This window comes from Streptomyces sp. NPDC127098 (assembly GCF_042722465.1).
GTDB lineage: Bacteria > Actinomycetota > Actinomycetes > Streptomycetales > Streptomycetaceae > Streptomyces > Streptomyces millisiae.
This window is the reverse complement of the sequence record NZ_JBHXFJ010000069.1, coordinates 1-40,919: the sequence shown is the minus strand read 5'-3', so window position 1 is coordinate 40,919 and position 40,919 is coordinate 1. Positions and strand designations below refer to the sequence as shown.

The window sequence follows — 40,919 nt, the reverse complement described above, 5'->3', positions numbered from 1 at the left end:
GCTGGAAGCCGCCGGGGCGGGCCCGGAACTTCGGGGACGGTGCGCGGTTACGCGCGGGCCGTCAGAAGTCCATGCCACCGCCCATGCCGGCGTCGCCGGCGCCGGCGCCGGCCGCCGCCTTCTCCGGCTTGTCGGCGATGACGGCCTCGGTGGTGAGGAACAGCGCCGCGATGGACGCCGCGTTCTGCAGCGCGGAGCGGGTGACCTTGGCCGGGTCGATGATGCCCTCGGCCAGCAGGTCGACGTACTCGCCGGTCGCCGCGTTCAGGCCGTGGCCCGGGGTCAGGCCGCGGACCTTCTCGACCACGACGCCGCCCTCGAGGCCGGCGTTGACCGCGATCTGCTTCAGCGGGGCCTCCAGGGCCAGCTTGACGGCGGCCGCACCGGTCGCCTCGTCGCCCTCGAGCTCCAGCTTCTCGAACACCGAGGCGGCCTGCAGCAGGGCCACGCCACCACCGGCGACGATACCCTCCTCGACGGCGGCCTTGGCGTTGCGCACCGCGTCCTCGATGCGGTGCTTGCGCTCCTTGAGCTCCACCTCGGTGGCCGCGCCGGCCTTGATGACAGCGACGCCGCCGGCCAGCTTGGCGAGGCGCTCCTGGAGCTTCTCGCGGTCGTAGTCCGAGTCCGAGTTCTCGATCTCGGCGCGGATCTGGTTGACGCGGCCCTGGACCTGCTCGCTGTCACCGGCACCGTCGACGATGGTGGTCTCGTCCTTGGTGATGACCACCTTGCGGGCGCGGCCCAGCAGGTCGAGGGTGGCGTTCTCCAGCTTGAGGCCGACCTCCTCGGAGATGACCTGGCCGCCGGTGAGGATGGCGATGTCGTTCAGCATGGCCTTGCGACGGTCGCCGAAGCCCGGGGCCTTGACGGCGACGGACTTGAAGGTGCCACGGATCTTGTTGACGACCAGCGTGGACAGCGCCTCGCCCTCGACGTCCTCGGCGATGATCAGCAGCGGCTTGCCGGACTGCATGACCTTCTCCAGCAGCGGCAGCAGGTCCTTCACGCTGCCGACCTTGGAGTTGACGATGAGGATGTAGGGGTCCTCGAGCTCCGCCTCCATGCGCTCCATGTCGGTGGCGAAGTAGGCCGAGATGTAGCCCTTGTCGAAGCGCATGCCCTCGGTGAGCTCCAGCTCGAGCCCGAAGGTCTGCGACTCCTCGACGGTGATGACGCCTTCCTTGCCGACCTTGTCCATGGCCTCGGCGATCAGCTCGCCGATCTGGGTGTCGCCGGCGGAGATGGAGGCGGTGGAGGCGATCTGCTCCTTGGTCTCGACCTCCTTGGCCTGGTTGAGCAGGGCCTCGGAGACCTTCTCGACCGCGGCCTCGATGCCGCGCTTCAGCGCCATCGGGTTGGCGCCGGCGGCCACGTTGCGCAGGCCCTCGCGGACCAGCGCCTGGGCCAGCACGGTGGCGGTGGTGGTGCCGTCGCCCGCGACGTCGTCGGTCTTCTTCGCGACCTCCTTGACGAGCTCCGCGCCGATCTTCTCGTAGGAGTCCTCGAGCTCGATCTCCTTGGCGATGGAGACACCGTCGTTGGTGATGGTGGGGGCGCCCCACTTCTTCTCAAGGACGACGTTGCGGCCCTTGGGGCCGAGCGTGACCTTGACGGCGTCAGCGAGCTGGTTCATCCCGCGCTCGAGGCCGCGCCGGGCCTCCTCGTTGAACGCGATGATCTTGGCCATTGAAGGGGTCCTCCCAGGTACCGGGGTGGATTACTCCGGACCGCGCTGGCGCCCGCGACGGACGGTCCACCGACGGGCGGTTCCTTGCCCCACCTGCCGAGCGGACCTCACCGAACCGGTCCTTGCTGTCACTCTCACCCGGAGAGTGCTAACGCCATGATTAGCACTCTCCCCCCGAGAGTGCAAGCGCCCCGGAGGGGCTCCATGAGGGGTGGTGGTCGGTTGGGGGCCCTTCCCGGCGTTAGCCGGGGGAGGGTGGGCGCAAGCGCCCCGGAGGGGCGCGAACGCTCCGAGGGCCCGCGCCCGTGGTGCGGGCGCGGGCCCTCGGAGGTGAGGCCGCGGTGTACGGTCGGCGATTCAGGCGGTCACCCGGACCATGTCGGCCTGTGGCCCCTTCTGACCCTGAGAGATCTCGAACTCGACCCGCTGTCCCTCTTCCAGGGTGCGGTAGCCGTCCATCTGAATCGCGCTGTAGTGGACGAACACGTCCGCACCACCGTCTACCGCGATGAAGCCGTAGCCCTTCTCCGCGTTGAACCACTTGACGGTGCCCTGAGCCATTCCTAACTCCCCATTTTGCTGGCCCTTTCACGAGACCGCACTTCGCGGGCCCGGGTCAGACCTCTCAGACCCAACCCCCGGGCGGTGTGGGGGTGTGCGCCGGAACGCGTCGACCGCCGCTGAATGTATCTGGACGGACGCCCAGTGCAACAGGCCATTCGAGAGAGAATTCTTGGCACGACAGAACGGGCAAATGCCGTATTTTAGCTGAAAGTTGAATCAATCACCATGGCTTTATCGCCCCAACCCGACAATTCGTACGTCGATTTTCGGCACAATATTTGCGCCAGCTGTCGCGAATTCATATGCGGCTGGCATCGGCCGGGGGCGACCCGGGGCTCACTCTATCGCCACCGGGACGGCCGACCGCCCCGAGCCGGACGGGCTCGGGGCGGTCGTGGAGCGCGTGTGGAGCTGGGGATTCGCGGCGGTAAAGGCCACTTACCGGACAAACGGAGGATCAGCCTCCGGCGACGGCCGGAATGATCGACACGCCCGCGCCGTCCGGCGTCGGGGTCAGCAGCCCTTCCGTGAAGCGAACGTCGTCGTCGTTCACATAAACGTTGACGAACCGACGCAACCGGCCTTCGTCGTCCAACACCCGGGCGGCTATCCCCTGGTGGTTGCGGTCGAGGTCGGCCAGCACCTCGGCCAGCGTCTGCCCCTCGGCCGTCACCTCGGACCGGCCGCCGGTGTACGTGCGCAGGATGGTGGGGATTCGGACGGTCACGCTCATTCCAGGCCAGCCTCTCGGAAGGAGTCCAGGGTGGGACGGATGGTCGCGGTCGGGCCGGTGTCGGCGGCGACCGCGTCCAGGGTCTTGAGACCGTCGCCGGTGTTCATGACGACGGTGGTCAGCGAGGGGTCGAGGGTGCCCTCGGCCAGCAGCTTCCGCGCCACGCCGAGCGTCACGCCGCCCGCGGTCTCGGTGAAGATCCCCTCGGTCCTGGCCAGCAGCTTGATCGCCGAGACGATCTCCTCGTCCGTGACGTCGGCGACCGCGCCGCCCGTGCGGCGCGCGATGTCCAGCACGTAGGGGCCGTCCGCCGGGTTGCCGATGGCCAGCGACTTGGCGATGGTGTTCGGCTTGACCGGCCTGACCACGTCGTGGCCGGCGCGGAAGGCCTGGGAGACCGGCGAGCAGCCCTCGGCCTGGGCGCCGAAGATCCGGTACGGCTTCTCCTCGACCAGGCCGGTGGCGATCAGCTCCTTGAGCCCCTTGTCGATCTTGGTGAGCTGGGAGCCCGAGGCGATCGGGATGACCAGCTGGTCCGGCAGCTGCCAGCCGAGCTGCTCGCAGATCTCGAAGGCCAGCGTCTTGGAACCCTCCGCGTAGTAGGGGCGGAGGTTGACGTTCACGAAGCCCCAGCCCTCGCCGAGCGGGTCGCCGATGAGCTCGCTGCAGAAGCGGTTGACGTCGTCGTAGCTGCCCTCGATGGCCACCACCTGGCCGCCGTAGACGGCCGCCATGACCACCTTGCCCTGCTCCAGGTCGTGCGGGATGAAGACGCAGGAGCGCAGGCCCGCGCGGGCCGCGGCGGCGCCGACCGCGCCGGCCAGGTTGCCGGTGGAGGAGCACGAGAGGGTGGTGAAACCGAAGGCGCGCGCCGCCTCAAGCGCCTGTGCGACCACTCGGTCCTTGAAGGAGTGGGTCGGGTTTCCCGAGTCGTCCTTGACGTAGAGCGGGCCGGTCACGCCGAGCTCGGCGGCCAGCCGGTCGGCCTTCACCAGCGGGGTGAAGCCGGGGTTCAGGTTGGGCTTGCTGGCGACGTCCGCCGGCACGGGGAGCAGCGGCGCGTAGCGCCAGATGCTCTTGGGGCCGGCCTCGATGCGCCGGCGAAGGCCCTCGGGGTCGCCGCTCGGCAGGTCGTACGCGATCTCGAGCGGCCCGAAACAGGAGGCACAGGCGAAAATCGGGCTGAGCGGGAAGCGCTCGCCGCACTCCCGACAGGAGAGCGCTGCGGCGGGGCCGAGATCGACGGCTGCGGTGGGTGACGAGTCGGCTGTGGTCAGCACGGACATGGCTATGGAGGCCCTTCTCCTCATCTTCCCCGGGGCGACTCTCGCCTCAGGCCGGAATTGGCACCTTCCCCACCGGGAGCCTCGCCCGGGCGCGGTCGTCACCGACCGTCACTCCGCGTCACGAGAACCGGCGGAAGGGTTGCCGGGGCTTCAACGGGCCGTTCCCTCTGCCCCTCTGGATGAGCTCTATGCGATTGTCGGCGCGTCCCCCGATATGCGGAGGACACCTGCGCTGTTCGAGACTGTAACCGACGCCCCCCAGAATGGCCCGGGCCGTCCGATACGCGAGACACGAGGAGACACGGGAGACAGTGGGCGATCCGGGAGACAGCCGTGCACTGACGCGGGCCTGAGGCCGTCCGCGGCGACCGGGAGAAGTCGGGCCGGAAGCGGACCCACCGAGAAACATGGTCTCGGCGGATTCGGGTACGCCGGTATAGGGCAGATACGGCCAAACGATGCAATGGTGGCCAAACAAGATCTAATACGGCCGAACGCGAACAGGAGCGACATTCGTGCTGGAAGAGGCAGAGGAGTGGCTGAGCCGCCGGTCCTGGACCGCCGCTGACCGCCCGCTGCCGCGGCTGTTGAACGCGAAGCGGGCAGCAGGGGCGGCAGGGAGCATCAGCGTGGTACTCCCCGCGCTGAACGAGGAGGCGACCGTCGGTGCCATCGTGGAAGCGCTCCGGCGCGACCTGATGGAGCGCGTGCCGCTCATCGATGAACTGCTGGTGGTGGACTCCGGGTCCACCGACCGCACCTCGGAGGCCGCGGCAGCGGCGGGCGCGAAGGTAGTGCACCGCGATGAGATCCTGCCGCGGATGCCGACCGCCCCGGGCAAGGGCGAGGTGCTGTGGCGCTCGCTGATGGCGGCGAGCGGCGAGATCATCTGTTTCGTCGACGCCGACCTGCGGGAGTTCGACTCCACCTTCGTCTCGGGCATAGTCGGCCCCCTGCTCACCGACCCCGACGTGCAGCTGGTCAAGGCCATGTACGACCGGCCGCTCGGCGACAAGCCGGCCGGCGCCCACCAGGGCGGCCGGGTCACCGAGCTGGTCGCCCGACCGCTGCTCAACCTGCACTGGCCCCAGCTGGCCGGCGTGGTCCAGCCGCTGGGCGGCGAGTACGCGGCGCGCCGCTCGCTCCTCGAGCGGCTGCCGTTCCCCGTCGGCTACGGCGTGGAGCTCGGCCTGCTGATCGACACGCTGAACACGGCGGGCCTGGACGCGCTGGCCCAGGTCGACGTGGGGGTGCGCAAGCACCGCCACCAGGACGGGCAGGCGCTCGGCCGGATGGCGGCGGCGATCATGCGGACCGCCCAGTGCCGGCTGCCGGGGTCCGTGCTGCCGATGCGGCTCGACATGACCCAGTTCGACCGCGGCGAGGAGGGCGGCTTCCTGCCCCGCACCCACCTGATCAACGCGGAGGAGCGGCCGCCGATGTCCACCATCCCCGAGTACGCGGCGCGCCAGGCGGCGTAGCCCCGGAGCCGGGTCGTCGGTTATGCGGTGTCCCCCGCCCCGGCCGGGGCGGGGGACACCACGCCGTGCGGGGCGGGCGGGCGTGACGTGTCGCATGTTTCGCCCGCCCCGCGCCTGGCTAGCCTCGGAAGTGCACTCCTCGCCCTTACACCTCGACCTCCCCAGGGAGTTTCGATGACCACCGAAGTTCTGGTCGCGTCCAACCGCGGCCCGGTCAGCTACTCGGTGGGGGCCGACGGCTCCCTCACCGCGCGGCGCGGTGGCGGCGGGGTCGTGTCGGGTCTGATGGCGCTCGGCTCCCGCGCCGGCACCTGGGTCTGCGCGGCGCTCGGCGACGGCGACCGGGCCGCCGTCGACCGCTTCGGCGCCACGCTGCCGGCCGCCGACACGGACGGCCAGTCGGTCCGGATGCTGCGGATCCCGCCCGCCACCTACGACGCCGCCTACAACGGGGTGGCCAACTCGGTGCTGTGGTTCGTCCACCACCTGCTCTACCAGACGCCGCTCGAGCCCGTCTTCGACGAGGCGTTCGAGGAGCGCTGGGCCGGCTACGAGGCCTACAACACGGCCTTCGCGGAGGCGCTCGCCGAGGAGGCGGGCGAGGGCGCCGCCGTGCTGGTACAGGACTACCACCTGTCGCTGGTGCCGCGCATGTTGCGCGAGCGCCGCCCCGACCTGCGGATCGGCTTCTTCGCGCACACCCCGTGGGCGCCGCCCGAGCTGTTCCGGGTGCTGCCCGACCCGATCGCCCGCCAGGTGCTGCTCGGCGTCCTGGGTGCCGACCGGGCCGCGTTCCACACCCGACGCTGGGCGGACGCGTTCGCCGCCTGCTGTGCCGACCAACTGGGCGTCGGGCTCTCCGGCGACGTGGTGGCGCACGAGGGCGGCACCACCAGGCTCGGGGTGCACGCGCTCGGCGCCGACGCGGACTTCCTGCGGGAGCGGGCGTTCCGCCCCGACGTGGACGAGCGGCTCGCCGCGCTGCGCGCCGAGATCGGCGACCGGCGCACCATCGTGCGGGTCGACCGCACCGAGCTGTCGAAGAACATCGTGCGCGGGCTGCTGGCCTACCGGCGGCTGCTGACCGACCGGCCCGAGTGGCACGGGCGGGTCACCCACGTCGCGTTCGCCTACCCGTCCCGGCAGGACCTGGCGGTCTACCGCGAGTACACGGCCGAGGTGTCGCGGGTCGCCGAGGCGATCAACGTGGAGTTCGGCACGGCCGACTGGTCCCCGGTGCTGCTGCATGTCAAGGACGACTTCGCGCGCTCGCTCGCCGCCTACCGGCTGGCCGACGTGGCGCTGGTCAACCCCGTCAGGGACGGGATGAACCTGGTGGCCAAGGAGGTCCCGGTGATCTCCGAGGAGGGCGTGGCCCTGGTGCTGTCCCGCGAGGCCGGCGCCGCGGCCGAACTCGGCGAGGACGCGCTGCTGGTCAACCCGTACGACATCGCGGGCACCGCGCAGGCCCTGCACCGGGCGCTGACCATGCCGCCCGACGAGCGGGCCAGGCGCAGCGAGCGCCTGGCCGCGGCGGCCACGGCGCTGCCCCCCACCGACTGGTTCCTCGACCAGCTGTCCGCGCTTCAGGCCTGACGGCCCGGGGACCGGCCGCCGCCGGGCTCGGCCGGCGGCACCGGACGAGGCGGCTTCGGCAGCGGCTCGGGCGGCGGCGTCGGCTCGTCGGGTCCTGGCGGCATGGGCGGTTCGGGCCCCGGCCGCGGCAGCGGCCCCGGTTCCGGCGGCGGCTTGGGCGGCGGCGGGACGGGTTCACGGTCGTGGTGCGTCACCCACCCCGGGTGCCCCCACCGGGCGGAACTAACCGCAGACCGCGCGGTCGATCATGGCGACCGTGGCCTCCGCCTGCTCCAGGAAACGCTCCTGGTCACCGAGCCGGGTGGTGAAGACGGCGGCGGCGGCCGACACCTCGCCGTCGGGCGTGACGGCGGCCTCGGACGAGGTGCCGAACGAGGTGCCGCCGTGGAACCAGACCCCGGCGTCGCAGCCCTCGGCCGGCCGCCAGGCTATGCCGAGCCCGTATCCCGCCCCGGGCGAGCCGAAGTCGGCCGGCACGGTGGTGCGCATCTGCGTCAACTGCTCGGCCGGCAGCAGCGTGCCGTCCATCAGGGCCCGCAGGAAGGTGTTCATGTCGCTCGTGGTGGAGACGATGCCGCCGTCGGCGCCGCCGCCCACGGAGAGCGTGGTGTCGGTGAGCTCCTCCTGGCCGGGGAACTGCAGATAGCCGGTGGCGGTGGGCTGCGGCACGTAGGAGGAGGTCCGCATGGTCATGGTGTGGCGCAGGTCGAGCGGCTCGATGATCCGCTCGTGCGCCTCCTGCTCCCAGGGGTGCCCGGTGGCCCGCTCGATGATCATGCCGGCCAGCACGTAGTTGGTGTTGGAGTACGCCCACCGCGTCTCGGCGCCGGGATCCCGCGCGTCCGGCAGCCAACCGGGGGCGCGCGTCATCGCCAACGCGACCTGTTCCTCCGGCGTCTGCGCCGTGAATCGTTGCGCGAGATAGTTCTCGGGCGTCAACTGGGCCGGGTCGGCGAAGAGGATGTCCGTGTAGTTGGCCAACCCGCTGGTGTGCTGCAGCAGGTTACGGAGCGTTATCCGGCTTCCGTCGTTGCCGTTGCCCGTGACGACGCCGGGCAACCACTCCTCCACGGTGTCGTCGAGGCTCAACGTGCCCTCGGCGACCAGCTGGAGGGCGACCACGGCCACAAAGGTCTTGGTGTCGCTGCCGATCCGGTAGTACGCGTCGAACGGCACGCTGCCGCCCTCCTCCAGGTCGGCGACGCCCGACCTGGCCTCCCGGTCCCGGCCGGCCGCGTCCCGCGCCTGGACCACCAGACCGCTGGCACCCGTGTCGCGCACCGCGTCGGCGTCCCGCTGCAACTGGCCGCGGCCCGCGCCGCCCACGTACTCCCCCGGCACGGCCTGCGCCCAGGCCCCCGGGCCCAGCACGCTGGCCGCGCCGATCGCCCCGATCCCCGCCACGGCCAGGGCCGCCCTGGCCCACGCCCCGTGTCCGAACCGCCTGTTGCTCCCGCTGACCCCGCTGTTCCTCTTCATGGCTCAAACGCTACGGAGCGTCAGCTCCGGGCACGATCCAGCCAGCACGTGTCCTCGGGGTAGTGCTAGCCCCCCATCGCGTCGGCCAGTTCGCCGAGGAACGCGGCGAGGCCGGCCGGGCCCGGCACGGTCAGGTCGGTCGCCTCGGCCAGCCGCGGCACCTCGGCGCTGCCGCTGCACACCCGCAGCCCGGGCACGTCCGCCGCCCGCAGCGTGGCGACCGCCTCGAAGGCCGCCAGGTCACCCAGGTCGTCGCCCGCGTACAGCACGGCGCCGGCGTTCTTCTCCCGGACCAGCGCGGTCAGCGCCGCGCCCTTGTCCATCCCCGGCGGCCGCAGTTCGAGCACCTGCCGACCCGGCTCGACGACGAGGCCACGGGAGGCCGCGACCCGGTCCATCGGCTCGCGCAGGGCGGCGAACGCGCCGTCCGGGTCCGGGGCGCGACGGGTGTGCAGGGCAAGGGCGTTGCCCTTGTCCTCCAGGTGCGCGCCGGTACGCCGGGCCCAGGCGTTGACCTCGAGACGGGCCGCCGCGATCCCGGGGTGCGGCGGCGGCACGCTGAGCTCGCCGGTCGCCGCCTCCCAGCGTTCGGCGCCGTAGGCGCCGAGCACCACGAGCCCGGCCAGCTCCGGGTGCGCCTCGAAGCCGCCGAGCCGCACGGCGACCTCGGCCGGTCGCCCGGTGACGATCGCCACCGCCGCCACCCGGCCGGCCAGCCGTGCCAGCGCCGGCACGGCGTCCGGGTGCGCCCTGGCCAGCGCCGGGTCCTCGACAATCGGCGCCAGCGTCCCGTCGAAGTCGAACGCCAACAACGCCCGCGCCGGCGCCCCTACGATCGCCCTCAGGCCGGCCCGGCCCTCATCCGTCCGCGGTTCGGGAAGGTTGCCCATGCGGCGACCATACCGGCCGGACGCGGCCGTCCTGCTCGCCCCCACGAACCGGACGTGGCCGTCCTGCTGGCCCTCCCGCGCCGCCGGACACGGCGACGCCGCCGGGCCGCCGGACACGGCGACGCCGCCGGGCCGCCGCGCCGTCGGGGCGAAGCCCGGCGCGCGCAGCGCGCACCGCGCCAGCGGAAGCGGGGCGGGTGGGCGGGGGCGATAACCCGGTCAGCGCGTGGCCCGCTGGCGGGCGCGGCGGGCGCGGAGGCGGTTGATGGTGACGGGGTCGTGGGCCAGCGCGGCGGGGTCGTCGAGGAGGGCGTTCAGCCGTTGGTAGTAGCGGGTCGGGGAGATGCCGAGCCGCTCCCTGATGGCCCGCTCCTTCGCGCCGGCGCGCGGCCAGGAGGCGCGCTCGACGGCGAGGATCGCCCGGTCGCGGGCGGACAGTCCTTCGGCGGCCTCGGCGGCCTCGTCCCGTCCTTCCCCCTCTGTCCTCACCCGGGCATTTTATGCCGGGCCTCGGACACTCGGCCCCTGGGTAGTGCGTTACCCGAGGGAACGCCGCCGCGTGTGAGGAGTCCCGATGTCCGTCACCGAACCGACCGTCACCGAGCGGGAGACAGCGACCCAGCCGGACTGCTGGCGGCGCGCCGAGCGCGACGCGCGCACCGCGTACGCCGGTGGTCTCGCCGACGCGCTGCCGCGCCCCGGCGAGCGCGTGGCCGTGACCGGCTGCGGCACCTCGTGGTTCGTCGCCCAGTCGTACGCCGCGCTGCGCGAGGCCGCCGGGCAGGGCGAGACGGACGCGTTCGCCGCCTCCGCGTTCCCCGTCGCCCGCGGCTACGACCGGGTGGTGGCCGTCACCAGGTCCGGCACCACCACCGAGGTCCTCGACCTGCTGGCGGAGTTGCGGGTGCGGCGGCCGGGCGCGCCGGTGCTCGTGCTCACCGCAGACCCGGCCTCGCCGGTGTTGCGCGCCGCCCGGCACGTCGTCGTGCTGGACTACGCGGACGAGCGGTCCGTGGTGCAGACCCGGTTCGCGACCACCGCGCTGGCGTTCCTGCGCGCCGCGCTGGCGGCGGCCGGGCCGCTGCCGCTCGGCGTGCGGTCGCTGGCCGAGGCCGCCGCCGACGCGGAGTCGGCGCTCGCCAGGCCGCTAGACGCCGCCGTGGTGGCGGCCGAGCAGTGGACGTTCCTCGGGCAGGGCTGGGGTCACGGCCTGGCGCTGGAGGCCGCGTTGAAGCTGCGCGAGGCGGCCGGCGCCTGGACGGAGGCGTATCCGGCGATGGAGTACCGGCACGGCCCGATCGCGGTCGCCGCGCCGGGCCGGGTGGTGTGGTCGCTCGGGGAGCTGCCGCCCGGTCTGGTGGACGAAGTGCGCCGCACCGGGGCGCTGTTGGTGCCGGGGGACGGGCTCGACCCGATGGCCGGTCTGGTCCGCGCCCAGCGGCTCGCGGTGGCCGTGGCGGCGGCCCGTGGCCTGGATCCCGACCGGCCGCGTCACCTCACCCGTTCCGTCGTTCTCCCGCAGCGAAGCGCGTAGTGGACTAGACCTCTCGGGGCGTCTGGGGCGAGACTTGCGCCTGTGAGCCTCCCCCAAGACGGCCGGCGAGCCGGCCAAGTCGCCGCAGAAGCCCACGACTCCTACGTGCTCGCGCTCGACGTGGGCGGCACCACCATGAAGGCCGCGCTGACCGGCCCCGACAACGTCCCCCGGTTCGAGACGCGTCGGCTGACCGGCTCGGGCGCGGGGCCCGACGACGCCGTGGCGGCGATCCTGGACTTCGCCGGCGAGTTGCGGGCGATCGGCGAGGAGCGGTTCGGCGGTCCGCCGGCCGCCGCCGGCGTCGCGCTGCCCGGCATCGTGGACGAGGCGGCCGGCGTCGCCGTCTACTCGGCCAATCTCGGCTGGCGCGACGTCCCCTTCCGCCGGCTGCTGAGTGAGCGTCTGGGCGGCGGGATCCCCGTCGCCGTCGGGCACGACCTGCGGGTCGCCGCCCTGGCCGAGGGGCGGCTCGGCGCGGGCGTCGGCGTCGACCGGTTCCTGCTGGTCGCGCTCGGCACCGGCATCGCCGCGGCGCTCTCGATCGACGGCCGGACGGAGCCCGGCGCGCACGGCAGGGCCGGGGAGCTCGGCCACGTCGTGGTGCGCCCCGGCGGCCCGCCCTGCAGCTGTGGGCAGCGCGGCTGCCTCGAGGTCGTCGCGTCGGCGGCCGCCGTGGGCCGCGCCTGGGCCGCGGCGGCCGGCGCCCCCGGGCTCGACGCGGCCGACGCCGCGCGCGCCGTGGCGGCCGGCGATCCGCGGGCCGCCGTCGTCTGGGAGCGGGCGGTCGACGCCCTCGCCGACGGGCTGCTGGCCGCCGTCAGCCTCCTCGACCCGCGCACCCTGATCGTCGGTGGCGGCCTGGCCGAGGCCGGCGAGACGCTGCTCACCCCGCTGCGCGCGGCCCTCGCGGCCCGCGCCGTCGTCCTCCACCGGCTGCCCGAGATCGTGCCGGCCGGCCTCGGCGACGCCGCCGGCTGCCTGGGCGCCGGGCTGCTCGCCTGGGACCGCGCGCTGGCGGTGGTGCCGTCGTGAGCGCGCCCACGTACGCCACGCGGACGGTGCTCGCCGGGGCGACCGTGGTGCGGCCGAGCGGCGTGGTCGAGGCCGGCCGGGTCACCGTCGAGGGCGGCAGGATCGCGGCCGGCCTGCGGGACGAGGCCGAGTCGGCCGAGGTGTTCGACCTGACCGGGCACTGGGTACTGCCCGGCTTCGTCGACCTGCACGCGCACGGCGGCGGCGGCGCCTCGTTCTCCGCCGGCAGCGCCGAGGAGGCGATGCGCGTGGTCGAGACCCACCGGGCGCACGGCACCACCACGATGGTCGCCTCGACGGTCACCGGCGAGCTCGGCGACCTCGCCGACCAGGCCGCGGCGCTGGCCGACCTGGTCGAGCAGGGCGAACTCGCCGGCGTGCACTTCGAGGGGCCCTTCATCGCCCGCAACCGCTGCGGCGCCCACCAGCCCGCGCTGCTGCGCGACCCGGACCCGTCCGACGTGCGGAAGCTGCTCGACGCCGCCCGCGGCACGGCCCGCATGGTGACGCTCGCGCCGGAGCTCCCCGGCGGGCTCGACTCGGTGCGGCTGCTGCGGGACGCCGGGGTGATCGCCGCCGTCGGCCACACCGACGCCGACTACGAGACGACCAGGTGGGCCGTCGACGCGGGCGCCACGGTCGCCACCCACCTGTTCAACGCCATGCCGCCGCTCGCCCACCGCGCGCCGGGGCCGGTGGCCGCGCTGCTCGAGGACGAGCGGATCACCGTCGAGCTCATCGACGACGGCGTCCACCTGCACCCGGCGGTCCTGCGGCTCGCCCTCACCTCGGCCGGCCCTGACCGGGTGGCGCTGATCACCGACGCGATGGGCGCGGCCGGCATGGGGGACGGCACCTACCCGCTGGGCCCGTTGACCGTGGAGGTCGTCGACGGCGTCGCCAGGCTGCGGGACGTCGGGGCGATCGCCGGCTCCGCGCTCACCCTCGACGTCGCGTTCCGGCGTGCGGTGACAGTGAACGGCGTCTCGGTGTCCGACGCCGTGCGGGCGCTTTCCGTCAACCCGGCCAGGCTGCTCGGCCTCGACCACCGGATCGGCTCGATCGAGGAGGGCAAGGACGCGGACCTGGTGGTGTTCGACGCGGACTACGCCCTGGTCGGCGTGATGCGGCGGGGCGAGTGGGTGGTGCGGCCGTGCCCGTGACGCCGTGCGCCGAGCTGCTGTCGGGCGCCTTCGCGACGGGGCGGGCGCTGCCGGCGTTCAACGTGATCACCCTGGAGCACGCGCAGGCGGTGGTGGCCGCGGCCGAGTCGGCCGGCTCGCCGGTGGTGTTACAGGTCTCGCAGAACGCGGTGGCCCACCACGGCGGCCGGCTCGCGCCGCTGGCCGCCGCGCTCACCGAGCTGGCCGCGGCCTCGCCCGCCCGCCTCGCGCTGCACCTGGACCACGTGACGGACCCGGAGTTACTGCGGGCCGCGCCGGCCGCCGGCTTCGGTTCCGTGATGTTCGACGCCTCGCGGCTGCCGTACGACGAGAACGTGAAGGCGACCGCCGAGGCGGTGCGGTTCGGGCACGCGCACGGGCTGCTCGTGGAGTCGGAGCTCGGCCGGATCGGCGGCAAGCCCGGGGAGCCCTTCGACGCGCACGCGCCGGGCGTGCGCACGGACCCGACCGAGGCGGCGGCCTATGTGGCGGCGACCGGCGTGGACGCGCTCGCGGTGGCGGTGGGCAGCACACACGCGATGACCCGCCGCACGGCGGAACTCGACCACGGCCTGATCGCCCGGCTCGCCGCCGCCTCCAGCGTGCCGCTGGTGCTGCACGGCTCCTCCGGGGTGTCCGACCCGGAGCTGCGGCGGGCGGTGGCGGCCGGCATGACCAAGATCAACATCGGCACGGCCCTCAACGTGGCGCTGACCCGCGCGGTCCGCGCCGAGCTGGCCCTGGCCCCGACGGCCGTCGACCCACGCCCCTACCTGGCCGCCGGCCGGACGGCCATGCGGGAGGCGGCCGAGCGACTGATCGACGCGCTCGGCCGGCCGGGTCCTACAGCTGCTCCTCCGAGATCAGGAACTGGTCGATGAGCACGTCGCAGGACGAGGTGCAGCTCAGCTGGATGGTGTTCTGCCCCTCCTGGAGGTCGACCAGGTTGAACGTCGACACCCAGCTGTCCGCCCACTCGTCGCTGCCCGTCGCCCAGTCCTTCAGGTCGACGCCGTCCTCCCGCGCCGTGCCGTTGACGGAGAAGGACATCGTCTGGCCGTCGCTGACCGTCGAGTAGCCCGTGTAGAAGTAGTACTGGCCGGCGTCGCCCTGGAGGTCGAAGGTCCAGGTGATGGTGGAGTTGGGCGTCACGGTGATGTAGCTGCCGTCGTCGGAGCGCGCGTTGGCCACCCCGGTCTGCAGGCCCGCGCCGCCGCCGAACTGGAGCGACGCCAGCTCGGCCACCGGCAGCTCGCCGGCGGCGTCCTCGTCCGTGGGCTCGTCGGTGGGCTCGTCGTCTGTGCCGCCCTCGCCGCCGTCGTTGGTCGAGTCGTCCGGCGGGGCGGTGGTCTCGGTGCCGTCGGCCTGGTTGTCGTCCTCGCCGTCACCGCTGAACATGATGGCCGCGCCGACGCCCAGCACCACGGCGAGCACCACCGCGATGGCACCGATCAGCAGCCCGTTGCGCCGCGGCTCGGGGGCCTGACGGCGACCGTGCCCGCCGTGGCCCACCGGCGGCACGCCGCCCGGCCGGGTCTCGGGGGCCGCGTAGCGCGTGTCCGGCTGTGGGTAGCCGTATCCGCCACGCTGCCCCTGGCCCTGACCCTGCTGACCGCCGTAGGTGCGCTGCCCGACCGGTCTGACCTGGTTGTACGAGGGCTGGCGGGGCCCGGACGGCGCCTGCGGCTGCCCGTCCTCGGGTCGATAGAGATAGGCGAACGGGTCGTCGCCCTCGCCGGGCGTTCCGCCGCCGGTGTTCCCCGCACTCATCGACTGCCGCTCCTTAGGTACCGCTGGTGTTCGGGCGCGAGCCTACCGCGTTCGGGTGACAGCACAGACCCGGAGAAACTAGCCCGCACGGCGTCGGCCCTGGGAGCGGGAGCGTTTCTCGACATACATGCGCTGGTCGGCCGATTCCAGGATCTCCTCGGTGGTCATCCCGCAGGCCGCCCAGCCGATGCCGAAGCTGGCGCCGACCCGCACCTGACGGTTCTCCCAGCGGATGGGCGGGATGATGCCGTTGCGCAGCCGGACGGCGAGGTCGGAGGCGTCGGCGGGACCGAGGCCCTCGGCGAGGACCACGAACTCGTCGCCGCCGAGCCGGGCCACGGTGTCGTTGTCCCGGACCCCGGCCTCGAGCCGGCGGGCCACCTCGACCAGCACCGCGTCGCCGCAGACGTGGCCGAACCGGTCGTTGATGGACTTGAAGCCGTCCAGGTCGCAGAAGAGCACCGCGAGCCCCTTGCCGTCGCCGCCCGGCGCCTCGGGCACCAGCACGTGCTCGTGGTGGTCGTAGGGCCGTCCCGGCGGGGTGCCGAGGCCGCCGAACACGTCGGTGGGCTCAGCCGCGCCCCGGTCGCAGATCCGGCCGCCGAGCCTGGCCCGCAGCTCGGCGCTGTTGGGCAGCCCGGTGAGCGAGTCGTGGCTGGCGCGGTGGGCCAGGGCCAGCTCATGCCGCTTGCGCTCCTCGATGTCCTCGACGTGGGTGAGCTGCACCTGCGGCCCGGCCGTGACGTCCGCCACCACCGAGTTCCGCAGCGAGACCCAGACGTAGGAGCCGTCGCGACGCTGGAGGCGCAGCTCGGCGCGGCCGCCCTCGGCGGCGGTGCGCAGCAGCACGCCGGTGTCCTCGGGGTGGACGAGGTCGGCGAAGCTGTAGCGCTGCAGCATCGCGGCGGGCCGGCCGAGCAGCCGGCACAGCGCGTCGTTGACCCGGATCAGCCGTCCCTGGCCGTCGCCGCCGACCTCGGCTATCGCCATGCCGCTCGGCGCGTACTCGAACGCCTGCCGGAAGCTCTCCTCGCTGGCGCGCAGCGCCTGCTGGTCGCGTTCGAGCCGGACGAGGGCGCGCTGCATGTTGCCGCGCAGCCGGGCGTTGCTGATGGCGATGGCGGCCTGGGAGGCGTAGAGCTGGAGCGCCTCGCAGCCCCAGGGGCCCGGGCGTTTGCCGTCGCGCGGGCGGTCGACCTCCAGGACGGCGAGCAGCTCGCCGTCGGAGGCGTACATGGGCGCGAACAGCCGGTCCATGGGGTGCCACTCGTCGGGGTAGCGGGGCGCGGGCCCGGTGGTGTGCCACTGCGGGACGTCGTCGTGGTCGAGGACCCAGCCCTCGGTGTAGGGGATGAACCGGAGCTCGCCCCAGCGCTCCCCCATGTTGAGGCGGCGCTCCCAGGACGCGCGGGAGCCGGTGCGGCCGGCCATGGCGGCCTCCGCGGAGTCGTTGCCGGCGACGGCGGCGACGAGCAGGTTGCCGTCCTCTCTGACGAGATTGACGGTCGCGAGTTCGAAGCCGAGGGCCGCGACGGCGCCGTCGGCGATGGTCTGGAGGGTGTCTGCCATGCTTCGGGCGGTGTTCAGCTGAGCGACTACCTGGTGCAACTCCCGCAGAGAGGCGAGGCGCACATAGGGCTCCGTCTCCGTTTCCATCACTCCCCCGGATGCGCGAAATGCACGTGCAGATACACAGGCCACTGAATCACAGGGAGCTGTCTGCTAGGTACACAGGGTCAGCAATTAGTCGCCTACTGTGACTCATGTCACACTGCGAAAGTGCTCGGTCGCGGGACGTAGGACGTCATGGGGAGCCGGGTGGTTCCCGGGCCCGATGCGCGTCCTCGTCCAGGGCCGTTAGCGTTTCTGCGTGTCCCCGTCATCATCCTCCGGCGCCCCACAGGTCCAGGGCCCCTCCGGCCCGTCAGTCCCGCATCCTGAAGGGGTGAGCGAGGAGGAGTTCCGCGGCGCGATGGCCCGGCTGGCGGCCGGCGTCGTGCTGCTGACGGCGCACGACGAGGAGGACGGCCCGCGCGGCGCGCCGGCCGGCATGACCGCGACGGCGTTCATGTCCGTCTCCCTCGACCCGCCGCTGGTGCTGGCCAGCGTGCGCACCGGCTCGCGGATGGACGAGGTGCTCGAGCGGCAGCCGCTGTGGGCCGCCTCGCTGCTGGCCGAGGAGCAGCGCGCCACGGCCGGCAGGTTCGCGATGAAGGGCCGGCTCAGCGACCGGCTGCTCTTCCAGGAGGTCCCGCACGTGCTGGGCGAGCGGACGGGGGCGCCCCTGCTGAAGGCGGCCCTGGCCACCGTCGAGTGCCGCACCGAACAGCGGGTCACGGCCGGCGACCACACGCTGCTGGTGGCCCGCGTGCTCACCGCCGACCTGCCGGCCGTGGAGGGCGGCCCCCTGCTCTACTACCGGGCCCGCTACCGGGGCCTCCGTTAGGGCCGCCAGCCTCCGTCAGTCCCAGCCCTTGTCGCGGCCCCGACCGCGCTTCACGTCGGACCGGTACCGCTTGTCCCGCAGCCGGCGCTCGACGACGCCGCGCGGCACCCGCCGCGCCCGGCGCTCGGGAGGCGGCGGCGCGGACGCCTCCGCCAGCAGGCCGGCGAGCCGCAGCGCCGCGGCCTCACGGTTGCGCCACTGCGAACGGTGCTCGCTGGCCCGCACCACCAGGACGCCGTCCGCCGTGAGCCGGCCGGCCAGGCGCGCCAGCGCCCGCTCCTTCCAGACGGCGGGCAGGGCCTCGGTGGCGGCCAGGTCGAAGCGCAGCTCCACCTGGCTGTCCGTGGTGTTGACGTGCTGACCGCCGGGACCCGAGGCACGCGAGAAGCGCCAGCGCAGCTCCGACTCGGGCAGGCTGACGGCACCACGTATGCGATACGGCCCCGGCATGCCTCCATGGTCCCGCGCCGGGGCGCTTCGCACATACGGGTTTTTTGCTCCCACTGTGGAACCGGGCGCCCCCCGACACCGTTGGGGTCAGTAAGAGTAACGTCATCGCAAAACGCGATCCGGACGCACCTTCTGTCCGAACCGAATGGAAACTGGGGATCTCAACATGGGTGTGAGCCTGTCCAAGGGCGGCAACGTCTCGCTGAGCAAGGAGGCTCCTGGCCTGACCGCCGTGACGGTCGGCCTGGGGTGGGACGTCCGCACCACCACCGGCGCCGACTTCGACCTGGACGCGAGCGCCCTGGCGATCAACGCGAGCGGCAAGATCGTTTCGGACCAGCACTTCATCTTCTACAACAACCTCACCACGCCCGACGGCACCATCCAGCACACCGGTGACAACCTGACCGGCCAGGGCGAGGGTGACGACGAGCAGATCAACGTGGCGCTCGCCGGGCTGCCGCCGGAGGTCGACAAGATCGTCTTCCCGGTCTCCATCCACGACGCGGACAACCGCGGTCAGAACTTCGGCCAGGTGCGGAACGCGTTCATCCGCGTGCTCAACCAGGCCGGCGGCGCGGAGATCGCCCGCTACGACCTGACCGAGGACGCCTCGACCGAGACCGCCATGATCTTCGGCGAGCTCTACCGCAACGGCGCCGAGTGGAAGTTCCGCGCCGTCGGCCAGGGCTACGCCTCCGGCCTCGCCGGCATCGCCCAGGACTTCGGCGTCAACGTCTGATCGAACCGAGGGTCACGCGACGGCGCCCCGGCCGGAAGGGCCGGGGCGCCGTCGGCGCGTTCAGAAGAGCGCGGTGTCGAGCTCGAAACCGAGCGGCTCGGGCAGGAAGAGCTTCTCGCTGAACGCCACCGACACCCGCCGGGAGTACGTGTTCCTGGCCGGCTCGCTGTGCAGCGTCGCCGTCTCCGCCTCGCGGTCCACCAGCAGGTAGTGCGGGATCCGGGCCCTGGCGTAGGCGTCCAGCTTCACGCCGCGGTCCTTGGCTCCGGTCGACTTCGAGGTGATCTCCGCGACCAGGACCACCGGGCCCGGATCGTGGTACTCGTCGAACGTGCGGAAGCTTTCCTTCGGCGCCACGACCAGGTCCGGAATGACCCGGCCGCCCGGGTCCTTGCCCCAGAGTCGCAGCCCGACGCCCGTGAACTGGCGAAGCGCACGGTCCTTTCGGTGGACGGCGATCTCCTCCAGGATCTCGGCCAGAATCGACTCGTGGTCACCATTGGCTGGGGGCGTCACGTAGATTTCCTCGTCGATCAGTTCCACGCGCCAGCCCAGCGGAGCCGCCGCGGTGAACGCCTCAAAGGCCGTTTCCGCCGATGCGGCCATGGCCTCATCGGCTGCCGTGTACGTCTCGTGCTCGGGCATCGTCATCACCACGGCGACCTCCTTCGTTACGCAGCGACACTGTCAGGGTAGGCCACGCCACAGCGAGCCACTTCGGGTCCTACCACCCGAAGGTGTGATCAACCGTGTCGACCGGGCCGTGCTACGCCTCCACCCGCACCCCCAGCTCGGCGGCCAGCCGCGGGGCCAGGTCCAGGAGTTGGGACGGGGTGATGACCGCGCCGCGGAGGCGGTCGACGCCGCGGGTGAGGTCGAGGAGGGTGGTGCCGCGCAGGTCGACGTCGCGGAGTTCGGCGGCCGAGAGGTCCGCGCCGCGCACCTCGCAGCCCTCGAAGGAGACCCGCTCAAGTCTGGCGCCGCCGAAGTCGGGTTCCACCAGGACGCAGCCCTCGAAGGCGACGTCCACCAACCCGGCCTGGCGCAGGTTCAGGTAGTCGATCTTGCCGCCGCTGATCCGCACCCTGGTCAGCGTGGCGCCGCTGAGCTGGACGCCGCCCAGCCGGGCGTCCGTGATCTCCAGGTCGCGCAGCTGCGCGTCCGCCAGCATCGTGCCCACCCCGTGCGGCGTGTCGAGCACGCCGTCCAGCAGCCGCGCGTGCCGCAGGTTCGCCTCGTTCAGCACGCAGCGCCGCAGCGCGCACTCCAGGAACGTCGCCGACTGGGCCTCGGCGCCGGTCAGGTCGAGGTCGGCGAACTCCAGCGCGTCGTAGTCGCCCTCGGGCTGGAGGTCGCCGGGCTCCACGAAGGGGCGCAGCTCGGGCAACTGGAAGTTCGGCGGCGCCGGTGGCCGGACGGCCTTCTGGGGTTTGGGCATGCCGGTCATCCTGCCGTGGAGCACTGACAGCGGTCGGGGCGGCGGTCGGGGCGGCGGCCCGGGCGGCGGTTGACCTCAAGGGCCCTTGAGGTCGCACGCTTGGGACGTCATCCGCCACCACACCACCACGGGGGAGCCCATGCACGCCGTCCGCCTGCACGCCTTCGGTCCGGCCGAGAACCTGGTGTACGAGGAGGTGCCGGACCTCGCGCCCGGCCCCGGCCAGGTCAGGATCGCCGTCGCCGCGTCCGGCGTCCACCTCGTCGACACCGTGCTGCGGCAGGGCCCGGTGCCCGACGCGCCGCACTTCCCGGTGCCCGAGCTGCCCACCGTCCCGGGGCGCGAGGTCGCCGGCACGGTGGACGCGGTCGGCGAGGGGGTGGACGCCGCCTGGCTCGGCCGGCGGGTCGCGGCGCACCTCGGGATGGTTCCCGGCGGCTACGCCACCCAGGCCGTCACCGGCGAGGAGAAGCTGCACGCGCTCCCCGACGAGCTGCCGTTCGACCGGGCCGTGGCGCTGCTCGGCACCGGCCGGATGACCATGGGCGTGCTGCGCTTCACCGAGATCGCGGCCGGCGACACCGTGCTGGTGCTCGCGGCCGCCGGTGGCATCGGCTCGCTGCTCGTCCAGTACGCCCGGCACCGGGGCGCCACCGTCGTCGGAGCGGCGGGCGGCCCCGCCAAGGTGGCCGTCGTGAAGGACCTCGGTGCCGACCTGGCCGTCGACTACGACGCGCCTGGCTGGGCGGACGAGATCCGCGCCGCCCTCGGCGACCGCCCCGTCAAGCACCTCTTCGAGGGCGTCGGCGGCGACCGCGGCCACGCCGCGCTCGCCCTGCTCGCCCCCGGCGGCACCCACGTCTGCTACGGCTACGCGGCCACGGGCACGGACGCCGCGGGCCATGTGGCGCCGAGCCCGGAGGAGCAGGCCGCGCTCGGCATCACCTCGGTGACGGCGCTGGGCCCCACCCTCTTCGCGCGGATCGGCGGCCAGGAGAACGTGCGCCTGCTGGAGGAGGAGTCGTTCGCGCAGGCGGCCTCCGGTGTCCTCGTCCCGCTGGTCCAGCGCTTCCCGCTGGCCGAGGCCGCGCGCGCCCACCGGGCGCTCGAGACCAGGGCGACGACCGGCAAGGTGGTCCTCGTCTCCCCGTGAGGCCGTCGCCGGGACGCGGGGACGCCGGGAGGCTAGGCCAGCACCACCGCCGCGCCGCCGAGCGCGCCGACGAAGTAGGCCAGCCACACGAGCGCGAGCAGCGGCGCGCCCTGCCGCTCCCTGGTGCCTCCGGTGGCCCGGACGAAGAGCGCGGCCAGCGTGCCGGTGACGACCGTCGTGGTCACGCCCGGCACGCCGGCCCGCACCGCGTAGACGCTCTGCGCGCCCATCGCGGACGCCAGGACCCCGGCGCACAGCGCGGACGGCGCCCAGGCGAGGCCGGCGGCCAGCACGAGCAGCCCGGCCTCGAAGCCGAGCAGCGCCCAGTGCGGCAGGAGGCGGGAGGCCCAGGCCGTGGCGACGCCGCCCACGCAGAAGCCGAGCAGGGAGGCCGCCGGGCCGAGGACGCCCTCGGCGGCGTGGCCGGGCAGCATGGAGTCCGCGATGCCGACGGCGAGCAGCACGCCGTTGCCGGTCTGGTTGGCGACGAAGACCTCGTCGAGCTCGATGAAGGCGGCGGCGTCGACCCCGCCGGCGACGGCGGTGAGCAGGACCATGAGCCGAGCGGGCACTCCCATGGGCCCATTTCATCGCCGGACGCGGCTTCGCACCCGGCGGACGGGGCGTCCGGCGGATCAGCCGAGGGCGGCGGCGAGGTCGGAGAGCGCGGTGAGGTCGAAGAGGTTGCGGGCCAGGACCCAGAGCGCGGCGACGCCGAGCACGGCGGCCATCCCGGCCGGTCCGAAGCGGGGCCGGTAGCGCCGGCCGCGCATCCCCTCGACCAGCCAGCGGCCGAGCAGCCAGCCGGCCAGCGGGACGCCGAGCAGCAGCAGCGCCGCGTTGTCGTGGAGGGCGCCGGTGAGGTCGCCGTGGAACAGGTCGTAGGCCATCCGGGTGCCCCCACAGGCCGGGCAGAGCAGCCCGGTGGCCCAGTTGACCGGGCAGCGGGGCAGTGGCAGGCCGCCGCCCCGGTGGGGGTCGGCGGCCCGCACGTAGCCGGCGCCGACGAGCCCGCCCGCCAGCACGGCGAGCGGGGCGGCGGCCTCCCGGCGGATGATCGCCCGCATGGTCAGGGCTTGAGGATCCGGCCCTCGGCGTCGGTCCAGTCACTCTTGACCAGCAGCATGATGCCGTCGATCAGCGCCCAGACGCCGAGGCCGCCGCAGGTGAGGAGCATGGCCACGGCCTGGCCGTAGTGGCCGGTGTACCAGCGGCCCGCGCCGACGCCGCCCAACAGGAGCTGGAGCACGCCCGCGACGATCTTGGACTTGCCGGAGTACGGGCGGCCCATCGGGTCGCGGCCGTAGGGCGCCTGGGCGTCCGGCGGGTAGGCGCCGTACGGGGCGTTGGGCGGCGGCGGGTAGCCGGCGGGCTGCTGCTGGTAGGGACCGGGCTGGCCGGGCGGCGGGAACCCGTACCCCGGCTGGCCCGGCTGGCCCGGCTGGCCCGGCTGGCCCGGCTGGCCCGGCTGGCCCGGCTGGCCGGGACCCGGCTGGCCCTGCGGCCCGCTCCCGGGAGGCCCCCACGAATACGGCTGCTGGTCGGACATATATCCCCCAAGGAGAAAAGACGATCGTATGGTCGCCCTATCATCCACGACGCCCCACGCCGGGCGTCAGCCCCCTGTCACGCTCTCCGCGCCCCGCTGGTCGACCTTCTCCACCGACAGCAGCACCAGCCGCTCCGGGTGCTGCGAAGGCGCCCGCACACCGATCGAGCCGAGCACCCGCCCCGGCAGCGTCACCCCGCCGTCCGTCCACCACGCCAGGGTGTCCATGGCGGGGCCGCGCACCTCGTCGCCCGGCGCCAGCGGCGTGACCCGGTACTCGGCCGCCGGGTCGAGCCCGGGCAGCGCGACCCGCCCGGGCGGCGACTGCACGCTCGTCGCCACCTGCGCCAGGGCGTACACCGCCCGCGACCGGTCCTCGGCCACCACGCCGTGCACCCACAGCGCCGGGTCCGGGTGGTCGCCGCGCACCACAGTGCCGCCGTGCAGCAGCGGCCGCAGCTCCTTGTAGAGCGCGATCCACTCGGCCAGCGCCGCCCGGTCGGCGTCACTGGCCTGGGTGAGGTCCCACTCCATGCCGAAGTGCCCGAACAGCGCGGTGCCGGCCCGGAAGCCCAGGGTGTGCGTCCGCCCCGTGGTGTGCGCCGCGTGCGCGCCCACGTGGCAGCCGAGCAGTTCGGGCGGCAGCAGCAGCCCGGTCCAGCGCTGGATCTGCTGCCGCTCCAGGGCGTCGATGCAGTCGCTGGTCCACACCCGGTCGGTGCGCTCCAGGATCTCCAGGTCGATCCTGCCGCCACCGGAGGAGCAGGACTCGATCTCCAACCCCGGGTGGCGCGACCGCAGTTCGTCGAGGAGCCGGTAGACGGCGAGCGTCTGGGCCCGCACCCCGGCCCGCCCGGTGGGGCTGTGCCCGGCCTCCACCAGGTCCCGGTTGTGGTCCCACTTCAGGTAGGTCAGCGCGTACTCGGAGACGATCGCGTCGAGCCGCTCCAGGATGTACGCGTACGCCGCCGGGTGCCCGAGGTCGAGCACCTGCTGGTGGCGCGACTCGGGCGGCATCCGGTCGCCGGTGGCCAGGATCCACTCCGGGTGCTCGCGGGCCAGGTCCGAGTTGGGGTTCACCATCTCCGGCTCCACCCAGAGCCCGAACTCCATGCCGAGCCCGCGGACGTGCTCGATCAGCGGGTGCAGCCCGTCCGGCCAGACCGTCTCGTCCACGTACCAGTCGCCGAGCCCCGCGTGGTCGTCACGCCGGCCCCGGAACCAGCCGTCGTCGAGCACGAACCGCTCGGTGCCGACCTCGGCGGCGAGGTCGGCGAGCCGCTTCAGCTTGCCCAGCTCGTGGTCGAAGTAGACGGCCTCCCACACGTTGAGCGTGACGGGGCGCGGCGAGCGCGGGTGCCCCGCGCGGCCGCGCAGGTAGCCGTGGAACCGCCCGGCGAGCTCGTCAAGGCCGCGCCCGTGGCTGCCGTACACCCAGGGCGAGGTGTACGACTCGCCGGCGCCGAGCACCACCTCGCCGGCCAGCAGCAGTTCGCCGCCGCCAAGCAGCCCGACGCCGTTGATGGTGCGCTCGGCCAGCGAACGGTGGTTGCCGCTCCAGGCCACGTGCAGCCCCCACACCTCGCCGGAGCGGAAGCCGAAGCCGGGCTCGCCCGCGACGTGCACGGTGACGGCGTCCGTGCCGGTGCGGCCCCTGCGGTTCTCGCGCAGGTGGGTGCCGATGGTGAACGCGTGCCGCTGCGGGCTGCGCTCCCGCAGGTGACGGCCCGTCATGTCGAGGAGCTCGGTGGCGCGCTCGGGAACCGGCAGGGTCAGCAGCACGCCGGAGAGCGAGAACGGCGCGGCGTCTCCCTCCGCCTGGTTGGTGACGGTGGCGCGCTGCCGCACCAGTCCTGAGTCGGTGAGCTCGATCTCCAGGCGCAGTTCGAGGCCGGCCACCACGTCCTCGGCGGTGACCTCCACGGACTGCCCGTCCTGTTCGAGCGAGGTGACGGCGAAGGCCGTGGAGAAGTCGGCGCCGGCCCGGTGGCCGGTGAGTCCCGGGGTCCCCTGCCAGCCGGCCGAGTGCTCGGGCAGCACGGCCAGCGGCACCACGACGTCGACGTTGTTGGTGGCTATCTGCGGCCGACCGGCCCGCACCACGGCCGCGAGCGTGCTGGGCGAGAGCTCCCCGAGGTCCTCGCCCCAGTGCACCACCCGGGGCAGCCCCGTGCCGGTGCAGTCGAGCGCCAGGCTCGTCCCCGCGGATCGGAAGTGGAGGAAGGTCCCGTCACGCATCAGTGCTGTCCCCTGTTCGATCCTGTTGAGACGTGCGCGTTTCGCGTGACCTTTCTACGGTCGCGCCCCGCGCCCGGTCAACACCGTCCGCGCGTGAAAAAGACCCTCCCGCGCACGAGGGAAGGTCTCACCGATCCGCCGCAACTCTACTCCCGGCGCCGGCCGGATCGTCCGCCGCCCGGGGCGCCACGAGCAGCGCCGCCACCAGGCAGCCGGCGGCCGCGCCGAGGGCCACGGTCAGCCCCGCCTGCTCGCTCGGCGCGACGAGCACGAGGAAGCCGAAGCCCGCGGTGCCCAGCGAACCGCCGAGCTGGCGGGCGAAGGTGAGCGCCCCCATGGTCGCGCCGATCGACTCCGGCCTGGCCCGCCCCTGGGCGAGCAGCGTGTACGCCTGGAGCGAGAGCCCGAGAGCGGCGCCGACTAGTGCCATCGCCGAGCCGGCGAGGCCAACCGCCAGCGGGCGGGGCCCGCCGTCGAGCGCCGGCAGGGCGGCGAGCCCCAGCAGGCCGACGGTTCCCGTGACGAGCGCGAGCCGCCCCCAACGGGTCAGTTGGGGGCGACGCCTGGCGAGCACCGAGAACGCGGCCGTGGCCACCAGCTGCCCGCCGGTCAACGCCAGCAGGAGCAGGCCGGTCTCGCCGACGCCCAGGCCGGTCCCCGCCGCCACGGCCAGCGGCACGAAGGTGAACGAGCCGAAGAGCGCCGTGCCCGCGAGACCGGTCGCGGCGATGCTCCGCGCCACGCCGCGGTCGCGGAAGAGCGCGGGCGGTATCAACGGCGCGGCGGCGCGCCGCTCGACCAGCACGAACGCCGCCGCGCACCCGGCCACCAGCACGAGCACGCCACCGGCCGCCGGGCCGCCGCGCGCCAGCGACTCGACCGCCCCGAGAGCGACCACGCCGCAGCCGACCACGGCCACCAGCACCGCGCCGGTCACGTCGAACGACCGGACCGGGTCGCTCTCCGGCACCGGCGCCCTGCCCGGCAGGCCGGCCGAGGCGAGCAGCGCGGCCACCGCGCACAGCGGCAGGTTCAGCAGGAAGATCCAGCGCCAGCCGGGGCCGGCCGCCAGCAGCCCGCCCAACGGCGGCCCGGCGAGCGCGGAGAGCGCGAAGACGCCGGTCAGGTACGACTGGCGGCGCACCAACTCCTCGCGGTCGAACATCCGGGCGAGGGCGCTCACCGCGGTGACCACGAGACCGCCGCCGCCGAGCCCCTGGACGACCCGGGCGGCGATCAGCGCGGGCACGGTCGGCGCCAGCGCGCAGGCCAGCGAGCCGGCGGCGAAGATCGCCAGCGCGCCCCGGAAGACGGCGCGTTGGCCGAGCAGGTCGCCGAGCCGCCCGAGCACGGGCGTGGCGACGGTGACGGCGAGCAGGTAGCCGGCGGTGACGCCGGCGACCGCCCCACCGGCTTCCAGGTCGGTGACGACGCGCGGCAGCGCGGCGACGACGACGGTGGTGTCGAGCTGGGCCATGAGCATGCCGAGCAGCAGGGCCGCGAAGGCAGGCCGGGTAGACGTGTGCATTTCGCACACGTTAGACTGCTTGCGAATCGCACACAACTCCCGATCCGGAGCGACCGATGACCGCCACCGAACCCGCCGCCGACCCAGGGGACCCGTCCCGCGCCGACCTCGCCGGCGCCGGCCCCGCCCTCTTCCGGCTCGTCCGCTTCTGGTCCCGCCGCTGGGCGACGGCCTCCGCCGGGCCGGGGACCGGGGACATGCCGCTGGTCCAGGACATCCTGGTGTTGGAGGCGGTCGACGCCGCCGCCCGCCGCGGCGAGGTGTCCGTCACCGACGTCGCCCACCAGCTCGGCCTCGACCGCTCGGGCGCCAGCCGCCTGGTCGGCGCGGCCGTCGACCACGGCCACCTCACCCGCACCCCCTCGGCGCACGACGCCCGCCGCGCCACCCTGGCCTTCACCCCCGCCGGCGCCGACGTCCTCACCGCCGCCCACGCCTTCCAGGAGGAGGTCTTCGCCCGCCTCACCGCCTCCTGGGAACCGGCCGAGGCCGCCGCCCTCGCCCGCGCCCTCCGCCGCCTCGCCGACGAGACCGACGCGACCGGCACGACGGAAGCCCTCTGACACCCCGCCGCCCCGACGCCGGGAAGGGCCGACTCACCGGACCGCGGACGATCGCTGCACGACCGGCGCTTTCCGGCCACACCGGGCGTATCGTCTGGGCACCCCTCCCCGGGCCCCGGGCCCTCCCCATGCCCGTGGCCCGGGAGCGCGCGGGCTCGTGGGGTGCCCCGCGCGCCGGCCCCGGTCCTGCTGTCCGCTCCGGCCCGGGGCCGGCCCGTCCGCCGGATTCCCGCGCGGGGAGCGCACCCGGCCGGTAACGTTCGGTGCGGGAGCGGTGCGCGCACGTGCGGAGGATCCGATGGATGAAGCGGTGGACGAGTGCCCGGGACCGCACCGGCAGTGCCAGGCGTGCACCGGCTCGCGGATCGAGGTCAGGGAGACGCTGTACGTCTCCGGCGACGGCCGCGGCCAGGGGGTGGCCGCGCCGCACCGCTGCTGGCACTGCGAGGGCCGCGGCTTCCACTGCGCCGCCGGTGAGCGCTGCCACCCGGGACACGAGTAGCCGGGTCACTGAGAGCCGCCTGTCGGACTCGAACCGACGACCTGCTGTTTACAAGACAGCTGCTCTGGCCAACTGAGCTAAGGCGGCACGGCCCTTGCGGGCCCGACCAGCCTACACGGGGCCCGGATCCGGCACCGCGAGCCCGAGGGCTCGGCGGTCACCCAGGGCGACGAGTACGAGCACCTGTGTTGACATCGGTTTCTCTGGTTCCCGGGTACTGACAGAACGCGTTGTTTCGAGTTAGGTTTCCGGCAGTCGTCCATTTACATATGGGCGTAACACCTTCCTACTCGGATCGTCCGGCACGTTCCTGCCGGTAGAAGGAGACAAGAGGACATGGCAACCGTCACGTACGACAAGGCCACCCGTATCTACCCGGGCGGCGACAAGCCCGCTGTCGACCAGCTGGACATCCAGATCGCGGACGGTGAGTTCCTCGTCCTCGTCGGCCCCTCCGGTTGTGGCAAGTCCACCTCGCTGCGCATGCTCGCCGGGCTCGAGGACGTCAACGGAGGGTCGATCCACATCGGTGACCGCGACGTCACCCACCTCCCCCCGAAGGACCGGGACATCGCCATGGTGTTCCAGAACTACGCCCTCTACCCGCACATGACCGTCGCGCAGAACATGGGCTTCGCGCTCAAGATCGCCGGCGTCAACAAGACGGACATCCGCAAGAAGGTCGAGGAGGCCGCCAAGATCCTCGACCTCACCGAGTACCTGGACCGCAAGCCGAAGGCACTCTCCGGTGGTCAGCGGCAGCGTGTCGCGATGGGTCGCGCCATCGTCCGTGAGCCCCAGGTCTTCCTGATGGACGAGCCGCTGTCCAACCTGGACGCCAAGCTCCGTGTCCAGACCCGCACCCAGATCGCCGGCCTGCAGCGCCGGCTCGGGGTCACCACGGTCTACGTGACCCACGACCAGGTCGAGGCCATGACCATGGGCGACCGGGTGGCGGTGCTGAAGGACGGTCTGCTCCAGCAGATCGACTCCCCGCGCAACATGTACGACAAGCCCGCCAACCTCTTCGTCGCCGGCTTCATCGGCTCCCCGGCCATGAACCTGGTCGAGGTCCCGATCACCGACGGCGGCGTCCGGTTCGGCAACAGCGTGGTGCCGGTCGAGCGCGCCGCGCTGAGCGAGGCGCAGAACAAGGGCGACACCCACGTGGTGGTCGGCTGCCGCCCCGAGCACTTCGCCGTCATCAACGGTGAGGGCTCGGCCGAGGGCGCGGCCCTCGCGAAGGCGGACGAGAAGGCCGAGGCGGGCCTCGCGGTCACGGTGAACGTGGTCGAGGAGACCGGCGCCGACGCCTACGTCTACGGCTCGGCCGACATCGGTGGCGAGACCAAGGACCTGGTCATCCGCGTCGACAGCCGCGACGTGCCGCACAAGGGCGAGAAGATCAACGTCGTTCCCAAGCCGGGCGAGACCCACGTCTTCGCCGCCGGCTCCGGCGAGCGGCTCAGCGACTGACGGTCGCCCCGAGGTCCCGTGAGGGCCGTGTTTCCCCACACGTTGCGTAAACACGGCCCTTTGCGCGTCAACGCAGGTCGACGCGGGATTCGAAATCCACTGAACCCCGTCACCCGTGAGAGTGGCGAAATGTCACCAAAACACTACTCCTCGCTACGATCTACACGCCCTCACGCGTTTGAACCAGCTCACGCTTCATCAGCTTCGTTTCGCGAGGAAGACCACCAGTGAATCAGGCACTCCGTCACATCGGCAGAACGCTCGCCATCGCCCTCCCGGTCATCCTGGTGCTGTCCGGGACACTCGCCGTCTCCCGCGTGGCCTGGGTCGCGCCCTCGGACGACCAGGTGCTGACGGCCGCCGCGGAGCACCAGCCGCAGGCACCCGAGGCGGCGCTCACCGACCGGCTGCTGCTGACGCTCCGCCAGGAGGACCCGAGCGCCGCGCTCACCGCCCTCCAGGAGGCCGTCACGCGCGACCCGTCCCTCGCCCCGCACTGCGCGGAGATCGCCAGGACGCTCGGCGAGGCCGCGGTCGACAAGTACGGATCGACGCGGCGCGCGCAGCAGCACTCCCGCCCCGTCTGCGACACCTCCTTCGCGGCGGGCGTCGCGGCGGCCGGCTGAGCGGGCCGGCCGAGCGGAAACGCGGGCGGGCGACGCGCAACCCGCCATCGCCCGCCCGCGTTTCCACCTGACCGCATAGGCTGCCCGCATGAACCACGTCCACGTACCAGCCGGCACCCCGCTGCCCACCCAGGCGATGATCCTGGCCGGCGGCAAGGGCTCGCGGCTCCGCCCGTACACCGACGACCGCCCCAAGACCATGGTGGAGATCCCGGGCACCGGCACCCCGATCATCGGCCACCAGCTCGCCTGGCTGGCCGAGGAGGGCGTCACGGACGTGGTCATCTCCAGCGGGCACCTGGCCGAGGTGCTCCAGGAGTGGCTGGACACCACCGACCTGCCGGTCAAGGTCACCACCGTGGTGGAGCCGGAGCCGCTCGGCCGCGGCGGCGGCCTCAAGTACGCCGCCCCGGCGCTCCCCCGTCCTGACGAGCCGTGGTTCGCCACCAACAGCGACATCTGGACCCGCTTCTCGCTGCGCGAGATGGCCGCCTTCCACGCCGAGCGCGGCGCCACCGCGACGCTGGCGCTGGCCCGCCCCCGGATGCCGTGGGGCGCCGTGGAGACCAACGAGTTCGGGCAGGTCCTCGACTTCATCGAGTCCCCGCCCTCCCCCTACCTGATCAACGCCGGCGTCTACGTCTTCGGCCCCGAGTTCACCACCCTGCTGCCGGACCGCGGCGACCACGAGCGACTGACCTTCCCCCGCCTCGCCCGCGAACGCCGCCTCGCCGGCTTCACCCTCCCCCAGGGCGCGTACTGGCGGGCCATCGACACCGCGAAGGACCTCACGGAGGCGGCGCGCGAGCTGGCGGTCCCTTAGCCCTGGGATCGGTCAGGCGACGCCGTCGGTGGGACGTTCCCGCACGGCGTCGACGACGGCCCGTTCCAGCACCGTGTAGCTCGAGGTCATCGTGCCGGGCTCGATCCCGCGGGCGTCCGTGAGCTGGATCGTGCGCTGGCCGAGATACTCGTAGCTCTCCTCGTCGAAGACCCAGTCCGTCCGGTAGCCGTAGAGCTCGCTGGTGAAGGAGAGGGCGACGCCCTCCCGCCCCACGCCGTCCTCCGCCTCGGCGATCACCTCCACGCCGGGGATGCCCGCCGCCACCTCATAGAGCCCGGCGGCCAGGTCCGGGGGCAGCAGCGACTCCTTGATCACGCTGCCGATCACCTGGAAGACCGTCTCGTCGGGATCGGGGTACTCGTCCAGGTCGGGGATGCCGTAGACGACGTCACGCAAGGCGTCGGCGTCGGTCGGCAGGGTCTCCAGGAAGTCGTACAGGAGAACCTCACTCATCGAAGCGAGGGGGTCCCCGACGTTCCACTCCTCGTCCCCCGAGTAACCGGTGACGAAGGAACCCACTCCGAAGATGCCGGGCTCCGCCCCTTCCGGGCGGTAGAGGGGGGTGTGGCCACCAAAGTAGTGCGGGTCGTTGATCCAGCCGTCCGTGCCGTCCGGGGTGACCCAGAGTTCCCTCTCGTAGGGCCCCTCGTCCTCGACGACCGCGTTCTCGGGGTCCTCGGGCCAGAAGTTGGGCATCAGTTCGGTCTGGACCGCGCTGCGGACATAGATGTACTGGTCGTCGGCCGGCCCGGGGGACGGCACGGCGGCCGCGGCCTGGACGATCCGGGCGACGGTGGGCGACAGCCCTTCGACACGGTCGGATCCGGACTCCACAGGCGCGCCGGGCGGCGCGTCACCCCCGAGTTGGGTGGCTGTGACCACCCCCGCCGCCACGGCCACGGCCAGGGGGATCGCGATCCAGGTCGGCGGGCGGTGGCGGCGCCGCCCGGCCGGCGCGGATGCCGAGCGTTCGATCTCCCGCATCAGATGCTCCTCGAGCACCCGGCGGCGGTCGGACGGCAGGACCGGCTCGCCGGCCGGCGGAAGCAGCGCTGCCAGTTCCTGACGGTCCAGGGGCGGTCGGCTCATCGGCTCATCTCCTCATTCGACCTGATCGCTGAAACCAGGCGGTCGCCCTCTTGTTGTCCGCCGCCCGTCGAGGGTTCTCCGGCGAGCTCCCGGTCGACGAGACCGCGCAGCCGCCTCCTGGCGCGGAAGAGACGGGAGCGCACGGTGCCCACGCGAACGCCCAACGCCTCGGCCGTCTCGACCTGGCTGAGGCCAGACCAGACGACCAGCATGAACGTCTCCCGGTCCGTCTTGGACAGCCGGTCCAGGGCGGCCCGCGCCGCGGCCAGGCGCCGGGCGTCCGCCAGGCGGCCGACCACCTCGTCCGCGAAGTCGGGGACGGTGTCCGCGACCGGCAGCCGCGCCATGGCGCGCTCGTGCCTGCGCTTGGCGCGCGTCGCGTTGCGCAGGACGTTCACCGCGATCCCCATCAGCCAGGGGCGTGGCGTCTCCCCCTCGTCGCGCAGTCTGGCGCGCAGCCGCCAGGCTTCGAGGAACGTCAGCGAGACGACGTCCTCGGCGAGGCTCGGATCGCCCGTCGCGCGGGCCGCGTATCCGTAGACGAGGCCCGCGTGCGCCCTGAACAGCTCGCGGAACGCCTCGGGATCGCCGGCCCGCACGCGGGCGTGCATCGTATGGTCCACTCCGGGTGTTGTCCGGTCACGGTCACGGGTTCCCGTGAGGCCGGTCACACCCTACGACCTAACCGAGTACTCCTCCGACGTCACCTAACCGAGCAGCCCGCCGATGGGGCCGAGGCTGCTCTGCTCACCCCCGCTCTCCGCGGGCGGATCCTGCTGCGCGGGCTCGCCGCCCCCCGAGTCGCCGGCGTCGGGCGCGGGAGCGGCCGGCGCGGAGTCCTCCGGGGAGTAGTTCTGCTGCGGCGGGGCGGACTGCTGCGGCACCGGCACGGTCTGCTCGGTCGGCGGGGCCTGCTCCTCCGCGCCGGGGCCGGTGCTCTCGGCGCCCTCGGACGCCCCGGCGCTCGGGCCGCTGGACGCCTCGTCGCCCGGTTCGTCCTCCGCCGGCGACTCGTCGCCCTCGGCGGCGCCGGAACCCTCCGTCGGACCGGCCGAGGACTCCGCCTCCTCGCCGGCCTCCGCCTCGTCCTCCGGCAGCCGCTGGCCCGGCAGGTGGTTGCGCGGCGGCTCGCCCGGCTCCGGGACGGTGGCGAACTGCGCGGAGCGCACCGCGCTGCCCAGCATCGAGCCGATCAGCAGCGCGAGGCCCACCAGCAGCGTGGCCAGCATCGCGCCCCGGCGCAACACCCGGCGCCGCAGCTCGGCCAGCGGGGCGCGCGGCCCCAGGGTGCGCCACGCCTCGGTGGCCAGCCGGAAGTCGAGCGAGTGGACCGGGGCGCCGGCGATGATCAGCGGCGTCCAGGCGGCGAACAGGATGGCGTCCGGGGTGTCGTAGGCCGGCCCGTTCTGCCAGCTGACGGTGAGCAGCAGGGCGAGCGAGAGCAGCGCCCCGAGGGCCGCCGCGAAGCGCTGCCAGAGGCCGAAGACGGTGAGCACGCCCACGATGATCTGCACGAAGGCGACGGTGAGCCCGGCCCCCACCGGGTGGGCAAGCGCCCAGCTGTGCAGCGGCGCGGCCAGCGCCCACGGCTCGAGCGAGTCGAGCCAGGCGTAGAGCGAGCCACGTAGGCCGCCGTCGAAGTAGACGGGGTCGGTGAGCTTGCCCATGCCGGCGTAGATGGCGACGAAGCCGAGCAGCACCCGCAGCGGGAGCAGCACCAGGCCGAGGCTCAGCCGGCTGGCGCGGTGGCCCGGCTGGTACGCCTGCCGGCCGTCCGTCGGGCGTCGCCGGTCGGCGGGCGGCAGGTCCTCGACGACCGGCAGCACCTCGGTGGGCGGCGGCACGGTGCGCCCCGGCCGCTCCGGCGGCCTGGGGCCGCGCGGCGCCACGACGGGGGTGACGCGCGGGAGCACCTGGGTGGCGATGTCGCCGTGACCGGCCTCGCGCACCGCCTGCAGCAGGCCGCTGGCACCCGGGTCCCCGGGAGCGCTGCGGCCCGACCAGACGAGGGGCCGGCGGCGGCCACCCGCCGCGACCGGCACCCGGGGCAGCGAGGCCGTGTCGCCAAGCCTGATGCGCACCGGGGGCGGGGTGGCGAGCCGCACCCGGAAACTGGCGTGGTTCACGATGACCTGTGCGGGGTCGCACGGCACCTTGACCATGCTCAGCACCGGCTCGTCCATCGAGAGGCCGCGGGGTGTTCTGGTGTCCACACTCATCTAACTGAGTGACACGGCTTAAGACACTGCCTTGACCCAGAAAGTCTGTCCGCGACCCGTCAACTCCGGGTGGACCGGGGCGTCATGCCCGGCGGCGGGCCGCCTCGTAGAGCACGATGCCGGCCGCCACGCCCGCGTTCAACGACTCGGCGCCGCCCGGCATCGGGATCCGCGCCCGGACGTCGCAGGTCTCGCCGACCAGCCGCGACAGCCCCTTGCCCTCGCTGCCCACAACGACGACCAGCGGCCCGTCGAGCGCGGCCACGTCCGCCAGCTCGGCCTCGCCGTCGGCCGCCAGGCCGACCACCGTGAGACCGGCCTTCTGGTACGCCTGGAGCGCGCGCGTCAGATTGGTGGCGCGCGCGACCGGCGTGCGCGCCGCGGTGCCGGCCGAGGTCTTCCAGGCGCCCGCCGTCATCCCGGCGGCCCTGCGCTCGGGCACCACCACGCCGTGCCCGCCGAAGGCGGCGACCGAGCGCACCACGGCACCCAGGTTGCGCGGGTCGGTGACGCCGTCGAGCGCGACGATCAGCGGCGGCCGGCCCTCGTCGTGCGCGGCCCCGAGCAGGTCGTCGGGGTGCGCGTACTCGTACGGCGGGACCTGGAGCACGACGCCCTGGTGGTGGAGCGCGCCGGTGAGCCGGTCGAGCTCGGCCTTGGACGCCTCCAGCAGGTTGACCGAACCACGCTCCATGGCCAGCTTGATCGCCTCGGTGACGCGGTCGTCGCTCTCCAGGAACTGCTGCACGTACAGCGTCTTGGCGGGCACGCCGGCGCGCAGCGCCTCGACCACCGGGTTGCGGCCGACGACCATCTCGGCCGCCCCCTTGGCGCCGCGCCGGGCGGCCGGGCGGGCGGCGTCCCGCCGGGCCCGCGCGTCGGCGGCGCGCTTCTTGACGTGGCCGGTGCGCATCTCGGCGGGCGGCGTCGGCCCCTTGCCCTTGAGGGCCTTGCGACGCTGGCCGCCGCTGCCGACCTGCATGCCCTTCTTGTTGCTGGTGCGGCGGTTGGGGCGCTGGCTGTTGCCTGGCATCTTCTGCTTCTTCTGACTCTCGTGTGGCTGGGGGCGTCACGCGGTCGACCGGATGGTCAACCGAGCTCCCAGCGCGGTCCGTTGGGGGTGTCCTCGATGACCAGGCCGGCGGCGCCGAGCTCGTCCCTGATGGCGTCGGCCGTGCCGTAGTCCTTGCGTTGGCGTGCCGCCTCGCGCTGGGCGAGGACGAGCCCGACGAGGCGGTCGACGACGCCGGCCAGCTCCTTGCCGCGGCCCTGCGCGCCGCCGCTCCACCGGGGGTCGAGCGGGTCGAGGCCCAGCACACCGAGCATCGCCCGCACCTGGCCGACGAGCGCGATCACCGACTCCTTGTCGCCCTCGGCCAGCGCCGCGTTGCCCTGCCGGACGGTGGTGTGCACGGCCGCCAGGGCCTGCGGCACGCCGAGGTCCTCGTCCATCGCGGCGGCGAAGTCCTCCGGCACGACGGCCGCGGGCGAGACCTCCCCGGTGCGCTCGACGGCCCGGTGCAGGAAGCCCTCGATCCGGCCGAACGCGGCCTCCGCCTCGGCCAGCGCCTCCTCGCTGTACTCGATCGTGGAACGGTAGTGCGGGCTGCCCAGGTAGTAGCGCAGCACGACGGGGCGCCAGCGCCTGGTCATCTCGGAGACCAGCACCGAGTTCCCCAGCGACTTGCTCATCTTCTCGCCGGCCAGCGTGACCCACGCGTTGTGCGCCCAGTAGCGGGCGAACTCGCCGCCGAAGGCGCGGGACTGGGCGATCTCGTTCTCGTGGTGCGGGAAGACGAGGTCGATCCCGCCACCGTGGATGTCGAACTCGCGGCCGAGGTACTTGTACGCCATCGCCGAGCACTCCAGGTGCCAGCCGGGACGACCGCGACCCCAGGGCGTCTCCCAGCTGGGCTCGCCCGGCTTGGCCGCCTTCCACATGGCGAAGTCGCGCGGGTCCCGCTTGCCGGTCTCGCCCTCGCCCGACGGCTGGAGCAGGTGGTCGAGATCCTGGTTGGAGAGCTGGAGGTAGCCGGGAAAGCTGCGCACGTCGAAGTAGACGTTGCCGTCGGCCGGATAGGCGTGGCCGCGGTCGATCAGCGTGCGCATCATCTCGATCATCTCGGGCACGTGGCCCGTGGCGCGCGGCTCGTAGGTCGGCGGCAGGCAGCCGAGCGCGTCGTAGGCGTCGTTGAACGCCCGCTCGTTCTCGTAACCGATGGCCCACCAGGGCCGGTTGAGCTCGGCGCTCTTGGAGATGATCTTGTCGTCGATGTCCGTGACGTTGCGGACGAAGGTCACGTCGAAACCGCGGTACTCGAACCAGCGGCGCATGATGTCGAAGCTGACCCCGGACCTGACGTGGCCGATGTGCGGGGGCGCCTGCACGGTGGCACCACACAGGTAGATCGAGACGCAGCCCTGCTGGAGCGGGGTGAAGTCACGGATCAGCCGGGTGCTGGTGTCATACAGGCGTAGGGTCACGCGTCAAGAGTAGTGGGCGGAGGGGCTCCCCCGCGCCTGTGGGGAGCGGGCGCGGGGAAGCGTTCCCGGCGGGTTCCCCGCGGCCTCAGTCGAGCCCCTGGCCGACGATCTTGCGGGCTGTGATCCGGACGACGACGCGGGGGTCGTCCTGGGCGGAGGCCGGGTTGAACTCGGCGTACGGCTTGCCCGTGTACTTCAGCGACAGTTCGTCGATCAACTCGTTGCCACCCTCCTCCGTCAGGGTCGCGGTGCCGCGGATCTCGGCGTAGCTGTAGGGCTGGTCGGCGGGCTGCACCAGCACGGTGACGCGCGGCTCGCGCCGGATGTTCAGCTCCTTGCGCCGCCCACGGGTGGTCGAGATCAACAGGTCGTCGCCGTCCCGCTTGACCCAGACCGGGGAGAGCTGCGGACTGCCGTCGGGCTGGATGGTCGCGATGGTGACGAAGACCTTTTCGTCCAGCAACGCCTTGAGGGGGGCGGAGAGCGTGACTGACACGAGTACGTCCTTTCGCTTGCGCTCGCTCGGACTCGACCGCGGGCGGAGCGGCGCCGCGGTCCCGATCGTCGAATCTCGCACAGCGGCCGGCCGCAAACCACACCCCACGCACGAAGGCGGCCTGACGGCCGAGCCTGCGACGACCGGAACCGGCGCGCGCCACGGCGCTCCGCGCGGGTTTCCCCCGCCCACCCGCCCTTCCCCGCGCTGCGCGCGGCGGCTGCGCCGCCGGGCCACGCGGCCCGTGCCGCGCGAGGCCACCCTCCCCCAGCTAACGCTGGGAGGTGCCCCCAGGGGCGGGTGGGTGGGCGCGGCACGGCCGCCAGGCCCACCGAGCGCGCGGAGCGCGCCGGTGGCCGGTCCGACGGCCAACGCGCGGCACGCAGCCCGCGGCGATACCTCCGGCTGCCGGCAGGCCAACGGCAAGCGCCCAGCGAATCGTCAGGCCGACACGACGGCCGTGGCGATCGCCGCCAGGCCCTCCGCCCGGCCGGTGAGGCCGAGGCCGTCGGTGGTGGTGCCGGAGACGGAGACGGGTGCGCCGACCGCCTCGGAGAGGACACGTTGGGCCTCGGCCCGCCGCTTGCCGATCTTCGGGCGGACGCCGACGACCTGGATCGCGACGTTGCCGATCGTGAACCCCTCGGCCCGGACGATGCGGGCCGCCTCGGTGAGCAGGGTGACGCCCGAGGCGCCGGCCCACTCGGGGCGGTCCGTGCCGAAGTGCGCGCCGAGGTCGCCGAGGCCCGCGGCCGAGAACAGCGCGTCACACGCCGCGTGCGCCGCGACGTCGCCGTCCGAGTGGCCGGCGAGGCCGAAGCCGGCGTCCGGCCAGTGCAGGCCGGCGCACCACAGTTCGCGGCCCGCCTCGAAGGCGTGGACGTCGGTGCCCACGCCGACGCGGGGCAGTCGGTCAGTAGCCATCGTTCTTCCTCCGCCGTGCGAGCACGGCCTCGGCCAGCACCAGGTCGAGGGGGCGGGTGACCTTGAACGCCTCCTCGTGGCCCGGCACCAGCACCACGGGGACGCCCATCCGCTCCACCATGCCCGCGCAGTCGGTGGCGTCCCCCTCGACGTGCTTCTGGTGGGCGGCGACCAGCGTGGCGCGGTCGAAGCCCTGCGGGGTCTGCACGGCGCGCAGCAGCGCGCGGTCCGGGGTGGCCACCACCGGTTCCGGGCCGCCGGGCGGTTCGCTGGGGGCGGCGATCTGTTTGACCGTGTCGGTGACCGGGAGCGCCGGCACCACCGCCGGCGCGCCGGCGCGCACGGCGGCCGCGACGGCGTCCACCGTGTCGACGGGCACCAAGGGGCGGGCGGCGTCGTGGACGAGGACGATCTCGATGTCGGCGGGCAGGGCGTCGAGGCCGCGCCGTACCGATTCCTGGCGGGTCTCGCCGCCCGGGACCACCAGCTGGTCGACGCCGGGCGGCGGCGGGTGCTCGTCGAGCAGGGAGCGGACGGCCTCGGCCTCGCCCGGCGGGGCGACGACCACGACCAGGGCGACGGCCCTGGCCCGGGCCATGGCGCGAACCGCGTGCACCAGCATCGGCGTGCCGCCGAGCTGGCGCAGCGCCTTGGGAGCGCCGGGGCCCAGGCGGAGGCCGCGTCCGGCGGCCGGGATGACGGCCGCTGCGGGGGCGAGCCCGGCGCGGCGGAGTGTGATGTCGGTCATGGGTGACGAGTGCAGGTTTGTTTCCAGGGCGGGGTTGGGTATGGCCTGAGCGTGCCGGGGCCACACGATCGGACCCTTCCGTGACATGCCGGTCGGCCCAGCTTCACGGGCCCGGCACGCTCCCAGGCCGCGAGGTCTCCGGAGAATCCGGATCTCCCGCGAAGGCTTCCGCGGCGGTGAGTTCGCTTGTCCGAACATGCCACAGCGCCCGCGTGGCACGGGGAATGCCTTTCGGGCGCTGCGGTGGTAGGCCGGCGACGCGAGCGGTTCGCACTCGATGCGGCCTTCTGTCGCATGTCTGTCTGTCGTGTCACCGGTGTTCGCCTATGCGGCTCGGCGCTCAGCGCCAACCGTGTCGGCGGGCCGGCGGATCAGGAGGCGAGGACCTCGTCCAGCAGGGACTCGGCCTTGTCCTCGTTCGTGGCCTCGGCGAGGGCGAGCTCGCTGACCAGGATCTGTCGCGCCTTCGCGAGCATCCGCTTCTCGCCGGCCGAGAGGCCCCGCTCACGCTCGCGGCGCCACAGGTCACGCACGACCTCGGCCACCTTGATGACGTCACCGGAGGCCAGCTTTTCGAGATTGGCCTTGTAACGGCGGGACCAGTTGGTCGGCTCCTCGGCATAAGGCGCGCGCAGCACCTCGAAGACCCGGTCCAGACCGTCCTGCCCGACCACATCGCGCACACCGACGAGCTCGGCGTTTTCCGCCGGCACACGCACCTCAAGGTCACCCTGAGCAACCTTCAGCACCAAGTAGATCTTGTCCACGCCTTTAATCGGGCGAGTTTCGATGGCCTCGATCGTCGCGGCCCCGTGATGGGGATAGACCACGGTGTCGCCAACCTTGAACGTCATGTGACAGGTACCCCTTCCGTGGCTCTCCATGCTAACACGGGAAGACGCCCCATTGAATGACGTTTTCGCAGGTCAGGCCATATCTCGGGGGTTGACAAGCGCGGCTTCGGCATGCTTCGGACGGCGCGGAACGGGAGGTATGCGCAGGTGGGAGCGGGGTTTGCGGGCCGGAGAAGTCGACCCAAGAACGCCCGGAAGAACACAAAGAACTTCCGCGGAAGCCGGAAAGCTGTCCGTTTTGTCCCGGTTGACAGAATGGCCTCGGGCATCAGTCCCGAGATCGAAGAATTGATCAACCAGTCGGCTGTTGATCACTCCGTGATCACCCTCTGATCGCCCGCCGACCCCTTGGCGGGCCAATCTCCGCGCTTTCCCCCGCGTTCCGTTCCGTGGGCCGGTTGTGGTGGGCGGAAGAGCGGTCGGTACGCTGAGGCCGATAGATCATCCTGACCGTTCGAGGAGATGCGGCCGCCGTGAGCAGCAGTCTTCGACGCGGCGTGACCGCCGCCGTCTTCACGTTCTCGATCGCCGCGCTGACCGCCGCCTGCGGTGCCGGCCAGCACGCCGGAACGAGCCAGATCAAGCCGGACAACGCCTACGCCCAGGTCGACGACATCAAGGTGCAGAACGTCAACGTCGTCATGGCCGACGACGGCTCGGGCCCGGCGGGCGTCACCGCCCGGCTGTTCAACTCCGGTTCCGAGGACCAGACGCTGGAGTCCATCAACCTGCCGGGCTCCGACGTGCGCGCCGAGCTCGTCCCGGCGGACGGCGAGAGCAGCGTGGTCGTCCCCCGCCACGGCAGCGTGGTGCTGGGCGGCGAGGGCAACCCGGAGGCGGTCATCGCCGACCCGGCGGCGGCCCAGGTCGCGCTCGGCAACGCCCAGCACCTGGTCTTCGTGCTGAGCGACACCGGCGACATCGGCCTCTACGCCCGCGTGGTGTCGCCGACGACCGCCGGCTTCGAGTACTACCGCGACTGGGCCCCCACCCCGACGGCTCCGGCCGCGCCGGACGCCACCGGAGGCGCGGACGGCGCCGGTGACGAGGAGGCGGGCACCGCCACCGAGGGCGCGGGACCGGACGCCGGCGAGGGCGTGGAGGGCGCCGAGGGGACCGCCGAAGGCACCGTGGAAGGCGCGACCGAGGGCACCGCCGAGGGCACCACGGGCGAGACCGGCACCGGCGGCGCGACCGAGGGCGACGGCACCGCCGAGGGCGCGACGGACGGCGGCACGACCGAGGGCACCGGCGGCGAGGTCGTCGAGGACGACGAGTTCGAGGACGACGTCGACCTCTGACGCGAGAGGCGGGCGGTGGGGCTTCCCC

General features: G+C 73.3%; 40 protein-coding genes, 1 tRNA gene, 1 pseudogene and 1 riboswitch. Of the genes and pseudogenes, 15 read left to right on the top strand and 27 right to left on the bottom strand.

Annotated elements, in window-relative coordinates:
* Positions 1-61: 61 nt before the first annotated feature.
* From groL to thrC, 4 genes are all read right to left on the bottom strand, one after another.
* Positions 62-1,690, bottom strand: coding sequence for a chaperonin GroEL (groL, locus tag ACFWI8_RS30690; protein WP_132930282.1), 1,629 nt, complete (start codon positions 1,688-1,690; stop codon positions 62-64).
* Between the two features lie 357 nt (positions 1,691-2,047).
* Positions 2,048-2,251 carry a cold-shock protein gene (locus ACFWI8_RS30685; RefSeq protein ID WP_004986573.1) on the bottom strand — a complete coding sequence of 68 codons (204 nt, stop codon included), beginning with the start codon at positions 2,249-2,251 and terminating at the stop codon, positions 2,048-2,050.
* 460 nt (positions 2,252-2,711) lie between these two features.
* Positions 2,712-2,987 (bottom strand): MoaD/ThiS family protein, encoded by a 276-nt coding sequence (locus ACFWI8_RS30680; protein WP_387098247.1) that lies wholly within the window; start codon positions 2,985-2,987, stop codon positions 2,712-2,714.
* Positions 2,984-4,273 carry a threonine synthase gene (gene thrC, locus ACFWI8_RS30675; protein ID WP_387098245.1) on the bottom strand — a complete coding sequence of 430 codons (1,290 nt, stop codon included), beginning with the start codon at positions 4,271-4,273 and terminating at the stop codon, positions 2,984-2,986. The genes ACFWI8_RS30680 and thrC overlap by 4 nt, the downstream gene beginning before the upstream one ends.
* A gap of 17 nt (positions 4,274-4,290) precedes the next feature.
* Positions 4,291-4,459: riboswitch (SAM riboswitch) on the bottom strand.
* A gap of 329 nt (positions 4,460-4,788) precedes the next feature.
* Between thrC and ACFWI8_RS30670 the strand changes: the two genes are divergently transcribed.
* Together ACFWI8_RS30670 and ACFWI8_RS30665 are read left to right on the top strand one after the other, a co-directional pair.
* The gene (locus tag ACFWI8_RS30670) at positions 4,789-5,754 is read left to right on the top strand and encodes a glucosyl-3-phosphoglycerate synthase (protein ID WP_311604806.1); all 966 of its coding nucleotides are present in this window, start codon (positions 4,789-4,791) and stop codon (positions 5,752-5,754) included.
* Between the two features lie 174 nt (positions 5,755-5,928).
* Complete coding sequence (locus ACFWI8_RS30665; RefSeq protein WP_387098243.1) at positions 5,929-7,350, top strand: trehalose-6-phosphate synthase; 1,422 nt, start codon at positions 5,929-5,931, stop codon at positions 7,348-7,350.
* 222 nt (positions 7,351-7,572) lie between these two features.
* Here ACFWI8_RS30665 and ACFWI8_RS30660 read toward each other — a convergent pair whose 3' ends face one another.
* The 3 genes from ACFWI8_RS30660 to ACFWI8_RS30650 all read right to left on the bottom strand — a co-directional run bounded on the left by ACFWI8_RS30660 (position 7,573) and on the right by ACFWI8_RS30650 (position 10,208).
* Positions 7,573-8,829 (bottom strand): serine hydrolase domain-containing protein, encoded by a 1,257-nt coding sequence (locus ACFWI8_RS30660; protein ID WP_387098241.1) that lies wholly within the window; start codon positions 8,827-8,829, stop codon positions 7,573-7,575.
* Positions 8,830-8,894: 65 nt separating this feature from the next.
* Positions 8,895-9,719 (bottom strand): trehalose-phosphatase, encoded by an 825-nt coding sequence (gene otsB, locus ACFWI8_RS30655; RefSeq protein WP_387098239.1) that lies wholly within the window; start codon positions 9,717-9,719, stop codon positions 8,895-8,897.
* Between the two features lie 219 nt (positions 9,720-9,938).
* A complete protein-coding gene (locus ACFWI8_RS30650) occupies positions 9,939-10,208 on the bottom strand; it encodes a DUF3263 domain-containing protein (protein ID WP_387098238.1) in 270 nt (89 codons plus the stop codon).
* An 85-nt stretch (positions 10,209-10,293) separates the two neighbouring features.
* Here ACFWI8_RS30650 and ACFWI8_RS30645 point away from each other — a divergent pair, with 85 nt between their 5' ends.
* From ACFWI8_RS30645 to ACFWI8_RS30630, 4 genes are all read left to right on the top strand, one after another.
* A complete protein-coding gene (locus ACFWI8_RS30645; RefSeq protein WP_387098236.1) occupies positions 10,294-11,253 on the top strand; it encodes an SIS domain-containing protein in 960 nt (319 codons plus the stop codon).
* Between the two features lie 135 nt (positions 11,254-11,388).
* A complete protein-coding gene (locus ACFWI8_RS30640) occupies positions 11,389-12,288 on the top strand; it encodes an ROK family protein (RefSeq protein ID WP_387098251.1) in 900 nt (299 codons plus the stop codon).
* On the top strand, positions 12,285-13,451 hold the full coding sequence (gene nagA, locus ACFWI8_RS30635) for an N-acetylglucosamine-6-phosphate deacetylase (RefSeq protein ID WP_387098234.1): 1,167 nt from the start codon (positions 12,285-12,287) through the stop codon (positions 13,449-13,451). Before ACFWI8_RS30640 ends, nagA begins: the two co-directional genes overlap by 4 nt.
* On the top strand, positions 13,442-14,332 hold the full coding sequence (locus ACFWI8_RS30630) for a class II fructose-bisphosphate aldolase (protein ID WP_387098232.1): 891 nt from the start codon (positions 13,442-13,444) through the stop codon (positions 14,330-14,332). The genes nagA and ACFWI8_RS30630 overlap by 10 nt, the downstream gene beginning before the upstream one ends.
* Here the strand turns inward: ACFWI8_RS30630 and ACFWI8_RS30625 are convergent.
* On the bottom strand, positions 14,295-15,221 hold the full coding sequence (locus ACFWI8_RS30625; protein ID WP_387098230.1) for a carbohydrate-binding protein: 927 nt from the start codon (positions 15,219-15,221) through the stop codon (positions 14,295-14,297). The genes ACFWI8_RS30630 and ACFWI8_RS30625 overlap by 38 nt on opposite strands.
* Positions 15,222-15,299: 78 nt before the next feature.
* Positions 15,300-16,877: a diguanylate cyclase CdgB gene (gene cdgB, locus ACFWI8_RS30620; RefSeq protein ID WP_387098228.1), complete on the bottom strand. Its 1,578-nt coding sequence runs from the start codon at positions 16,875-16,877 to the stop codon at positions 15,300-15,302.
* 289 nt (positions 16,878-17,166) lie between these two features.
* Here cdgB and ACFWI8_RS30615 point away from each other — a divergent pair, with 289 nt between their 5' ends.
* A complete protein-coding gene (locus ACFWI8_RS30615) occupies positions 17,167-17,667 on the top strand; it encodes a flavin reductase family protein (RefSeq protein ID WP_387098226.1) in 501 nt (166 codons plus the stop codon).
* Between the two features lie 15 nt (positions 17,668-17,682).
* Here ACFWI8_RS30615 and arfB read toward each other — a convergent pair whose 3' ends face one another.
* Positions 17,683-18,117: an alternative ribosome rescue aminoacyl-tRNA hydrolase ArfB gene (gene arfB, locus ACFWI8_RS30610; RefSeq protein ID WP_387098224.1), complete on the bottom strand. Its 435-nt coding sequence runs from the start codon at positions 18,115-18,117 to the stop codon at positions 17,683-17,685.
* 166 nt (positions 18,118-18,283) lie between these two features.
* On the opposite strand from arfB, the gene ACFWI8_RS30605 reads away from it, so the two are divergent.
* On the top strand, positions 18,284-18,859 hold the full coding sequence (locus ACFWI8_RS30605; protein WP_311603797.1) for a TerD family protein: 576 nt from the start codon (positions 18,284-18,286) through the stop codon (positions 18,857-18,859).
* A 60-nt stretch (positions 18,860-18,919) separates the two neighbouring features.
* On the opposite strand, the gene ACFWI8_RS30600 is transcribed toward ACFWI8_RS30605, so the two are convergent.
* Together ACFWI8_RS30600 and ACFWI8_RS30595 are read right to left on the bottom strand one after the other, a co-directional pair.
* Entirely contained in the window at positions 18,920-19,504 is a 585-nt protein-coding gene (locus ACFWI8_RS30600; protein WP_387098222.1) for a Uma2 family endonuclease, read from the bottom strand.
* Positions 19,505-19,625: 121 nt separating this feature from the next.
* Positions 19,626-20,297 (bottom strand): pentapeptide repeat-containing protein, encoded by a 672-nt coding sequence (locus ACFWI8_RS30595; protein WP_387098220.1) that lies wholly within the window; start codon positions 20,295-20,297, stop codon positions 19,626-19,628.
* 139 nt (positions 20,298-20,436) lie between these two features.
* Between ACFWI8_RS30595 and ACFWI8_RS30590 the strand changes: the two genes are divergently transcribed.
* Positions 20,437-21,450 (top strand): zinc-binding dehydrogenase, encoded by a 1,014-nt coding sequence (locus ACFWI8_RS30590; RefSeq protein WP_387098249.1) that lies wholly within the window; start codon positions 20,437-20,439, stop codon positions 21,448-21,450.
* Positions 21,451-21,482: 32 nt separating this feature from the next.
* Here the strand turns inward: ACFWI8_RS30590 and ACFWI8_RS30585 are convergent, their stop codons facing one another.
* From ACFWI8_RS30585 to ACFWI8_RS30565, 5 genes are all read right to left on the bottom strand, one after another.
* Positions 21,483-22,028 carry a DUF1275 family protein gene (locus tag ACFWI8_RS30585; RefSeq protein ID WP_387098218.1) on the bottom strand — a complete coding sequence of 182 codons (546 nt, stop codon included), beginning with the start codon at positions 22,026-22,028 and terminating at the stop codon, positions 21,483-21,485.
* Positions 22,029-22,085: 57 nt separating this feature from the next.
* The gene (locus ACFWI8_RS30580) at positions 22,086-22,517 is read right to left on the bottom strand and encodes a DUF2752 domain-containing protein (RefSeq protein ID WP_387098216.1); all 432 of its coding nucleotides are present in this window, start codon (positions 22,515-22,517) and stop codon (positions 22,086-22,088) included.
* Between the two features lie 2 nt (positions 22,518-22,519).
* Positions 22,520-22,999: a TM2 domain-containing protein gene (locus tag ACFWI8_RS30575; RefSeq protein WP_387098214.1), complete on the bottom strand. Its 480-nt coding sequence runs from the start codon at positions 22,997-22,999 to the stop codon at positions 22,520-22,522.
* Positions 23,000-23,065: 66 nt separating this feature from the next.
* The gene (locus ACFWI8_RS30570) at positions 23,066-25,237 is read right to left on the bottom strand and encodes an alpha-galactosidase (protein ID WP_387098212.1); all 2,172 of its coding nucleotides are present in this window, start codon (positions 25,235-25,237) and stop codon (positions 23,066-23,068) included.
* Between the two features lie 127 nt (positions 25,238-25,364).
* A complete protein-coding gene (locus tag ACFWI8_RS30565) occupies positions 25,365-26,765 on the bottom strand; it encodes an MFS transporter (protein ID WP_387098210.1) in 1,401 nt (466 codons plus the stop codon).
* 56 nt (positions 26,766-26,821) lie between these two features.
* On the opposite strand from ACFWI8_RS30565, the gene ACFWI8_RS30560 reads away from it, so the two are divergent.
* On the top strand, positions 26,822-27,328 hold the full coding sequence (locus ACFWI8_RS30560) for a MarR family winged helix-turn-helix transcriptional regulator (protein WP_387098208.1): 507 nt from the start codon (positions 26,822-26,824) through the stop codon (positions 27,326-27,328).
* A gap of 298 nt (positions 27,329-27,626) precedes the next feature.
* Positions 27,627-27,830: a hypothetical protein gene (locus tag ACFWI8_RS30555; protein ID WP_311603782.1), complete on the top strand. Its 204-nt coding sequence runs from the start codon at positions 27,627-27,629 to the stop codon at positions 27,828-27,830.
* A 13-nt stretch (positions 27,831-27,843) separates the two neighbouring features.
* Here ACFWI8_RS30555 and ACFWI8_RS30550 read toward each other — a convergent pair.
* Positions 27,844-27,917, bottom strand: a tRNA-Thr gene (locus ACFWI8_RS30550).
* Between the two features lie 249 nt (positions 27,918-28,166).
* Between ACFWI8_RS30550 and ACFWI8_RS30545 the strand changes: the two genes are divergently transcribed.
* The 3 genes from ACFWI8_RS30545 to ACFWI8_RS30535 all read left to right on the top strand — a co-directional run bounded on the left by ACFWI8_RS30545 (position 28,167) and on the right by ACFWI8_RS30535 (position 30,755).
* Complete coding sequence (locus ACFWI8_RS30545) at positions 28,167-29,306, top strand: ABC transporter ATP-binding protein (RefSeq protein ID WP_387098206.1); 1,140 nt, start codon at positions 28,167-28,169, stop codon at positions 29,304-29,306.
* A 227-nt stretch (positions 29,307-29,533) separates the two neighbouring features.
* Complete coding sequence (locus ACFWI8_RS30540) at positions 29,534-29,932, top strand: hypothetical protein (protein WP_311603779.1); 399 nt, start codon at positions 29,534-29,536, stop codon at positions 29,930-29,932.
* A gap of 88 nt (positions 29,933-30,020) precedes the next feature.
* Entirely contained in the window at positions 30,021-30,755 is a 735-nt protein-coding gene (locus tag ACFWI8_RS30535; RefSeq protein ID WP_387098204.1) for an NDP-sugar synthase, read from the top strand.
* Between the two features lie 195 nt (positions 30,756-30,950).
* On the opposite strand, the pseudogene ACFWI8_RS30530 reads toward ACFWI8_RS30535, so the two are convergent.
* The 9 genes and pseudogenes from ACFWI8_RS30530 to ACFWI8_RS30490 all read right to left on the bottom strand — a co-directional run.
* Positions 30,951-31,760 (bottom strand): annotated as a pseudogene (locus ACFWI8_RS30530) (CU044_5270 family protein); the annotation flags it as partial.
* Positions 31,761-31,861: 101 nt separating this feature from the next.
* Positions 31,862-32,476 carry an RNA polymerase sigma factor gene (locus tag ACFWI8_RS30525; protein WP_387098202.1) on the bottom strand — a complete coding sequence of 205 codons (615 nt, stop codon included), beginning with the start codon at positions 32,474-32,476 and terminating at the stop codon, positions 31,862-31,864.
* 96 nt (positions 32,477-32,572) lie between these two features.
* Complete coding sequence (locus tag ACFWI8_RS30520) at positions 32,573-34,084, bottom strand: DoxX family membrane protein (protein ID WP_387098200.1); 1,512 nt, start codon at positions 34,082-34,084, stop codon at positions 32,573-32,575.
* 82 nt (positions 34,085-34,166) lie between these two features.
* Complete coding sequence (rlmB, locus tag ACFWI8_RS30515) at positions 34,167-35,117, bottom strand: 23S rRNA (guanosine(2251)-2'-O)-methyltransferase RlmB (protein WP_387098198.1); 951 nt, start codon at positions 35,115-35,117, stop codon at positions 34,167-34,169.
* A gap of 56 nt (positions 35,118-35,173) precedes the next feature.
* Complete coding sequence (gene cysS, locus ACFWI8_RS30510; RefSeq protein WP_387098196.1) at positions 35,174-36,568, bottom strand: cysteine--tRNA ligase; 1,395 nt, start codon at positions 36,566-36,568, stop codon at positions 35,174-35,176.
* 85 nt (positions 36,569-36,653) lie between these two features.
* Positions 36,654-37,064 carry a PPOX class F420-dependent oxidoreductase gene (locus tag ACFWI8_RS30505; protein ID WP_387098194.1) on the bottom strand — a complete coding sequence of 137 codons (411 nt, stop codon included), beginning with the start codon at positions 37,062-37,064 and terminating at the stop codon, positions 36,654-36,656.
* Positions 37,065-37,505: 441 nt separating this feature from the next.
* The gene (ispF, locus tag ACFWI8_RS30500; protein WP_387098193.1) at positions 37,506-37,988 is read right to left on the bottom strand and encodes a 2-C-methyl-D-erythritol 2,4-cyclodiphosphate synthase; all 483 of its coding nucleotides are present in this window, start codon (positions 37,986-37,988) and stop codon (positions 37,506-37,508) included.
* Entirely contained in the window at positions 37,978-38,736 is a 759-nt protein-coding gene (gene ispD, locus ACFWI8_RS30495; protein ID WP_387098192.1) for a 2-C-methyl-D-erythritol 4-phosphate cytidylyltransferase, read from the bottom strand. The genes ispF and ispD overlap by 11 nt, the downstream gene beginning before the upstream one ends.
* A 371-nt stretch (positions 38,737-39,107) precedes the next feature.
* Positions 39,108-39,590 (bottom strand): CarD family transcriptional regulator, encoded by a 483-nt coding sequence (locus ACFWI8_RS30490; RefSeq protein WP_129841803.1) that lies wholly within the window; start codon positions 39,588-39,590, stop codon positions 39,108-39,110.
* Between the two features lie 473 nt (positions 39,591-40,063).
* Here ACFWI8_RS30490 and ACFWI8_RS30485 point away from each other — a divergent pair, with 473 nt between their 5' ends.
* Entirely contained in the window at positions 40,064-40,891 is an 828-nt protein-coding gene (locus tag ACFWI8_RS30485) for a DUF461 domain-containing protein (protein WP_387098189.1), read from the top strand.
* The last annotated feature ends 28 nt before the right edge of the window (positions 40,892-40,919 follow it).

Coding starts and splice junctions, on each gene's coding strand:
- groL (WP_132930282.1), bottom strand. CDS start 1,690: ATGGCCAAGATCATCGCGTTCAACGAGGAGGCCCGGCGCGGCCTCGAG.
- ACFWI8_RS30685 (WP_004986573.1), bottom strand. CDS start 2,251: ATGGCTCAGGGCACCGTCAAGTGGTTCAACGCGGAGAAGGGCTACGGC.
- ACFWI8_RS30680 (WP_387098247.1), bottom strand. CDS start 2,987: ATGAGCGTGACCGTCCGAATCCCCACCATCCTGCGCACGTACACCGGC.
- thrC (WP_387098245.1), bottom strand. CDS start 4,273: ATGTCCGTGCTGACCACAGCCGACTCGTCACCCACCGCAGCCGTCGAT.
- ACFWI8_RS30665 (WP_387098243.1), top strand. CDS start 5,929: ATGACCACCGAAGTTCTGGTCGCGTCCAACCGCGGCCCGGTCAGCTAC.
- ACFWI8_RS30660 (WP_387098241.1), bottom strand. CDS start 8,829: ATGAAGAGGAACAGCGGGGTCAGCGGGAGCAACAGGCGGTTCGGACAC.
- otsB (WP_387098239.1), bottom strand. CDS start 9,719: ATGGGCAACCTTCCCGAACCGCGGACGGATGAGGGCCGGGCCGGCCTG.
- ACFWI8_RS30645 (WP_387098236.1), top strand. CDS start 10,294: ATGTCCGTCACCGAACCGACCGTCACCGAGCGGGAGACAGCGACCCAG.
- ACFWI8_RS30640 (WP_387098251.1), top strand. CDS start 11,389: ATGAAGGCCGCGCTGACCGGCCCCGACAACGTCCCCCGGTTCGAGACG.
- ACFWI8_RS30625 (WP_387098230.1), bottom strand. CDS start 15,221: ATGAGTGCGGGGAACACCGGCGGCGGAACGCCCGGCGAGGGCGACGAC.
- cdgB (WP_387098228.1), bottom strand. CDS start 16,877: ATGGAAACGGAGACGGAGCCCTATGTGCGCCTCGCCTCTCTGCGGGAG.
- arfB (WP_387098224.1), bottom strand. CDS start 18,117: ATGCCGGGGCCGTATCGCATACGTGGTGCCGTCAGCCTGCCCGAGTCG.
- ACFWI8_RS30605 (WP_311603797.1), top strand. CDS start 18,284: ATGGGTGTGAGCCTGTCCAAGGGCGGCAACGTCTCGCTGAGCAAGGAG.
- ACFWI8_RS30600 (WP_387098222.1), bottom strand. CDS start 19,504: ATGCCCGAGCACGAGACGTACACGGCAGCCGATGAGGCCATGGCCGCA.
- ACFWI8_RS30595 (WP_387098220.1), bottom strand. CDS start 20,297: ATGCCCAAACCCCAGAAGGCCGTCCGGCCACCGGCGCCGCCGAACTTC.
- ACFWI8_RS30590 (WP_387098249.1), top strand. CDS start 20,437: ATGCACGCCGTCCGCCTGCACGCCTTCGGTCCGGCCGAGAACCTGGTG.
- ACFWI8_RS30585 (WP_387098218.1), bottom strand. CDS start 22,028: ATGGGAGTGCCCGCTCGGCTCATGGTCCTGCTCACCGCCGTCGCCGGC.
- ACFWI8_RS30580 (WP_387098216.1), bottom strand. CDS start 22,517: ATGCGGGCGATCATCCGCCGGGAGGCCGCCGCCCCGCTCGCCGTGCTG.
- ACFWI8_RS30575 (WP_387098214.1), bottom strand. CDS start 22,999: ATGTCCGACCAGCAGCCGTATTCGTGGGGGCCTCCCGGGAGCGGGCCG.
- ACFWI8_RS30570 (WP_387098212.1), bottom strand. CDS start 25,237: ATGCGTGACGGGACCTTCCTCCACTTCCGATCCGCGGGGACGAGCCTG.
- ACFWI8_RS30565 (WP_387098210.1), bottom strand. CDS start 26,765: ATGCACACGTCTACCCGGCCTGCCTTCGCGGCCCTGCTGCTCGGCATG.
- ACFWI8_RS30560 (WP_387098208.1), top strand. CDS start 26,822: ATGACCGCCACCGAACCCGCCGCCGACCCAGGGGACCCGTCCCGCGCC.
- ACFWI8_RS30555 (WP_311603782.1), top strand. CDS start 27,627: ATGGATGAAGCGGTGGACGAGTGCCCGGGACCGCACCGGCAGTGCCAG.
- ACFWI8_RS30545 (WP_387098206.1), top strand. CDS start 28,167: ATGGCAACCGTCACGTACGACAAGGCCACCCGTATCTACCCGGGCGGC.
- ACFWI8_RS30535 (WP_387098204.1), top strand. CDS start 30,021: ATGAACCACGTCCACGTACCAGCCGGCACCCCGCTGCCCACCCAGGCG.
- ACFWI8_RS30525 (WP_387098202.1), bottom strand. CDS start 32,476: ATGCACGCCCGCGTGCGGGCCGGCGATCCCGAGGCGTTCCGCGAGCTG.
- ACFWI8_RS30520 (WP_387098200.1), bottom strand. CDS start 34,084: ATGAGTGTGGACACCAGAACACCCCGCGGCCTCTCGATGGACGAGCCG.
- rlmB (WP_387098198.1), bottom strand. CDS start 35,117: ATGCCAGGCAACAGCCAGCGCCCCAACCGCCGCACCAGCAACAAGAAG.
- ispF (WP_387098193.1), bottom strand. CDS start 37,988: ATGGCTACTGACCGACTGCCCCGCGTCGGCGTGGGCACCGACGTCCAC.
- ispD (WP_387098192.1), bottom strand. CDS start 38,736: ATGACCGACATCACACTCCGCCGCGCCGGGCTCGCCCCCGCAGCGGCC.
- ACFWI8_RS30490 (WP_129841803.1), bottom strand. CDS start 39,590: ATGACGTTCAAGGTTGGCGACACCGTGGTCTATCCCCATCACGGGGCC.